Source organism: Streptomyces sp. NPDC037083, assembly GCF_055606485.1.
The window spans coordinates 113,659-170,391 of record NZ_JBVJSQ010000006.1 but is presented as its reverse complement, the minus strand read 5'-3'; the positions used below and the strand labels follow the sequence as shown (position 1 = coordinate 170,391).

Annotated in this window: 44 protein-coding genes, 1 tRNA gene and 1 pseudogene (2 of these 46 cut by a window edge); 23 read left to right on the top strand and 23 right to left on the bottom strand. The window is 73.3% G+C overall.

The window, feature by feature from the left end; genetic code table 11:
• From ACZ7DE_RS18190 to ACZ7DE_RS18180, 3 genes are all read right to left on the bottom strand, one after another.
• Positions 1-441: the 5' portion of a chaplin gene (locus ACZ7DE_RS18190; RefSeq protein ID WP_470762314.1), read on the bottom strand. The gene continues 417 nt to the left of window position 1, outside the view; 441 of the gene's 858 nt are visible here — the first part of the coding sequence; the start codon lies at positions 439-441; its stop codon lies beyond the left edge, outside the window.
• Between the two features lie 181 nt (positions 442-622).
• Positions 623-856: a chaplin ChpH gene (gene chpH, locus ACZ7DE_RS18185; protein WP_470762312.1), complete on the bottom strand. Its 234-nt coding sequence runs from the start codon at positions 854-856 to the stop codon at positions 623-625.
• Between the two features lie 167 nt (positions 857-1,023).
• Complete coding sequence (locus ACZ7DE_RS18180; RefSeq protein ID WP_470762310.1) at positions 1,024-2,394, bottom strand: M20/M25/M40 family metallo-hydrolase; 1,371 nt, start codon at positions 2,392-2,394, stop codon at positions 1,024-1,026.
• 178 nt (positions 2,395-2,572) lie between these two features.
• On the opposite strand from ACZ7DE_RS18180, the gene ACZ7DE_RS18175 reads away from it, so the two are divergent.
• Positions 2,573-2,657 (top strand) — tRNA-Leu (locus ACZ7DE_RS18175).
• An 89-nt stretch (positions 2,658-2,746) separates the two neighbouring features.
• Here ACZ7DE_RS18175 and ACZ7DE_RS18170 read toward each other — a convergent pair.
• The 6 genes from ACZ7DE_RS18170 to ACZ7DE_RS18145 form a co-directional block, all read right to left on the bottom strand.
• Complete coding sequence (locus tag ACZ7DE_RS18170; RefSeq protein ID WP_470762308.1) at positions 2,747-5,041, bottom strand: hypothetical protein; 2,295 nt, start codon at positions 5,039-5,041, stop codon at positions 2,747-2,749.
• Positions 5,038-6,132 carry a TRAFAC clade GTPase domain-containing protein gene (locus ACZ7DE_RS18165; protein ID WP_470762306.1) on the bottom strand — a complete coding sequence of 365 codons (1,095 nt, stop codon included), beginning with the start codon at positions 6,130-6,132 and terminating at the stop codon, positions 5,038-5,040. Before ACZ7DE_RS18165 ends, ACZ7DE_RS18170 begins: the two co-directional genes overlap by 4 nt.
• The gene (locus ACZ7DE_RS18160) at positions 6,129-7,280 is read right to left on the bottom strand and encodes a protein kinase family protein (RefSeq protein ID WP_470762304.1); all 1,152 of its coding nucleotides are present in this window, start codon (positions 7,278-7,280) and stop codon (positions 6,129-6,131) included. Before ACZ7DE_RS18160 ends, ACZ7DE_RS18165 begins: the two co-directional genes overlap by 4 nt.
• Positions 7,274-10,231 (bottom strand): hypothetical protein, encoded by a 2,958-nt coding sequence (locus tag ACZ7DE_RS18155; protein WP_470762303.1) that lies wholly within the window; start codon positions 10,229-10,231, stop codon positions 7,274-7,276. Before ACZ7DE_RS18155 ends, ACZ7DE_RS18160 begins: the two co-directional genes overlap by 7 nt.
• On the bottom strand, positions 10,228-13,995 hold the full coding sequence (locus tag ACZ7DE_RS18150) for a tubulin-like doman-containing protein (protein WP_470762301.1): 3,768 nt from the start codon (positions 13,993-13,995) through the stop codon (positions 10,228-10,230). Before ACZ7DE_RS18150 ends, ACZ7DE_RS18155 begins: the two co-directional genes overlap by 4 nt.
• Before the next feature lie 135 nt (positions 13,996-14,130).
• Positions 14,131-16,494, bottom strand: a complete 2,364-nt coding sequence (locus tag ACZ7DE_RS18145; RefSeq protein WP_470762299.1) for a VWA domain-containing protein — start codon at positions 16,492-16,494, stop codon at positions 14,131-14,133.
• A gap of 786 nt (positions 16,495-17,280) precedes the next feature.
• Between ACZ7DE_RS18145 and ACZ7DE_RS18140 the strand changes: the two genes are divergently transcribed.
• The 3 genes from ACZ7DE_RS18140 to ACZ7DE_RS18130 all read left to right on the top strand — a co-directional run bounded on the left by ACZ7DE_RS18140 (position 17,281) and on the right by ACZ7DE_RS18130 (position 23,852).
• Positions 17,281-21,147 carry a Pls/PosA family non-ribosomal peptide synthetase gene (locus ACZ7DE_RS18140; RefSeq protein WP_470762297.1) on the top strand — a complete coding sequence of 1,289 codons (3,867 nt, stop codon included), beginning with the start codon at positions 17,281-17,283 and terminating at the stop codon, positions 21,145-21,147.
• A gap of 77 nt (positions 21,148-21,224) precedes the next feature.
• On the top strand, positions 21,225-22,577 hold the full coding sequence (locus tag ACZ7DE_RS18135; RefSeq protein WP_470762295.1) for a M1 family metallopeptidase: 1,353 nt from the start codon (positions 21,225-21,227) through the stop codon (positions 22,575-22,577).
• Between the two features lie 864 nt (positions 22,578-23,441).
• Positions 23,442-23,852: a YchJ family protein gene (locus ACZ7DE_RS18130; protein ID WP_470762293.1), complete on the top strand. Its 411-nt coding sequence runs from the start codon at positions 23,442-23,444 to the stop codon at positions 23,850-23,852.
• Between the two features lie 18 nt (positions 23,853-23,870).
• On the opposite strand, the gene ACZ7DE_RS18125 is transcribed toward ACZ7DE_RS18130, so the two are convergent.
• Positions 23,871-24,572: a FadR/GntR family transcriptional regulator gene (locus ACZ7DE_RS18125; protein ID WP_470762291.1), complete on the bottom strand. Its 702-nt coding sequence runs from the start codon at positions 24,570-24,572 to the stop codon at positions 23,871-23,873.
• Positions 24,573-24,712: 140 nt separating this feature from the next.
• Between ACZ7DE_RS18125 and ACZ7DE_RS18120 the strand changes: the two genes are divergently transcribed.
• The 4 genes from ACZ7DE_RS18120 (at position 24,713) to ACZ7DE_RS18105 (ending at position 28,649) form a co-directional block, all read left to right on the top strand.
• The gene (locus ACZ7DE_RS18120) at positions 24,713-25,231 is read left to right on the top strand and encodes a gluconokinase (protein ID WP_470762289.1); all 519 of its coding nucleotides are present in this window, start codon (positions 24,713-24,715) and stop codon (positions 25,229-25,231) included.
• Positions 25,232-25,297: 66 nt separating this feature from the next.
• Positions 25,298-26,695, top strand: a complete 1,398-nt coding sequence (locus ACZ7DE_RS18115; RefSeq protein WP_470762286.1) for a GntT/GntP/DsdX family permease — start codon at positions 25,298-25,300, stop codon at positions 26,693-26,695.
• Between the two features lie 106 nt (positions 26,696-26,801).
• Positions 26,802-27,560: an SDR family oxidoreductase gene (locus tag ACZ7DE_RS18110; protein ID WP_470762282.1), complete on the top strand. Its 759-nt coding sequence runs from the start codon at positions 26,802-26,804 to the stop codon at positions 27,558-27,560.
• 15 nt (positions 27,561-27,575) lie between these two features.
• Complete coding sequence (locus ACZ7DE_RS18105; RefSeq protein ID WP_470762824.1) at positions 27,576-28,649, top strand: L-idonate 5-dehydrogenase; 1,074 nt, start codon at positions 27,576-27,578, stop codon at positions 28,647-28,649.
• Positions 28,650-28,726: 77 nt separating this feature from the next.
• Here the strand turns inward: ACZ7DE_RS18105 and ACZ7DE_RS18100 are convergent, their stop codons facing one another.
• From ACZ7DE_RS18100 to ACZ7DE_RS18090, 3 genes are all read right to left on the bottom strand, one after another.
• Positions 28,727-29,347, bottom strand: coding sequence for a cytochrome b/b6 domain-containing protein (locus tag ACZ7DE_RS18100; RefSeq protein WP_470762281.1), 621 nt, complete (start codon positions 29,345-29,347; stop codon positions 28,727-28,729).
• Positions 29,331-30,071 (bottom strand): molybdopterin-dependent oxidoreductase, encoded by a 741-nt coding sequence (locus ACZ7DE_RS18095; RefSeq protein ID WP_470762822.1) that lies wholly within the window; start codon positions 30,069-30,071, stop codon positions 29,331-29,333. The genes ACZ7DE_RS18100 and ACZ7DE_RS18095 overlap by 17 nt, the downstream gene beginning before the upstream one ends.
• Before the next feature lie 295 nt (positions 30,072-30,366).
• Positions 30,367-31,341 (bottom strand): hypothetical protein, encoded by a 975-nt coding sequence (locus ACZ7DE_RS18090; protein ID WP_470762280.1) that lies wholly within the window; start codon positions 31,339-31,341, stop codon positions 30,367-30,369.
• Positions 31,342-31,792: 451 nt separating this feature from the next.
• On the opposite strand from ACZ7DE_RS18090, the gene ACZ7DE_RS18085 reads away from it, so the two are divergent.
• The 4 genes from ACZ7DE_RS18085 to ACZ7DE_RS18070 all read left to right on the top strand — a co-directional run bounded on the left by ACZ7DE_RS18085 (position 31,793) and on the right by ACZ7DE_RS18070 (position 34,154).
• Positions 31,793-32,686 (top strand): DMT family transporter, encoded by an 894-nt coding sequence (locus tag ACZ7DE_RS18085; RefSeq protein WP_470762279.1) that lies wholly within the window; start codon positions 31,793-31,795, stop codon positions 32,684-32,686.
• A 168-nt stretch (positions 32,687-32,854) separates the two neighbouring features.
• The gene (locus tag ACZ7DE_RS18080; protein ID WP_470762278.1) at positions 32,855-33,364 is read left to right on the top strand and encodes an NUDIX hydrolase; all 510 of its coding nucleotides are present in this window, start codon (positions 32,855-32,857) and stop codon (positions 33,362-33,364) included.
• Positions 33,365-33,441: 77 nt separating this feature from the next.
• Complete coding sequence (locus ACZ7DE_RS18075; RefSeq protein ID WP_470762277.1) at positions 33,442-33,834, top strand: YidH family protein; 393 nt, start codon at positions 33,442-33,444, stop codon at positions 33,832-33,834.
• Entirely contained in the window at positions 33,831-34,154 is a 324-nt protein-coding gene (locus ACZ7DE_RS18070) for a DUF202 domain-containing protein (protein ID WP_470762276.1), read from the top strand. The genes ACZ7DE_RS18075 and ACZ7DE_RS18070 overlap by 4 nt, the downstream gene beginning before the upstream one ends.
• 129 nt (positions 34,155-34,283) lie before the next feature.
• Here the strand turns inward: ACZ7DE_RS18070 and ACZ7DE_RS18065 are convergent, their stop codons facing one another.
• On the bottom strand, positions 34,284-35,240 hold the full coding sequence (locus tag ACZ7DE_RS18065; protein ID WP_470762275.1) for an NADP-dependent oxidoreductase: 957 nt from the start codon (positions 35,238-35,240) through the stop codon (positions 34,284-34,286).
• Positions 35,241-35,534: 294 nt separating this feature from the next.
• Here ACZ7DE_RS18065 and ACZ7DE_RS18060 point away from each other — a divergent pair, with 294 nt between their 5' ends.
• Entirely contained in the window at positions 35,535-36,566 is a 1,032-nt protein-coding gene (locus tag ACZ7DE_RS18060; RefSeq protein WP_470762274.1) for a phosphotransferase family protein, read from the top strand.
• Positions 36,567-36,571: 5 nt separating this feature from the next.
• Positions 36,572-37,786, top strand: coding sequence for an acyl-CoA dehydrogenase family protein (locus ACZ7DE_RS18055; protein ID WP_470762273.1), 1,215 nt, complete (start codon positions 36,572-36,574; stop codon positions 37,784-37,786).
• Positions 37,787-37,838: 52 nt separating this feature from the next.
• Here ACZ7DE_RS18055 and ACZ7DE_RS18050 read toward each other — a convergent pair whose 3' ends face one another.
• From ACZ7DE_RS18050 to ACZ7DE_RS18040, 3 genes are read right to left on the bottom strand one after another with little or no spacing between them, the layout of a single operon-like run.
• Positions 37,839-38,432 (bottom strand): TetR/AcrR family transcriptional regulator, encoded by a 594-nt coding sequence (locus ACZ7DE_RS18050; protein WP_470762272.1) that lies wholly within the window; start codon positions 38,430-38,432, stop codon positions 37,839-37,841.
• 29 nt (positions 38,433-38,461) lie between these two features.
• The gene (locus tag ACZ7DE_RS18045) at positions 38,462-40,135 is read right to left on the bottom strand and encodes a class I adenylate-forming enzyme family protein (RefSeq protein WP_470762271.1); all 1,674 of its coding nucleotides are present in this window, start codon (positions 40,133-40,135) and stop codon (positions 38,462-38,464) included.
• Positions 40,132-40,893 carry an SDR family oxidoreductase gene (locus ACZ7DE_RS18040; RefSeq protein ID WP_470762270.1) on the bottom strand — a complete coding sequence of 254 codons (762 nt, stop codon included), beginning with the start codon at positions 40,891-40,893 and terminating at the stop codon, positions 40,132-40,134. The genes ACZ7DE_RS18045 and ACZ7DE_RS18040 overlap by 4 nt, the downstream gene beginning before the upstream one ends.
• Before the next feature lie 147 nt (positions 40,894-41,040).
• Between ACZ7DE_RS18040 and ACZ7DE_RS18035 the strand changes: the two genes are divergently transcribed.
• On the top strand, positions 41,041-42,273 hold the full coding sequence (locus ACZ7DE_RS18035) for an exo-beta-N-acetylmuramidase NamZ family protein (RefSeq protein ID WP_470762268.1): 1,233 nt from the start codon (positions 41,041-41,043) through the stop codon (positions 42,271-42,273).
• Positions 42,274-42,356: 83 nt separating this feature from the next.
• Positions 42,357-43,676, top strand: coding sequence for a serine-threonine protein kinase (locus ACZ7DE_RS18030; RefSeq protein WP_470762266.1), 1,320 nt, complete (start codon positions 42,357-42,359; stop codon positions 43,674-43,676).
• Positions 43,677-43,731: 55 nt separating this feature from the next.
• Here the strand turns inward: ACZ7DE_RS18030 and ACZ7DE_RS18025 are convergent, their stop codons facing one another.
• The gene (locus ACZ7DE_RS18025) at positions 43,732-46,518 is read right to left on the bottom strand and encodes a penicillin acylase family protein (protein WP_470762264.1); all 2,787 of its coding nucleotides are present in this window, start codon (positions 46,516-46,518) and stop codon (positions 43,732-43,734) included.
• A gap of 208 nt (positions 46,519-46,726) precedes the next feature.
• Here ACZ7DE_RS18025 and ACZ7DE_RS18020 point away from each other — a divergent pair, with 208 nt between their 5' ends.
• Together ACZ7DE_RS18020 and ACZ7DE_RS18015 are read left to right on the top strand one after the other, a co-directional pair.
• On the top strand, positions 46,727-47,329 hold the full coding sequence (locus ACZ7DE_RS18020; protein ID WP_470762262.1) for a hypothetical protein: 603 nt from the start codon (positions 46,727-46,729) through the stop codon (positions 47,327-47,329).
• Between the two features lie 185 nt (positions 47,330-47,514).
• Complete coding sequence (locus ACZ7DE_RS18015) at positions 47,515-48,225, top strand: 3-keto-5-aminohexanoate cleavage protein (RefSeq protein ID WP_470762260.1); 711 nt, start codon at positions 47,515-47,517, stop codon at positions 48,223-48,225.
• 332 nt (positions 48,226-48,557) lie between these two features.
• Here ACZ7DE_RS18015 and ACZ7DE_RS18010 read toward each other — a convergent pair whose 3' ends face one another.
• On the bottom strand, positions 48,558-49,559 hold the full coding sequence (locus ACZ7DE_RS18010) for an Lrp/AsnC family transcriptional regulator (RefSeq protein WP_470762258.1): 1,002 nt from the start codon (positions 49,557-49,559) through the stop codon (positions 48,558-48,560).
• Positions 49,560-49,670: 111 nt separating this feature from the next.
• Here ACZ7DE_RS18010 and ACZ7DE_RS18005 point away from each other — a divergent pair, with 111 nt between their 5' ends.
• The 3 genes and pseudogenes from ACZ7DE_RS18005 to ACZ7DE_RS17995 all read left to right on the top strand — a co-directional run bounded on the left by ACZ7DE_RS18005 (position 49,671) and on the right by ACZ7DE_RS17995 (position 53,251).
• Entirely contained in the window at positions 49,671-51,104 is a 1,434-nt protein-coding gene (locus tag ACZ7DE_RS18005; RefSeq protein ID WP_470762257.1) for an MFS transporter, read from the top strand.
• A pseudogene (locus ACZ7DE_RS18000) lies at positions 51,101-52,086 on the top strand (IS481 family transposase). The gene ACZ7DE_RS18005 and the pseudogene ACZ7DE_RS18000 overlap by 4 nt, the downstream one beginning before the upstream one ends.
• Before the next feature lie 97 nt (positions 52,087-52,183).
• Positions 52,184-53,251, top strand: coding sequence for an RNA ligase (ATP) (locus tag ACZ7DE_RS17995; RefSeq protein ID WP_470762256.1), 1,068 nt, complete (start codon positions 52,184-52,186; stop codon positions 53,249-53,251).
• A gap of 30 nt (positions 53,252-53,281) precedes the next feature.
• Here the strand turns inward: ACZ7DE_RS17995 and soxR are convergent, their stop codons facing one another.
• A complete protein-coding gene (soxR, locus tag ACZ7DE_RS17990) occupies positions 53,282-53,767 on the bottom strand; it encodes a redox-sensitive transcriptional activator SoxR (protein ID WP_470762254.1) in 486 nt (161 codons plus the stop codon).
• A 131-nt stretch (positions 53,768-53,898) separates the two neighbouring features.
• Here soxR and ACZ7DE_RS17985 point away from each other — a divergent pair, with 131 nt between their 5' ends.
• Positions 53,899-54,360 (top strand): MaoC family dehydratase, encoded by a 462-nt coding sequence (locus ACZ7DE_RS17985; RefSeq protein WP_470762252.1) that lies wholly within the window; start codon positions 53,899-53,901, stop codon positions 54,358-54,360.
• Between the two features lie 29 nt (positions 54,361-54,389).
• Here the strand turns inward: ACZ7DE_RS17985 and ACZ7DE_RS17980 are convergent, their stop codons facing one another.
• The 3 genes from ACZ7DE_RS17980 to ACZ7DE_RS17970 form a co-directional block, all read right to left on the bottom strand.
• Positions 54,390-55,016: a TetR/AcrR family transcriptional regulator gene (locus ACZ7DE_RS17980; RefSeq protein ID WP_470762250.1), complete on the bottom strand. Its 627-nt coding sequence runs from the start codon at positions 55,014-55,016 to the stop codon at positions 54,390-54,392.
• Positions 55,017-55,088: 72 nt separating this feature from the next.
• On the bottom strand, positions 55,089-55,331 hold the full coding sequence (locus tag ACZ7DE_RS17975) for a YiaA/YiaB family inner membrane protein (RefSeq protein ID WP_470762249.1): 243 nt from the start codon (positions 55,329-55,331) through the stop codon (positions 55,089-55,091).
• 59 nt (positions 55,332-55,390) lie between these two features.
• On the bottom strand, positions 55,391-56,542 hold the full coding sequence (locus ACZ7DE_RS17970) for an acyl-CoA dehydrogenase family protein (RefSeq protein ID WP_470762820.1): 1,152 nt from the start codon (positions 56,540-56,542) through the stop codon (positions 55,391-55,393).
• Positions 56,543-56,621: 79 nt separating this feature from the next.
• Between ACZ7DE_RS17970 and ACZ7DE_RS17965 the strand changes: the two genes are divergently transcribed.
• On the top strand, positions 56,622-56,733 hold the 5' portion of the coding sequence (locus tag ACZ7DE_RS17965) for a TetR/AcrR family transcriptional regulator (protein ID WP_470762247.1). Its footprint extends 521 nt past the window's final position; 112 of the gene's 633 nt are visible here — the first part of the coding sequence; it begins with the start codon at positions 56,622-56,624; its stop codon lies off the right edge, out of view.

Below are 56,733 nucleotides of genomic sequence, written 5' to 3'. Positions count from 1 at the left end.
GGGCGATCCGGCGGTGTGGCCGCCCGCGTACGCGCCCCCGGAGCCTCCCTGAGCTGCGGAGCCGCCGTGACCTCCGTTGTGGCCCTCACTGTGACCACCGCCGTGGCCGCCGTTGTGACCACCACCGTGGCCGCCGTTGTGGTTCCCGCCGTGGCTGCTGCCGCCGCCCCGGTGCTCGCCGTAGCCCCGCGACTCACCGCCCTTGTTCGCGCAGGAGTTGCCGAAGGTCGGGTTGAGCGCGCCGATGACGTCGACGGTGTTGCCGCACACGTTCACGGGAATGTTGATCGGAGCCTGTACCGAGTTGCCCGACAGGACGCCGGGCGAATCGGTGGCGGAGCCGCTCGCCCCGGCGTCGGCGTGGGCGTAGCCGCCGGCGGCGGCGATCACCCCCGTTGCCGCCGCCACGGTCATGAGGCTTTTGCGGGTGACCTGTCGCATTGCTGAATCCCTGCTTTCAATCTCGTCCGCTTCCCGAATTGCCTGCATCATTGCAGGTGTTCGATTAATTCGGGATTTTCGAAGTCTTCGGCTTTTCCTTCGGAAAAAGGCCGGTCGGCCCCGGAGCGCATGGCGTGCGCTCCGGGGCCGACGGTGTGGACGACCCCTCAGCGGGTCGACCTCAGTTGTTGATGCAGGTGTTGCCGAAGGCGGGGTTCAGCAGCCCGATCACCGAGATCGTGTTGCCGCAGACGTTCACCGGGATGTGCACGGGGACCTGGACCACGTTGCCGGACGCGACACCCGGGGAGTGCACCGCGGCACCCTGGGCGCCGGCGTCGGCGACGGCCATGCCCGCGCCCGCGAGAACCAGCCCACCAGTGGCAGCCGCAGCAGCGACGACCTTCTTGATCATTATTCCTCCTTGTTGGCAAAGCGACCCCAAGCAGCGGATCGCATGTCACCAGTAACGAGGCGGAATTAATGAGGCTACGCGCTTATCGGCGCATTCACTCTTCCCAGTCGCGTCCGCACAGGCGGACGATTTCCTTCGTCGGGTGAAACCTCGTTTCACCCGACATTTCAGGACGCGTCGATGAAACGGTCGAGCACCCGTACCCCGAACTTCAGCCCGTCCACCGGGACCCGCTCGTCCACGCCGTGGAACATCCCGGCGAAGTCCAGCTCCGGCGGCAGCTTCAGCGGGGCGAAGCCGAAGCCGCGGATGCCGAGGTCGTCGAAGGACTTGGCGTCGGTGCCGCCGGAGAGCATGTACGGGACGGCCTTGGCGGCCGGGTCCTCGGCGAGCAGCGCGGACTGCATGGCCTCGACGAGCGCCCCGTCGAAGGAGGTCTCCAGGGCCTTGTCGGAGTGCACGTCCCCTCGGCGCACGTTCGGGCCGAGGATGCGGTCGAGGTCGGCGAGGAACTCCTCCTCGTGCCCCGGCAGGAACCGTCCGTCGACGTGCGCGGTGGCCTCGCCCGGGATCACGTTGACCTTGTATCCGGCGCCCAGCTGGGTGGGGTTGGCGGTGTTGCTCAGGGTCGCGCCGATCAGCTTGGCGATGCCGCCGAGCCTGGCCAGGGTCGACTGCATGTCCTCGGGGTCCAGCTGGGTGCCGAGCGCGTCGCCGAGCTCGTCCAGGAAGGCCCGGGTCGTCTTGGTGACCCGCACCGGGAAGGTGTGCCGGCCGAGCCGGGCCACGGCCTCGGACAGTTCGGTGATCGCGTTGTCGCGGTGGATCATCGAACCGTGACCGGCGGTGCCGGCGACCGTCAGCTTCATCCAGTGCATGCCCTTCTCGGCCGTCTGGATGAGGTAGAGCCGCCGCTCCTCGCTGACGGTGAACGAGAACCCGCCCACCTCGCTGATCGCCTCGGTGACGCCCTCGAACAGGTCGGGGTGGTGGTCGACGAGGTGCCGGGCGCCGTAGGTGCCGCCGGCCTCCTCGTCGGCCAGGAACGCGAGCACGATGTCGCGGGGCGGCCGGCGCCCGGAGCGCAGCCGGTCCCGGACGACGGCCAGCGTCATCGCGTCCATGTCCTTCATGTCGACCGCGCCCCGGCCCCACACGCAGCCGTCCGCGACCTCGCCGGAGAAGGGGTGGTGGGTCCAGTCGACCGCGTTGGCCGGGACGACGTCGAGGTGGCCGTGGATGAGCAGCGCGGGCCGGGACGAGTCCTCGCCCTCGATGCGGGCCACCGTGGAGGCGCGGCCCGGGTGGGACTCGAAGATCCGGGGCTCGAGGCCCACCTCCGCGAGCTTCTCGGCGACCCACTCGGCCGCCTTGCGCTCGCCGGGGCCCGAGTGGTCGCCGTAGTTGCTGGTGTCGATCCGGATCAGCTCGCGGCAGAGGTCCACGACCTCGTCCTCGCCGGTGACGCTCCTGGCCGTGTCGTCCGTCGCGTTCACGCTGCTTCCTCCCGCTGTCACTGCTGGTGGTCTCCGCCTCATCCTCCCCCTCTCCCGCTCCCCCGCCCAAGACCGGTCCCGGCCCGTCACACGCCGTTCACGCCGGACCGGGCGCCGGCCGGGCCCCGGGCCGGTCGGCCGCCCCGTGATCGGGCACCCCGGAAAGCCTGGTAATGTTTACGACGTCGCCGCGAGGGAAACCCCGCACGACAGACACCTTGTCCGGGTGGCGGAATGGCAGACGCGCTAGCTTGAGGTGCTAGTGCCCTTTATCGGGCGTGGGGGTTCAAGTCCCCCCTCGGACACAGAACCAGAGAGGGTGGTTCCGGCCAGTGGGCCGGGCCACCCTCTCTGTTGTTCCCATCCTTCGTTCCCACCTTCGTGGACCGGATGGTCAGGCGGGCCACTCCGGGCCGGGGACCCACAGTCCGTGACGCTCGTAAAGCCATCGCGCTGCCACCCGCAGCGCGGTGGTGGGCAGGTCGGGCACACCCTCCGGCCACTCCCGGGTGAGGATGTGCTCCAGGAGCCGGCGGTCGACGGTCTCGTCGGACGCCGCCAGTTCGGCCATGAAACTCTCCACCGTCGGCAGATGCCGTCCGGCGTTCGGCGCCACCAGCCAGTGCAGCAGCCAGGTGGCCACCTGCAGGGCCCGCGCCGCCAGGCAGAACTCGATTTCGGGGTCGGCGTCCGTGGGACGGGAACGCAGCAGCAGGCGCTCGCGCAGTACGGCCCTGCACAGGTCGCCCAGTTCGTCCTCGGTGTACTCGCGCTCCCCCAGCGTGCCGAGGACGAGGTTCTGCGCCTGGCAGTTCAGCGGCTCGCCGAGGATCTGCACGAGGTCGCTCACCGAGGTCTCGCCGAGCAGTCTGTCCCTGAGGCTCCTGCGCAGCTCGTCGGCGTGCGGGCCGTAAGGAGAGCGCAGCTGCCGCACCAGCTCCGCGCGCACGCGGGGGTCCATCGGCTGCGCCGGCCTGCGGCGTTTGCGGATGATCCGCGGCTTCGGAGGGGCGTTCAGGAAGGCGGTGGCTCGCGCTTCCCGCAGGATCGCCTCGCGCTGATGCCGAGGCCGCCGCGGTGTCTCGCGGCGATCCGGCTCCCGGGTGCCGACGACCGGGGGGCGCTCCGGCCTGGGGGGCGGTGCGGGGGCAGGACCGACGGCCGTGCGGGACGCGACGGGCGGGGCCGCCCCGGCGGACGGCGGCTCGGTCTCCCGGCCGTGGACCGGGGGCGTCCGGCGTTCCAGCTTCGCCCATGACTCCGGGTCGATCCAGAGGTGGCGGCCGGCCCAGGGGTCGGGCTCGTTCTCCTGCGGTTCCGGCTCCTCCTCCCAGAGGTCCGCACCCGGACGGGAGGGCCGAACCTGCCGGGCGGATCCGGGGAAGGGGCTGGAGGCGGAGGTGGAAGCAGCGGTGGAAGCAGGGGTGGAGACGGCGGTGGGACGGGGGGCGGCCCGGGACGCGGCGGCGGAGGCGGGCTGCGGCACCGGGGGCACTGCCGGGGGCGGTTCCGGCGCCGTGACCCTGGTGGGTTCCGGGGCCGTTGCCCGGGTGGGTTCCGCAGCCGTTGCCGGAGTGGGGTTCCGTGCCGTTGCCGGGGTCGGCTCCGGGGCCGTTGCCGGGGTCCGGTCCGGCTCCGCGTGGGGTGGTCCGGTGGGCCGGGGCTGCGGGGCGGACGCGGTCGGTGTGCGGGCGGAGGGCGGGGCGGGCGGCCGGAGGCGGGGGTGGAGCAGTCGCCCGGTCACGGCGCCCTCGATGACGTCGTAGCGTTCCTCCTCCGGCAGCGACGCGGCGTCGGGCACGCGCTGGAGGGGGCGCCGGTACTCGTCCGGGGAGCGGGCGGCGAGCCAGGTGCCGTAGTGGGTGACCAGCAGTTCGGCCACGTCGACCGCGCGGTCCCGATGGGGGTCGGTGAGCTTGATGCGCCGCAGGTCGTTGTCCTGCGCGTGGGAGCGGCGCCAGTCCGGGACGAAGACCACGCGGTGCGGATGGGCGTCCGAGGTGTCGTAGGTGGCGTAGGTCCAGCCGTCGTTGCCGAGCCAGTTGCCGAAGATGTCGCACAGGGCCCACAGGGCCGACAGCGCCGGGTCGGGCGGCGGCTCGTCGGTGACGTGGCCGGCGTCGGCGCGCGCGGCACGGGCGGCGTCGGCGGCGGCCTCCAGTTCGCCGATACGGGCCGACACACGGCCGCGCGGGGCCCGCAGGAGCTCGGCGACCAGGCGGACCAGCGGCTCCCGGATCAGCGGGACGCCGTCCTTGAGGGGGCCCTGTCTGTTGTCGGCCAGCTCCTGGACGGCCCTGAGCTCGAAGGGCGGGATCCTGCCGCGCGCCTCGTCCAGCCAGCCGGCCTCCTTCCAGGGGCCGGAGCCCAGGGCCAGGCAGCGGCGGGCGGTGAGGGTGCCGGCCGGCGCCATCAGGGCATGGCACATGTTGCTCTCGCGGCTGGTGCCGTCCGTGTCCGGCATCCTGCGCAGCAGGACCGCCTGGTCGCCGTGGATCAGACGCACCACGCTGGTGCGCCCGCCGCCGCCCTTCACCCGCAGGACGGATCCGCGGTGTTCCGCGAGGTCGCGTGCGGTGCGTTCGTCGCAGGAGTGGGCGACGGCGGTGATGCCGGCGCCCCGGGTGGCGCCCCGGCTGCCCGCCCACCGGAAGACCAGCTGGTCGACCACCCCGAGCCCGTCGCTCACATCCCCACCTCGGCGGGGCCGTCGGCGCCCGTGTCGGCGATCATCCCGCACATCGACAGCACGGAGACCAGCGGTTCCAGGACGCGGCGCGGCCGTACTCCGTGCACGAAGCGGTCGTCGCGGTACTGGCTGCCGGTCGCGGAGGCGAAGTGCAGGGTGCAGCGCAGCACGCTGTCGAAGGGGCGGACCCAGGCCGGTCCCGCGTAGTGGCGCAGGAAGGCGTAGGCGTCGCAGCTCTCGGCGCGGAACCGTTCGGCGGAGACGCGCGGCATCGCCGGCTGTGACAGCCAGCGGTCGACCGGGGGCTCGAAGCGCAGGAGGTCGCACTTGTTGATCACCACGGCCGCGGCGACGCCGAGGTACGTGCCGCTGCGCGGCAGCCGGTCCAGGACGGTCTGGAAGGCGGGGTCCCCGCCGCGGGTGTACTGGAACGCGCCGCGCAGGGGGTCGAGCTGGGCGTGCGGCAGGGCGCGCAGCGGGTCCACGACGAAGATCAGGGCGTCCACTCCCAGCATGAAGCGCAGCAGGGCGTCCGTCCGCCGCAGGTCCTCGCCGCTGAGGTCGAAGAAGGCGAGCGGCCGTGTCCTGCCGTCGGCCCCGGTGAGCAGCAGGGCCTCCTCGAAGGTGGCGGAGGTCTCCAGCTGCGGGGTGTGCTCCAGCATCCGGCCGGAGCGCAGCACGTCCACCTGCTCCTCCATGAACTCGCGGTGGTCCTGCGGGTTCACGGACTGCCAGGTGATGCCGTAGGGCTCGAGACCGCCGTCGGTGATCTCGCCGATCATCTGGGTGAGCAGATGGGTCTTGCCGGTCGCGGAGTCGCCGACCATGGCCACGGTGAGCGGGCTGCCGTGGGTGAGGTAGGGGACGGGGATGTAGTGCGGGGTCACGCCGTCGGTGTTGCGGCAGCGCTGGTAGGCCGAGCGCAGGGTGTCGGCCCGGCGCAGCGGGCTGGTCTGGCCGCTCAGGTCCAGGGTCTGGTACTGCTGCCGCTCGTCACGGACGTACAGGTGGCGTTCGTCGTAGGAGACGACCTCGAGGCAGTAGGGGCAGAGCATGTCGGGGCCGGCGGCGCCGATGTCGAACAGGCTCATCGGTGGCCGCCCCTTTCGGTGCCCGCGGGCCGGGCGTCGTGGACGGTGCTGCCGCCGTAGAGCCAGGCGCTCTCCTCGCCGGTGCCGGCGGGCGGGCGGCCGACCGGGGCGTCGGCCGGGTGGGGGTCGGCGCGCCAGGGCGGCCCCGACGGAGGCGGAGGCGTCGACGGGGGCGGGATCCGGCGCAGGGAGGCCCGTTTGCGGAGCATCACGGTGTCGAAGTCGCGTCGGTAGGGGTCGAGGGGGTCGGGCTGCGCGGCGGCGGGGAAGTCGGGTCCCGCACCGGGCATGAGGAGTTGGAGCAGTGTCGCGGGCTGCGGCCGGTCGGCGGCGCGGGGCGCGAAGACCGGGGCGAGGGTCTGGGCGAGGGAGGGGTGGGCGGCGAGATCGGAGGAGGGGCCGTCGGGATGCCCGGCCCGCCCGGTGACCAGTTGGTGCATGACCTGCCCCACGCTCCACAGGGCGTCGCGGGCCTCCGTCAGGCCCTCGCCGTGCCGCTGCTCGGGCGAGGCGTAGGGCGGGATGCCGAACGGCCGGCGCGGGCGGCCGAGGTGGGTGACGGAGCCGAAGTCCCAGAGCTGGATGCCGTGGTCGTCCCAGCGCACGGCGGCCGGGACGAGGCCCTGGTGGACCAGTCCCACGGCCTCCATGAGCCGTACGGCGAGGACGAGATCGCGTTCGATGACGCGCTGCTGGCTGGTGGACACGCCCTGGGCGAGGGCGGCGACCGAGCGTCCCCGGGGCGCCGCGTAGACGATGAAGGGTTCCGGGGCGTTGATGTCGTAGCCGATCGGCACGGGGAAGAGACCGCTGTAGCGGGTCCCTGAGTAGGCGCGGTGGACGGTCAGGACGGCGGCGGTCTCGGCCTCGATGCTGGTCTGCGCCGCCTCGTTGCCCAGTTCGGCCTCGGGCAGCCGGACCTGGAGGCCGGACCAGTCGTCCCCGAACTGCACGCGCCGGCCGACGGCGGGCGGGCGGACCATGCGCGGCAGGTCGGGCCCGAAGCGGGCCTTGACCCGGAGCAGGGTGCCCTGCGGGGAGATCATGCTCAGCTCGTCGAACTCGCCGCCGGCCGGCGGCCGGTGTTCGGGTTCTCCGGGATCGCCGGGGCCGCTGCCGTGCGGTCCCGGGCGTCGGTCGTTCACCATGAGGCTCCCCCACTGTCACCGTGCGACATGCCGCTGTCGGCCTTGTCGCCGTCCGCGGCCCGGACGCGGATCCGTACCGTCTCGACCGCCCCCGGGCGCAGGGCGGTCAGTTTGATCGCGCCGACGAAGCGGCCGGACGACATCCAGACGGCGTCGTCGGGCACGTGCGCCGGGGCCGTCCCCAGCGCGGTGCGTATCGCCCGCGGTGCGAACCGGATGACGTGCATGGCCGTCGGGTCGCGGCTGAGCAGCGGCATCTGGGCCGCCGAGCACAGCGATCGCAGCCGGTCGGCCGCCTCGGGCGTCAGCGCGTCCTGGAGGGGCCGCAGGCCGCTGCCGAGCAGGGCCATGGCGTCGCCGCGGCGGCGGCCGTGCCGGGCGAAGGGGGGCACGGCCATCACCCCGCAGCGGTCGAGGTGGCGTCGGGCGGTGCGGAAGCCGTCGCGGACGGCCTCCGCGAGGGTGTCGGCGGGCCGGTGGGCCGTCGTGGCGGGTGCGGCGGCGCCCCAGAACCGGCGCAGGGCGTCGACGGTGGCGTCGGCGAGGTCGGCCACCAGCGTGGGCAGGAGTTCGGGCCCGCCGTCGGCGGCGGTGTGCACCAGCCAGTGCGGCCCGTCGAGGGACGCGGTCCGGTCCTCGGCGTCCGCGGGCGTCTCCGTCTCCTCGCGCGCACCGGAGAACGAGGACGAGGACAGGGGGGAGGACAGGGACGGGAACGTGGACGAGGGCGGGGGCGCGGACGCGGAGAGGAACGGGGGCGTGGCGGTGGACGGGGTCGGGAACGGGGCGGTCCGCCCGGTCGGTGGCCGGTCGCCGTCGGGGTGCTGGCGCCAGGGCTCCTCGTCCCACGGGCCGACGCCGGCCGCGGCCTCGCTCCAGGGGTCTTCGGCCCAGTCCTCGTCCGACCAGGCGGCCGCGGGCCATCCGTCAGCGGTCCGCCCCGGGTGGGCCGGGGCCTCCCGAGTCAGGTGGACGTCGGGGCCGGGGCGCCCGGGGGCGGCGGCGCCGTTCGCGGTCCGGCTGCCGTGCGCCTCGGCGGCGCTGCGGCGCAGCACCACGGCGAGCGCGCGTGCGGAGTCGGCGCACCTGGTGCGTTCGTCGGCCGCCCACCATTGCTGGCGCATCGCCTCGGCCAGGACGCGGTCCACGCCGTCCAGTCCCTGGCGCAGCAGGGCGAGGGAGGTGCCCTCGCACCATTCGTCCACGGCCCGCATCCAGTCGGCGCAGACCATCAGCAGACAGGCCAGCGCGGCCGCCGTCGCGCCGATCACCCCGATCCACGGGGGCGGGTCCAGCAGGCGCCCGAGCAGGAGCGCGCCGGTCGCGCCGAGGACGACGGCGGCCGTGCGCGGGCCTGCGGCCTGTCGGATCGGACCGCGCACGGCCGGGTTGGGCCGGCGGCCCGCGGCCAGGGCCCCGCCCGCCAGCAGCACCAGGACGGGCACCACGGCGAGCACGGTGCCCGGCCACCGGCCCAGCCCGGCCACGGCGATGAGCGCCCCGAGACCGACGAGCCGCCCGAACCCCGCGGAGGCGAAGCCGAAGGGGTGGGAGACGCTGACCCGGCCGGGCAGGTCCGTGGGGCAGAGCTGGTCGAGGCGGTCGGCCAGGCCCGCCGCCGGGACGGTCGCGACCTGCTCGGACAGGGAGGTGAGCCGGCCGGCCACCGTGTGCAGGGCGAGGCCGCGGGAGAGCAGGCCGAGGGTGAAGGCGCCCAGTTCCTCCTCGGCGCCGCGCTCGGGCCGCCCGGTCGAGCGCGGCCCGGTCGGGGGCGTGACCCCCAGCCGGTCGAGCAGGGCGGCGGACTCGGCGGGCGGGACGCCGGGGGCCCCGCTCTCGCGCAACAGGCGGGCCACGACGTCGCGGTAGCGCCGCAGGCCGCGCGAGGCGTCCTCCACGGCCCGGGGCAGGGTTTGCGCGGCCTCCTTGCCGGTGAGCAGCGCGAGCGGCCGGGCGAGGTCGGACCAGGCCGTCTCGGCGGCGTCCATGGACCGCGAGCAGGCCTCGCGTTCCACGGCGACGGAGCCGCCGGGCCGCAGCAGCCGCTCCGCGGAGCGGACGGAGCCGCCCGGCAGCAGTGCGGCCAGCGCCCGGGGCAGGTTCTCGGCCACCGGGCCGGTCTCGTCGGCGGTGGCCTGCGCGGCGGGGTCGCCGGCGAATCCGGCCAGGGCGGCCCGCCAGGCCCGTTCGCGGGCCTCGGCGGGCAGGTCGTAGGCGAGGACGTGGGCGGACAGCGCGGCGGTGGCGGAGGGGCAGCGCAGGGCCTTCGCCAGCACCTCGTCGAACAGCTCGGGCGGACGCAGCAGTTCGACCAGCAGGGCGACCGCGGCCTCGCTCCCGGCGGACCGGCCCCCGGCCGTCCGGTCCTGCGCCGACCGTTCCTGTGCCGACCGTTCCTGTGCCGACCGGTCCTCTGCCGGCCGGCCCCCGGCCGACCGGTCGGCCGCGCGGTGCCGGCCCGGCTCCTCGGCCCCGCACTGCGGGTCGGACACCCACAGGACGGCGGCTCCGGCCGTGCGCAGCACGGTGGGCAGACGCAGCCGACGGCCCGCCCGGGGCGTCGCAACGGGGGTGACCGGTCCGTACGCCCTGCCCGCACCGCCGGTGCCGGTCGCCCCGTCGGTCCCGGCCGGGTGGTCGGCGGGCTCGGGCGTGAGGTCCCCGAGCGGCGGGTCGACGGCGGGCACGTCGCCGACGGCGACGCACAGCACCTGCGGCGCGGAGTGCGCCGGGTGTCCCATGACGCGTTCGTAGGCGGCCGTGTGGGCGGTGAGGCCGACGGCCGTGTCGAGGATCAGCAGACGCAGCGGCCCGTATCCGCCGGGGCGGGCGCGGGAGAGCTGTTCCTGCAGGGTGCGCTGGGCGGCGGTGAGGTCGGCGGGGCGGCCCGGCGGCGGCCTCAGATCGAGGACGAGCACGCCGACGCCGTCGTCGGACATCGCGTCGGTCACCGCGGGTCTCCCTTCCAGGGATCGTGCTCGCCCACGCCGTGCCACTCGTCCTGGCCGTCGCTGTCGGCCATCCCCCAGGGCACCGAGGTGTCGGCGCCGGGCCAGGGCGCGTCGGCGGGGACGCGGTCCGGGAAGGGCGGGTAGCCCACGGGCTGCTCGGAGACCGGGACGGTGCGGCCCGCGGTGGGCACCTGCGCCGGCCCCAGGGGCGCGCCGGGCGGCTCGCTGCGGACGGCTTCGGGGTCCGGCCAGGGGTCCGTGCCGGGCCACGGGGGCGGCGCCCCCTCGGCCGCGGCGCGGGGCGCGGCGGGCGGCGCGGGGGGCGGGCCGGGCGGTGGCACGGCGGGGACGTCGGCCTGGGTGGGGGTCCAACCGGGGCCGCCCGCCGTGGTGGTGGCCCACCAGGACGGGCCGCTCGTCGGTCCGCCCGAGGCCGCGGGGTCCGGCCGGCCGGGTGCCGCGCCGGGCCACGGGGGTGGGCCGCCGCCCGCCGGTTCGGCGGGGGCGGGCCGGCGCCACGGGTCCGGGGGCGCCGGCGCGGCTGCGCCGCCGGGCCGTGGCGCGGGGTCGGACGGGCCGGCGGGCGCCGCGTCACCGGGGTGTTCGCGCCGGGGCGCGGTCGTCGGGCCGCCGGGCGCGCGGCCCATCCGGGTCCACTCCTCGAGCGCGCGCAGGGTCGACTGCACGGCGCGCTCCTCGTTGGGGAAGGGGAGGTCCAGGGCGCCGGGCAGCGACAGGGACCAGAACTCCCGCAGGGGGCGCAGCCATTCGGCGATGCGGCCGCCGTACATGCGCTCCCGCTCGGCCAGCAGGTCCAGTTGACGCGGCGCCACCTCGTGGACGAGCTTGAGGTAGAGGGGCGAGGGCCGGCTGCCGGAGGCGGCCAGTCCGTTGGGCAGGGTGTTCATGAGGACCCGGCAGTAGTCCTCGACGATGGCGTCCTCCTCCAGCAGCGCCCAGCGCTCGTAGGCGCGCAGCAGACCGGCCCAGCTGGACACGCCGTCGCGGTGGTCGTCCAGCCGGAGGGTCAGGCCGGGGGCCTCGGGGCCCATCTCGTCGTGCAGGCGCAGCGTCACGCGCTGCGGGCACGCGGGGTCGCCCTGGACGTCGACCCGCCCGTTCCAGATGACGCACAGCAGACGCTGCAGGATGTGCTTGCGGTCGTCGGCGGTGCAGGCGAGCCAGTCGTCCTGGTAGCCGAGCCGCTGGCGCCAGCGCAGGACGTCGTCGTCGCGGCGGTCCTCCTGTGCGCGGGCCCACTGGCGCATGACCTCCCGGGCGCCGGGCACCTCGGTCAGGCTCATCTCGCTGCGGAACAGCACGACCGTGATGGAGTCGGTGTCGACGGGCCGGAAGACGATGCTGCGGCGGCCCTTGGGCAGGTGGAGGGCCTTCTCCAGGTAGTCCTCCAGCACGGTCCGGCGGCCGTGGGTGCTGGGGTAGGTGATGAGGACCTTCAGGGGGCCGTTGCCCTCGGGGGTGAAGCCGGCCGGGAGCAGCCCGGCCAGCTTGTAGGTGAACTGCTCCAGCGCGGGTTTGCTGACGTTGCGGACGGCCTGGCCGTCGCCCACGGCCGCGGACAGCAGGGTGCCCATGCTGGGCAGCAGGGGCTGGGCGCGCTGCTGGGCGCCGGGCTCGGCGAACAGCTGCTCGACCCGCTTCTGCAGGACGGTCCTGACCTCCGAGACGGCGGCGGCCGGGTTGCGGCGCCCGGCAGTGAAGGCGGCCTCCCAGCGGTCGGCCGAGACCAGGTGCGTCAGCAGGTCCGCCTCGTCGCCGCCGCGGCCCAGCTGGGCGCTCTCCACCAGGCGGTCGATCAGATCCTCGTAGAAGTCGCGCAGGCTGTTCTGTGGGGGCAGCAGGTAGGACACGCCCGCCCGGTCGTCGTACAGCTCCTGCAGTCCGGCGGCCCAGGCCCGCGGTTCCTCCTCGACGTGCTTGTCGAAGGCCTCGGCGAGCTGGACGATGTCGTGGCGCAGGTCCTCCGCGGAGCGGCGCCAGCGCGGTTCCTGTTCGTCCCAGGCGCGGTGCCAGACGTCCTTGGCCCGCCACTCGTACCAGCGGTCCTGTTCGTCGAGGGCGGCGCGGACCTCCTCGTCGCCCCAGCGGGCCCGGGACAGTCCGCCGGCCCGGCGGCGGATGCGGGGCACGGACGGCGGCTGCACGCCGACGCCGGCCGGGCGGGCCGGGTCCTGACGGCGGTTCTCCAGCATGCCGAGGAAGCCGAGTCCGGCGGCTCCGGGCCGGCCCGGCACCCCCTTGACGACCGCTTCGAGGCTCAGCAGGTCGATCTTGCGGAGCAGTTGTTCGGCGGCCACCCGTGGCATGAACGCCTCCGCCAGCGCGGGCACCTGGCGCTTGAGGCGGGTCTCGAGATCGCCGAGCAGCCGCTGCATCTCCTCCAGCCGGTCGCGCAGCGCCTGCTGGATCTCCGAGGTCCCCTTGGGCACCGGGTCCGGTTCGGGCACGGGCAGCGCCTCCCGTCGCCACAGGGGTGCGATGCCGGCGGCGGTGAACATCTCGTGGACCAGAGCGCGGACGTCCAGGGAGGTGTGGGCCGCCGAGTCGGTGAGCCGGCGCACGGCCAGGGCGAGCATCCGCGCCGCGACCAGGGCGGCGAGTTCGTCGAGAGGGGAGGTCATGGCGGCGACCAGGCTGGTGGAGATGCCGCGGTGGCCGATGCCGGTGGCCGAGCGGGTACGGCGGTCCACCTCGGCGTTGATGAAGTTGGAGGAGAACGTCTGGTCGTCGTGGTCGGTGCCGCGGGCGGAGTCCCCGAGGTCGGTGCCGATCAGCGACATCACCAGGGAGACCATGGAGCGGCGCAGGTCGTCGGGACGGATGCCCGCGGTGGGGCTGAACAGGAACGCCGTCGGGACGGTGCCGGTGCGCAGCCGGACCGGGTGCATCTGGGGGTAGCGCATGGCCGTCGGGTCGGGGCGGCCGGTGTCCCCCAGGTTGGCCTTGGGGTCGGGCACGTTCTGCTCGTCCACCAGCCGGGACAGGTCCACCACGGCCCGGGCGGCGTTGAGTTCGGCCCGCCGTCCGCCGCCCTTGCCCGGCGGGAAGGCCTTGGGCATGACGACCAGCGGGTAGACGCGGGCGGCCAGCCGCTTCTCCTTGAAGACCTGGCCGATCAGGTACAGGTAGTCCAGGAAGATCCCGGCGCCGGTGCCGCCCGCCACGGAGAAGGCGACGAAGACGTCACAGCCGTTGAGCGGTCCGCCGCCCAGTTCGCTGAGCTCGCCGCCGGACAGGCCGATGGCGTCGATGGCCCGGCGCAGCGGGTCGAGCACCGGGGCGGGGCCGTCGCGCAGGGTGGCGAACAGCGCGGCGCGGCCGACGGTCGGCAGTTGTCCGGCGCCGCTGCGCAGCGGGGTGACCTTGGGTTCGTCGTCCACCGGGGGCAGCCAGCCGCCGACTTCGGTGCGGAGCACGGCCCGCAGCATCTGGGTGACCTCGGGCGAGCTGTCGAACTCGGCGGGCAGCAGGTCGTGGGTGGCGCGCGCGGTGCGGGAGTAGGCCTGCCGCAGCGCCGGGTCGGCGCTGAGGTGGGGCAGTTTGGCCAGTTCGGCCTCGCTGTAGTCGGCGTACACGAACTGCAGGCAGTCGGGCAGTTGGTGCGGGAGCCTGCGGCCGTCGCCGGTGAGGGCCGTGCCGTCGGGGCCGCAGAGCTCGGCGCGCAGACGGCGTTCGAGTTCGGCCCCTACCAGGCCGCCCGTGCCGCCCAGTCCGACGAACAGCATCGGCTGGAAAATCTTCATCGGTGAGATCCCCTCTGACAGGGCGGTGGTTGACGGCCCGGCAGCGTGTCCGTGTGGACCGGCCGTCCGGTGCGGGCCGGTGGTGTGGTGTGCGCGTGACGGCGGAGCAGCGGCGGCCGGGGGCCGGCCCGCCGGTCACAGATCGGGGTCGTAGGCGTCGGCTCCGGCGGCGGGAACCCGGGAGACGTCGTCGTGGACGGTGTGCGCGAGGGACTGCCCGTGCGTGTCCTGGCGTGGTACCGGGGCCGTGCGGCCGGGCCGGTCGGGGCGGGTGGGCCGGGGCAGCGGCCAGCGCAGGCCCGCGCCGGCCGAGGGGCGCCGGACGCGGCTGCGCGTGGAGTCGACCTTCAGCCGCAGTTCGCCGGTCAGCGGGACCGTCCTGCCGTAGGCGACGGCGGTGCCGGAGGTCTCGGGGGTCCGCAGCCGGGCCATGCGCTGGGCGTCCCGCCGTACGGCGAAGCGGCCCTGCCGGTCCGGCACCAGCCGGGGGTCGGTGCCGCTGCCCGCGACCACGCCGAACCGGTACTCGGGGCCGTCGGTCTTCACGTGGATGGTGCTGACGGGCCGTTCGTCCTGTCCGTCCTCGTCGGGGACGAGCAGGGTCAGGACCAGGCCGCGCACGTTGTGGACGCGTTTGCGCTCCAGCAGACGCCAGCAGGTGTACGCGGCCGCCGCGACCAGCAGCAGGCCGAGGGGCAGCAGCAGTGTCCAGTGCCGTTCCGCCCAGCTCGGCGGCGGGGTCACGAGCACGGTCAGCAGCCGGGCGTCCAGGACCTGTTGGGGGCGCCCGGTGTCGTACACGACGACCTTGGCCGAGAGCCGGCCGGGGGCGACGTCGGCGCCCACGCGCACCTCGGCCCTTACCGTGCGGGTCTGTCCGGGGTCGAGGCGGACGCGGGCCGGGGTCACGGTGAGGTCGCCGCGCGAGCTGTCCTCCAGGACCAGGTTCAGGACGCGTGGGCCGGTGGAGCCGTCGACCGCCTTGAGGGTCAGCGGCACGCTGTCGCCCGGGTGCACGGTGGCGTCGACGACGCCGAGATGGGCCTGCACCGGGGCGTTGACCGCGGCCACGCCGGTCATGAAGGGCCGGTGGTCGGCGCTCAGCCCGATGGCGGTGAGCACGCCCGTGACCTTCAGGCGGTCCTTGGCCGCCCGCGGGACGGTGACCGTGCCGGTGAACCGGCCGTCGCCGGCACGGGCGTCCTCGCCGCGTCCGTCGTCGGCGAGCCGGACGGCCTGCGGGGAGAAGCCGGTGCCGGCGAGGGTCGCCGACACCTTCAGCACCTTCAGGTCGGCCGGGTCGCTGACCGGCCTGCCGTTCCAGGTCTGCAGTTGCAGGCCCACGGTGGCCTGTTCGCCCGGGCGCGGGGAGGCGGGCGTCATGACGATCGACGAGCGCAGCGCGCCGCGCCACTGGACGCCCACGCTGGCGAGCCGGTCGCGGTGTCCCTCGGGCGCGCTCAGGTCCACCGTCCAGGTCCCGGGACGCGGGGCGACGATGCGCAGCGACTCCACTTCCTGGTCGGCGCCGGTGAGTTCGTAGGAGGACACGCCGTCGTCACGGCTGCCGTCGATCTCCTCGCCGCCCGGGGCGCGGATGCGGACCCTGACCGCCGGGTCGCCCTTGGAGACGACGATGGTGGCCAGCGTGGCGAGCGGGGAGATCCGCAGTGCGAAGGTGGCCGGCGGGGTGTCCTGGTGGGTGGGGTCGGCGATGAGGCAGCGAGCGCTGGCGAACGCCTTCTGGACCGCTTCGCCCAGGGCGGCCGAGTCCTTGACGGTCTGGGACGTGGGCCTGGCCTGCGGCAGGTTGGCGCAGGCGCCCTGGTAGCCGCCGGCCGCCATGGCGCGCAGGGCGTCCGGGTCGGGCGAGCCGAAGCCGAGCGGCCAGATCTGCACCCCGGCCTGTCTGGCCTCGGCGAGGGCCCGCCGCAGTTCCCGCTCGCCGTTGGCCTTCCTGCTGGCCGTGTCCGCGCCGTAGGCGGGACTGTCCGACACGTCCAGGACGCCGTCGGTGAGCAGGAACAGGATCCGCGGGCCGGTGACCGACTCGGCGGAGAGGCGGGCGATGCCCTGCCGGACGGCGGCCGGGAAGTCGGTGCCGGTGCCCTCTCCCTCGCCGCGCCGGTCGAGCTTCGCGACGCAGTCGCCGATCTTCTCGCGGGCCACCTCGTTCAGGGTCGTGGTGGGGCACACCTCGTCCACGGCCTGCTGTTCGTCGTTGTCGGCGCTGGCGAAGCCGAGCACCGTCAGCCGCGAGGCGGTGGATATCTCGCCGAGCGCGATGCGCTGTGCGGCGTCCCGCTCGCGGTCCACGTCCCGGGCGCTCAGGCTGCTCGACTCGTCGACCGCCACGGCCAGGTTGATCGGGTCCGGCGGCTCGGCGGCGGGGCGGCCGGCCGCCCCGAGCCCGCCGGGCGCCGGGCCGCCCGCGCCGGTCAGGAGCACCGCCGCGAGCAGTGCGGCCGCGCCTCGGAAGCAGCGACGTGCACGAACCATCTTCGAACATGTGCTCATATAACGGACATCACTGTTGGACAGGTTCCCCACGCTTCCACTTCACCTTCCGACCGAGTCCCGCCCCGCCCCACTTCGCCTGCAGATCGCCACGGATCGGCCGGTCACCCCACCGGCGTCCGCCGCCGGGCGCCACGGGCGGGGCGACGGCGGCAGGGAGCGTGCGGCACGGCGGGGAGGCGTTCAGGCGGGTCGTCGGACCGGGGGCGGGAGCGGAACGGGTCCGCACCCGTCAAGAACCTGTAGACAGCGCCGCCCGCCACCCGCATCGCCCCCCGTCCCGCGTGAACGAACATCAGCATTCCGGAATCCGGAGGGGCGGAATACGGCCGTTCACACATTGCGATGCTCGCGCGGGAGCATCGCCGCCCGCGCGCGCCCGGGCGTACGTACCCGCTCCCGCTTTCACCTCTCCACGCCCCCCGACAGGGACATGAGAACGCTCCGCGCGCCGGGAGCCCGGAGCAACGGAATCACCGCGCGGGACGGCGTCGTGACGGTGCGTCAAAACGGACATCCAGTCGACAGGACGGCCGTTTCCGTCGATGTGGGGCAAGTCTCGCCGTCATATGGACCGTGCAGGTCAGAGCGGTGCCGTCGCGCTACTGCGGAGCCCCGGACGGCCCACCCGAGTGGCCGGCACCGGGGCGCGCGCCTAGCGTCGTACTAAAATTTCCGGCTTGTTACGGAGCCGGACCGGACAACCCCAGGCAAACCTGCGGGCCCGCCGGCGCCCCGGAGGCTTCCGGGATCGAGACGCGAGGACCGATGGCAGCCACACACGAGAGCAGTGCTCTCGGCCTGCTCGACGACGAAATCCGCGCACAACTCGGCGACATCGCCCGCTTCTCCGGCGGCCCCGCGCCCTCCCCCCGCACCCTCGTCGACGTCTTCGACGCGGCCGTCCGGTCGTTCCCGGACGAGCCGGCCCTGGACGACGGCGTCACCTCCCTCACCTACCGCGCCCTCGCCGTCGAGGTGGACGACCTCCGGCGCCGGCTCGCCGTCGCGGGGGTCGGGCTCGGAGACCGGGTGGGCGTGCGCGTCCCGTCCGGCACCAACGACCTCTACGTGGCGATCCTGGCCGTCCTGGCCGTCGGCGCGGCCTACGTCCCGGTGGACGCCGAGGACCCCGACGAGCGGGCCGAGCTGGTGTTCGGCGAGGCCGGTGTGCGGGCCGTCGTCGGCGCCGGGCACCGCATCGACGTCCACGGCACGCCGTCGGCGGCGGCCGGCCGTCCCGGCGCCGGGCACGACGCCTGGATCATCTTCACCTCCGGCTCCACCGGCAAGCCCAAGGGCGTCGCCGTCAGCCACCGCAGCGCCGCCGCGTTCGTGGACGCGGAGGCCGCCCTGTTCCTCACCGAGGAGCCCATCGGGCCCGGCGACCGGGTGATGGCCGGACTGTCCGTGGCCTTCGACGCCTCCTGCGAGGAGATGTGGCTCGCCTGGCGGTACGGAGCCTGTCTGGTGCCCGTCCCCCGGTCCCAGGTCCGCAGCGGCGCCGACCTCGGACCCTGGCTGGTCGAGCAGGAGATCACGGTCGTCTCCACCGTGCCCACGCTGGCCGCGCTGTGGGAGCCCGAGACCCTCAACGACGTACGGCTGCTGATCTTCGGCGGCGAGGCCTGCCCGCCCGAGCTGGTGCAGCGGCTGGTGACGGAGGGGCGGGAGGTCTGGAACACGTACGGGCCGACCGAGGCGACCGTGGTCGCCTGCGCCTCCCTCATGTCCGGCGAGGAGCCGATCCGGATCGGGCTGCCGCTCGCGGGATGGGAGCTGGCCGTCGTGGACGAGGCCGGGGGGCCCGTCCCGATGGGCGGCAGCGGGCAGCTGGTGATCGGCGGGGTCGGGCTCGCCCGCTACCTCGACGCCGAGAAGGACGCGGAGAAGTACGCGCCGCTGGAGTCGCTGGGCTGGGAGCGGGCGTACCGCAGCGGCGACCTGGTGCGCGCCGACGCCGAGGGGCTCGTCTTCCTCGGGCGGGCCGACGAACAGATCAAGCTCGGCGGGCGGCGGATCGAGCTGGGCGAGGTGGACGCGGCGCTGCAGGCGCTGCCCGGCGTCGCGGGGGCCGCCGCGGCCGTGCGGACCGCCCGCAGCGGCAACCAGCTCCTCGTCGGCTACGTCGTCATCCAGGACGGCTGGGACCAGGCGGCGGCCGTGGAGCGGCTGCGCGCCGAGCTGCCCGCGGCCCTGGTGCCGCTGCTCGCGCCGGTGGACGACCTGCCGACCCGCACCTCCGGGAAGGTGGACCGCAACGCGCTGCCCTGGCCGCTGAAGGAGCTGGAGACCGGCGGCCCGGCCGAACAGCTGTACGGCACCGAGGCCTGGCTCGCCGAGCAGTGGACGCAGGTGCTGGGCATCCCGGTCGCCTCCGCCTCCGACGACTTCTTCGCGATCGGCGGCAGCAGCCTGGGCGCGGCGCAGCTCACGACGCGGCTGCGCACCCGCTACCCCAGCGCCGCCGTGCTGGACGTCTACCAGCATCCGACCCTGCGCAAGCTGGCCCGCCGGCTGGAGGACTCGGCGCAGGACGACGGCGGCAGCCGCACCGTCGCGCCCGTGCCGAAGCGGACGCAGTTCGTACAGCTCCTGCTGCTTCTGCCCCTGTTCACGCTGCTCGGGCTGCGCTGGACGGTCGCGCTGGCCGCGCTGGGCGATCTGCTGCCCGCCTACGGCTGGCTGCCGACCGCTCCGTGGTGGCTGGTGGTCGCCGGCGCCCTGCTGTTCTTCAGCCCGCCCGGGCGGCTCGCGCTCGGCGCGGGCGGGGCGCGGCTGCTGCTGCGGGGTGTGCGGCCCGGCCGCCATCCGCGGGGCGGCTCGGTCCATGTGCGGCTGTGGGCGGCGGAGCGGCTGGCCGAGTTCAGCGGGGCCACCTCGCTGACCGGGTCCTGGCTGCAGCGGTACGCGCGGGCGCTGGGCGCCAAGGTCGGACCCGACGTGGACCTGCACGCGCTGCCGCCGGTGACCGGCCTGCTGAAGCTCGGGCGGGGCGCGGCCGTGGAGTCCGAGGTCGACCTTTCCGGCTACTGGCTGGACGGCGACCGGCTGGAGATCGGCGCGATCAAGGTGGGCGCGCACGCCGTCGTCGGCACCCGCAGCACGCTCTTCCCCGGCGCCCGCGTCGGCAAGCGCGCCGAGGTGGCGCCGGGTTCGGCGGTCGGCGGGCAGATCCCGACCGGGCAGCGGTGGGCGGGAGCGCCCGCGGCCAAGCTGGGCCGGGCCAAGCGGAACTGGCCCAAGGAGCGGCCGCCGAGGAGCCGGTACTGGAGTGCGATGTACGGCGTGTCGGGGCTCGGGCTGACGCTGCTGCCGGTGCTGTCGGGCGCGGTGGCGCTGCTGGTGGCGGGCGTGTTCGTGACGCCCGGCGACGGACTCGCGCAGGCCCTGCGGGGCGCGGCCGTCGCGCTCGTGCCGGCCACGCTCGCCTACGGGGCGGCGTACGCGCTGCTGGTCCTGGTCGCCGTCCGGCTGCTGAGCCTGGGGCTGCGGGAGGGTACGCATCCGGCGCACGGGCGGATCGGGTGGCAGGCGTGGACGGTCACGCAGCTGATGGACCGGGCCCGCGAGACCCTGTTCCCGCTGTACGCGGGACTGGTCACGCCGGTGTGGCTGCGGCTGCTGGGCATGCGGATCGGGCGGGGCGCCGAGGTGTCGACCGTGCTGGCCCTGCCCAGCCTGACGACGGTCGGCGAGGGCGCGTTCCTCGCCGACGACACCCTGACCGCGCCGTACGAGCTGGGCGGCGGCTGGGTCCGCATCGGGCGGGCGGAGATCGGGCGGCGGGCGTTCCTCGGGAACTCGGGGATGACCGCGCCGGGCAGGTCCGTGCCGGAGGGCGGGCTGGTGGGCGTGCTGTCGGCGACGCCGAAGAAGGCCAAGAAGGGCACGTCGTACCTGGGACTGCCGCCGGTGAAGCTGCCGAGGAACGCGGCGGACGGCGATCACAGCCGTACCTACGAGCCGCCCTCGCGGCTGCTGTGGGCGCGGGCTCTGGTGGAGCTGTGCCGGATCGTGCCGGTGCTGTGCTCGACCGCGCTCGGTGTGGCGACGGTGGCCGTGCTGTGCGCGCTGGGGGCGTGGGCGCCCCTGCTGGCGGGTGCGGTGCTGCTGGGCGCGGGTGTCACGGCGGCCGTCGTCTCCGTGGTCGCCAAGTGGCTGCTGGTCGGCCGGCACCGCAGCGGCGAGCATCCGCTGTGGAGCGGCTTCGTGTGGCGCAACGAGCTGGCGGACACGTTCGTCGAGGTGGTGGCCGTGCCGTGGCTGGCGGGCGCCGTGCCGGGGACGCCGGTGATGACGGCGTGGCTGCGCGGGCTCGGGGCGCGGATCGGCAGGGGCGCGTGGGTGGAGAGCTACTGGCTGCCCGAGGCGGACCTGGTGACGCTGGGGGACGGTGCGACGGTCAACCGCGGGTGTGTGCTGCAGACTCACCTCTTCCACGACCGGATCTTGCGGACGGATACTGTGGTCCTCCGTGAGGGCGCCACGCTGGGCCCTGGCGGGATCGTGCTGCCCGGCAGCACGATCGGGGCCCGGACGACCCTGGGTCCCGCGTCGCTCGTCATGGCCGCGGAGTCCGTCCCGGACGACACCCGCTGGCTCGGCAACCCGATCGAGGCATGGCGTCCCTGAGGAGGGGCTACTCGGATCCGGTGAGCGGTGTACCGGCGACGGGTGGTTCCAGCACAGGTCAGGGAGCGGACGGGGACGTGGCAGTTCAGCAGGCGGTCGGGCCGGACCCGTATTTTCCGGCCAACGGTGACCCGCGGTACCGGGTGCACCGTTACGAGCTCACGCTGGACTACCGGCCGGATCCGAACCGGCTGTCGGGCGCGGCCCGGATCAACGCGATAGCGGGCCGGTCGCCGCTGACCGAGTTCCAGCTCAACCTGGCCGACTTCAAGATCGGCCGGGTGCGGGTGGACGGCCGGCAGACGCACTACACCCATCGGGGCGGCCGGCTGCGGGTCCGTCCCGCCAAGCCGATCCGCGCCGGGGCGGCCTTCACGGTCGAGGTGCACTGGTCGGGCAACCCCAAGCCGGTGAACAGCCCGTGGGGCGGCCTCGGCTGGGAGGAGCTGGACGACGGGGCGCTGGTCGCGAGCCAGCCCGTCGGGGCGCCGTCCTGGTACCCGTGCAACGACCGGCCCGCGGACAAGGCGTCGTACCTGATATCGGTCACGACGCCGTCGGCGTACTCGGTGGTGGCGGGCGGCCGGCTGCTGACGCGGACGCCGAAGGCCTCGACGACCACCTGGGTGTACGAGCAGTCGGCGCCGACGTCGAGCTATCTGGTGGGCCTGTCGATCGGCAAGTACCAGACCGTCCTGCTGGGCGATCCGGGGCTCGGCGGCGTGCCCCAGCACGGGCACATACCGGCGCACCTGCTGGCCGAGTTCTCCCGGGACTTCGCGCGCCAGCCCGGGATGATGCACCTGTTCCAGCAGCTCTTCGGCCCCTACCCGTTCGACGAGTACGCGGTGGTGGTGACGGAGGAGGAGCTCGACGTCCCCGTCGAGGCCCAGGGGTTGTCGCTGTTCGGCGCCAACCACGTGGACGGGGCCCGGGGTTCGGAGCGGCTGGTGGCGCACGAGCTGGCGCACCAGTGGTTCGGCAACAGCGTGTCCATCGCCGACTGGCGGCACATCTGGCTGAACGAGGGGTTCGCGAAGTACGCGGAGTGGCTGTGGTCGGAGCGGTCGGGAGGACGCAGCGCGCAGCAGCTCGCCGCCGTCGCGCACCGGACGCTGTCGTCGCAGCCGCAGGACCTGCGTCTCGCCGACCCCGGCCGCAAGTCGATGTTCGACGACCGGCTCTACGAGCGCGGCGGCCTCACGGTCCACGCGATGCGCTGCGCGCTGGGCGACGACGCGTTCTTCCGGATGCTGCGCGCCTGGCTCTCGCTGCACCGGGGCGGCGCCGTGACGACGTCGACGCTCACCGCCCACGCGGCCCGTTTCGCCCCGGAGCCCCTGGACGACCTGTTCGGCGCCTGGGTGTACGAAACGGCCCTCCCGCCGCTGCCGGTACAGCCGGTGGGCCGGGGGGCGGAGTCGGCCTGAGCCGGGCGCTCCGCTGCGAACACGTGACGAACCCGCGGGCCGGTGGGGCCGATCGCGCAGTTCCCCGCTCCCCTGAAGGACACCTCACCCGCCACCGAGGCCCACGGCCGGGCACGGGCAGGGGGCCCGGGAGTGCTGGCCGGAGGACGGGTAGGCCCGGCGGATGGTCGGGCCGACGGACGGCGGACGGCCGAGGCCAGAGGCCGAAGGGCCGGCGGACGGCCGAGGCCAGAGGCCGAAGGGCCGGCAGCCGGTGAACCGAGGGCCGAAGGCCCCGTCGGTCGAAGGCCTGGTGGACCCCGGAGGCAGGAAGGACGGTGGACCCCGCAGGCCCAAAGGGCCAGGCGATCCGGGAGGCCGGCGGCCGGTGGATCTGGGAGGCCGGGAGCCCGGGCCGGTGTACCCGCAAAACCCGGGGCCCGGTGGACCAAGGGCCGAAGGCCCGGTTCACCCCGGAGGCAGGAAGGCCGGTGGATCCGGGAAGCCCGGGGCCGGTGGATCCGGAGGCCGGGGGCCCAGGGCCGGTGTCACCGCAAGGCCCGGGGCCGGTGAACCGAGGGCCGAAGGCCCGGTGGATCCGGGAGGGCCAGGGCCGGTGGATCCGAGGGCCGGTGGGCCGGGAGGCCGAGGGCCCGGAACCGGGGGAACCGCAAGCCTGGAACGGGGGCCCGGGGCCGGGGGATCCGAGGGCCGGGGGATCCGGGAGGCCCGGGGCCGGGGGATCCGAGGGCCGGTGGATCCGGGAGGCCCGGGGCCGGGGGATCCGAGGGCCGGTGGATCCGGGAGGCCCGGGGCCGGGGGAACCGCAAGCCTCGAACGGGGGCCCAGGGCCGGGGGAACCGCAAGGCCGGGCAGAATGGGTTCATGGTTCGACGCACCGCCCGCCCGCGACAGCGCGCCGCCGCCCCCGCCACGTGTCCCTGTGGTCTGGCCGAGGTCTATGAGGCCTGCTGCGGGCGCTTGCATGCCGGTGTCGGCGTCGCGCCGACGGCTGAGGCGCTGATGCGCTCGCGCTACAGCGCGTTCGTGCGGGGGGATGTCCCCTATCTGCTGCGGACCTGGCATCCGCGGACGCGGCCGGAGCGGCTGGAACTCGATCCGGGGATGCGGTGGACGGGGCTGGAGATCCTCGCGACGTCGCAGGGCAGCGCGTTCCACACGACGGGGTCCGTGGAGTTCCGGGCGTCCTACCGGGGCGGCGCGCTGCACGAGCGCAGCCGGTTCGAGCGGGTGGACGGCGCGTGGGTGTACGTGGACGGGGAGTTCCCCGAGTAGCCGTGGCGGGAGCAGCCGTCAGGGCGCCAGGATGTCGAGTTCCTGGAGGGCGCCGACCGTGATCTCCCGGGTCAGCCGTTCCGCGCGGACCGGGTCGCCCTCGCGGACCGCTTCCGCCACCTGGACGTGCAGGGTGACGGCGGCCGGGTCGGGGTCCTCGAACATGACCTCGTGATGGGTGCGGCCGGCCAGGACCTCCGCGACGACGTCGCCGAGGCGGGCGAACATCTCGTTGCCGGAGGCGGCGAGGATCACCCGGTGGAAGGCGACGTCGTGAACCAGGTACTCCTCCAGCCGGTGGCCGCGTGAGGTGGCCACCATGCCGAGCGCGCACTGCGTGAGTTCGGCGCACTGCTCGGCCGTGGCGTGGGTCGCCGCCAGGCCCGCCGCGACCGGCTCGACCGCCGAGCGCAGGACGGTGAGCGAGCGCAGCTGGTGCGGGCGGTCGGCGCCGGCCAGCCGCCAGCGGATGACCTGCGGGTCGTAGACGTTCCACTCGGCCTTGGGCCGCACCGTCACGCCCACCCGGCGGCGGGACTCGACCAGGTGCATGGACTCCAGGACGCGGACCGCCTCGCGCATCACGGAGCGCGAGACGTCGAAGCGCTGGGCCAGTTCGTCGGTGCGCAGGACACTGCCCGGCGGGTACTCCCCGGCGGTGATCGCGGGTCCCAGGGCGTCCAGTACACGGCCGTGCAGACCCCGGCCCGGAGTGGTCATGCACACAGAGTACGCGGTAGATCACGAAGCCAAAAAGTCAGACTTATTTTGCTTTCACTCTTGATTCGTCGTACCTAATCGGTTTCAGTGTCGGTCGGCGTCCGAAGACGCCGGATGTCGACGAAGACAGCGAGGCACAGATGCGTACCCCCCACGTCGTCGTGGTGATGGGCGTCGCCGGCACGGGCAAGACCACCATCGGTCCGCTGCTTGCCACCCGGCTGGGCGTCCCGTACGCCGAGGGCGACGACTTCCACCCGCCGGCCAACATCGCCAGGATGTCGGCCGGCACCCCGCTCGGCGACGACGACCGGTGGCCGTGGCTCGACGCCATCGGCGCGTGGGCGGACGAACGGGCCGGGCTCGGTGGAGTGGTCAGCTGTTCGGCGCTGAAGCGGGTGTACCGCGACCGGCTCAGGGCCGCGGCCCCCGGCGTCGTCTTCGTGCATCTCGCCGGCGACCGGTCGCTGATCGAGGACCGCATGGCACACCGGCAGGGGCACTTCATGCCGACCGCGCTCCTGGACTCCCAGTTCGCCACGCTCCAGCCGCTCCAGGCCGACGAGAGGGGCGTCGCCGTCGACGTCGCCGGCAGCCCCGAGGCCATCACCGACCGGGCCGTGACGGCGCTCGCCGCGCTTCCCGGCCAGGCCGGGTAACCCCTCCGACTCGTTCCCCCACCCCGTCCCCCTCACCCCCGTCCCCCTCACCGCAAGGGAACCCCCGTGACCAGACTCAGCGTCGAGATGCTGGCGGCGGACACGGTCGAGCCGATCACCTCGGCCGGCCACGCGCAGCTGGGCATCGCCGTCCTGGCGGGCATCGCCGTGATCGTCCTGCTCATCACCAAGTTCAAGCTCCACGCCTTCCTGGCGCTGACCATCGGCTCGCTCGCGCTCGGCGCGTTCGCCGGGGCGCCGCTCGACAAGGCCATCGCCTCCTTCACCGCCGGGCTGGGCTCCACGGTCGCCGGCGTGGGCGTGCTGATCGCACTGGGCGCGATCCTCGGCAAACTGCTCGCGGACTCCGGGGGCGCGGACCAGATCGTGGACACGATCCTCGCCAGGGCGGGCGGTCGTTCGATGCCGTGGGCGATGGTGCTGATCGCCTCCGTGATCGGCCTGCCGCTGTTCTTCGAGGTCGGCGTGGTGCTGCTGATCCCGGTGGTGCTGATGGTCGCCAAGCGGGGCAACTACTCGCTCATGCGGATCGGCATCCCGGCGCTGGCCGGCCTGTCCGTGATGCACGGTCTGGTTCCCCCGCACCCCGGCCCGCTGGTCGCCATCGACGCGGTCGGGGCCAACCTGGGCGTCACGCTGGCGCTCGGCGTGCTGGTCGCCGTCCCGACGGTCGTCGTCGCCGGCCCGCTGTTCTCGAAGGTCGCCGCCCGCTGGGTGGACGTCCCCGCCCCCGACCGGATGATTCCGCAACGCCCCTCCGAGGACCTGCAGAGGCGCCCCGGCTTCGGCGCCACCCTCGCCACCATCCTCCTGCCGGTCGTGCTGATGCTGTCCAAGGCGCTGGTCGACATCGTCGTGGACGACCCCGGGCACACCGTGCAGCGCGTCTTCGACGTCGTCGGGTCGCCCCTGATCGCCCTGCTCGCCGCCGTGCTCGTGGGCATCTTCACGCTGGGCCGGCCGGCGGGATTCAGCAGGGAGCGGATCTCGCGGCTGGTCGACCAGGGGCTCGCGCCCATCGCGGGCATCCTGCTGATCGTCGGAGCGGGCGGCGGCTTCAAGCAGACGCTGATCGACTGCGGCGTGGGGCAGATGGTCCTGGACGTCTCCGAGGACTGGTCGATACCCGCTCTGCTGCTGGCCTGGCTGATCGCGGTGGCGATCCGGCTGGCCACCGGCTCGGCGACCGTGGCGACGATCTCGGCGGCCGGCCTGGTCGCGCCGCTCGCGGCCGACATGTCGACCGCGCACACCGCCCTGCTGGTCCTGGCGATCGGCGCCGGCTCGCTCTTCTTCAGTCACGTCAACGACGCCGGCTTCTGGCTGGTCAAGGAGTACTTCGGGCTGAGCGTCGGTCAGAACGTCAAGACCTGGTCGGTCATGGAGACCATCATCTCCGTGGTCGCCGGCGGCCTGGTCCTGCTCCTCTCCCTGGTCGTCTAGGGCTACCGGCAACACGGCCCCGGGCAGCGGGACGAACGGGCATCAGGACGCACGGGCAACAAAGCCACGGGCAGCAGAGCTGCGGGCAAGTGGAGAGGAGCACGGGATGAGTCACCCCCTGTTCGACATCGGCGGCCGGACCGCGCTGGTCACCGGGTCCAGCCGGGGCATCGGCCTGGCCCTCGCCCGGGGCCTCGCGGAGGCCGGCTGCACGGTGGTGCTCAACGGGCGGGACGCCGAACGCCTCGCCCAGGCGGCCGACGAGCTGCCCGGCGACGTCCGCACGGCCGCGTTCGACGTGACCGACGGGCCGTCGGTGGCCGCCGGCATGGCGGACGTCGAGGACCGGGTCGGCCCGCTCGACATCCTCGTCAACAACGCGGGCATGCAACTGCGGGCCCCGCTCCTGGAGTTCGCCGACTCCGACTGGCACCGGATCCTGGACACCAACCTCACCAGCGCGTTCCTGGTGGGCCGGGAGGCCGCCCGCCGGATGACGGAACGCGGCCACGGGAAGATCGTCAACATCTGCTCGCTGCAGAGCGAGGTGGCCCGGCCGGGCATCGCGCCCTACGCGGCCACGAAAGGCGCGCTGAGGATGCTCAACAAGGGCATGTGCGCGGACTGGGGACCGCACGGCGTCCAGGTCAACGGCCTGGGCCCGGGCTACATCGAGACCGACCTCACCCGACCCCTCGTTCAGGACGAGGAGTTCAGCGCGTGGGTGCGGCGCCGTACCCCGGCCGGCCGGTGGGGCCGCACCGAGGACCTGGTGGGCGGGCTGCTGTTCCTGGTCTCTCCCGCGGCGGACTTCGTCGGCGGGCAGGTGCTGTACGTCGACGGCGGCATGACGAGTGTGCTCTGAGAGGGCGTGAGGCGGATGCTGGGCTGTGTGATCCATGGTCAGGGCGACCTGCGCGTCGAGGAGTTGGCGTCGCCGGCGCCCGGGCCGGGCGAGGTGCTCGTCGCGGTCCGCTACGGCGGGGTGTGCGGCTCGGACCTGCACTACTGGCTGCACGGCGGGGTCGGCGACTTCCGGCTGCGGGAGCCGCTGGTGCCGGGGCACGAGGTGGCGGGGACGGTGGTCGCCCACGGCTCGGCGAGTCCGGCGGCCCTCCCTCCCGGTACGGCGGTCGCCGTGCACCCGGCCACCCCGTGCGGGGCGTGCGCGGAGTGCGCGGACGGGCGGCGCAACGTGTGCCGGGACACCCGCTACCTCGGCAGTTCGGCCCGGACGCCGCACGTCCAGGGCGGGTTCGCGGCGGAGATCGCCGTCCCCGCCGACCAGGTGCGGCCCCTGCCGAAGGGGCTGGAGCCACGACGCGCCGCGCTCGCCGAACCGCTGTCGGTGGCGCTGCACGCGGTCCGGCGGGCCGGCCCGGTCGGCGGGCGGCACGTCCTGGTCACCGGGGCCGGGCCCATCGGCTGCCTGGTGGCAGCGGCGGCGAAGGCGGCCGGAGCGGCCCAAGTCACCGTGACGGACCTGCTGCCGGCCCCGCTCGGGTACGCGCGATCCGCCGGCGCCGACACCGTCGTCCTGGCCGGCGATCCGGCGGATCCGGGGTGGCCCGCGGAGGTGGATGTGGCCGTCGAGGCGTCCGGCGCGGCCGCCGGGCTCGACGCGTGCCTGCGTCTGGTGCGGCGCGGCGGGGTCGTCGTCCAGCTCGGCATGCTGCCGCCGGGGCGGAGCGCGTTCGCGGGAAACCTGGTGGTGGGACGGGAGATCGAGCTACGCGGGTCGTTCCGCTTCGACACCGAGTTCGACGATGCCCTGGCCCTGCTGGCGGCGGAGCCCGCGTTCGACGGTCTGGTCAGCGCGGTGGTGCCGGCGAGGGATGCGGAATCAGCGTTCGCGCTGGCGGCCGACCGCAGCCGCTCCTGCAAGGTGCTGCTGGACTTCGGGGGTTCCGGGGGTTCCGGGGGTTCCGGAGGTTCCAGGGGTCTCGGGAGTTGAGGGCGGGCCGGGTGCGGCGGGGCCGGGCCGTCGACCGCCCCGGCCTCGCCGCATCCCCCGCTGGGCGTGCGCGTGGGTCATGGGCGCCACAGGCGGTGTTCGCGCTCCGCCCACTCCTGGCTCACCGAGCCCGTGCGCATGCCGCGCCGGGCCTCCGGGTCGCCCAGGGCCATGCCGATGTGCCCGGCCAGGACGACGCCGACGGTCAGGGCCAGCCAGTCGTGGACGAAGGTGGCGCTGGTGCGCCACATGATCGGGGTGAGGTGGGTGAACCACATGAGCAGGCCCGTGCCGAGCATGACCAGGGTCGCCCCGGCGATCCAGGCCGCGTAGACCTTCTGCCCGGCGTTGAACTTGGCCGCCGGACGCGACTCCCGCCGCTTGTCCCGGCGCAGGGCGGCCCGCAGCCAGCGGCGGTCGTGCGGGCCGAAGCGGTTGAGGCGTCCGAGGTCGGCACGGAAGGCGCGGGAGGCCAGACCCGCCAGGACGGGCACGGGCAGGGCCAGTCCCGCCCACTCGTGGACGCGGACCACCAGCTCACGGCGGCCGACCAGTTGGGCGAACTCGGGGACGTACAGGAAGGACGCCGTGACCACGCACACCCCCATCAGCAGGGCCGTGGTGCGGTGCACCCACCGTTCGGCGCGGGTGAAGCGGGGCACGTCCGCGGCGGGCGGCGCGTCAGCTCGTAGGCTCATCATCCCGTCCGTTCGAACGGCCGACCCAGGCGTCGACGTCGTAACCGCGGTCCTCCCAGTAACCGGGCTCGACCTTCTCGGTGACGGTGATGCCGGAGAGCCACTTGGCGGACTTGTAGAAGTACATGGGGGCCACGTACAGCCGGACGGGCCCGCCGTGGTCGTGGCCGAGGTCCTTGTCCTGCATCCGCAGCGCGACCAGGACGTCGGCGCGGCGGGCCTGGGCGAGGGTGAGGCTCTCGGTGTAGGCGCCGTCGAAGCAGGTGAAGCGGACCGCGCCGGCCTCGGCCCGGACGCCGGCCGCGTCGAGGAGGGCGGACAGCCGGACGCCCTCGAAGGGAGTGCCGGGGACCCGCCAGCCGGTGACGCACTGGACGTCCTTCACCATCCGGGTCTGGGGCACAGCGCGGAGCTCGGGCAGCGTGTAGGTGGCGGGCCGGTCGACCAGGCCGTCCACGGTGAGGCGGTAGTTCGCGGCGTTCCTGTGCGGCACGGACGAGGTCACCGAGTAGTAGCGGAAGCCGCCGCCGTTGGGGAGCAGCCCGGTGAGGCCCGTGGGGTCCTTGTCGGCGGCGCTGCCCAGGAACGCCTCCAGGCCCCGCTGGAGCGGGGGCGCGGCGACGACGCCCAGCGCACCCAGCGCGAGCGTGCCGAGGAAGACCCGTCGGCCGATGGGCGCACCACGTTCACCGCGCTCACCACGCTCACCACGCGCCTCGGACACACCGGCGGGCTCGGACGCCGCGAAGCGCTCACGCGGCTCCGACGCTGCGGACGGCACGCGTCGCTCCGCCGACTTGCCGGGCTCGGCCGGGGCGGGCCCGTCGGCCGGCCCGGGTGACTCGGGCCGCTCGGGTGGATCCGGAGGCCCGGGCGGGTCCGAGGGGTCGGGCGGGTCCGAGGGGTCGGGGCGCTCGGGTGGTTCGGGGTTCACCTTTCCATTCGAGCACTCGGGGGCGGGCCGGGGCCAGGGATCCCGGGCGGCCGTCAGACTTCCGTCATCACTTCTCACCCGGCTCTCATCGGCCCGGCACGTCCTCGCCGGCCCGGAGTGCACCGGCTCGGGCCGCCCGGAAGGCCGGGTACGGGTCGCGGTCCGGGTACGCCCAGGGCTCTCGGGTGGCGTACCGCCCGATGCGGTGGAAGAGGGCGGCGGCCTCGGCGCTCCTGCCCTGGCAGACCTTGGCGTGGGCGAGATAGTTCAGGTCGACCAGGTGCCGGGGGTGGCCCTCGTGCTCCCACTCCAGCCACCAGTCGAAGGCCGCCTTCAGCACGTTCCGTGCCCTGCCGCACCGCCAGTGCCCGGAGGCGACGGGGTCGGCGGGCGCCGAGCCGTGGGCGGCCAGCACCCGGTAGCGCTCGGCGTGCGCGACCACCGGGAGGATGGCCAGCGGTGAGTCGGCGGGCGCCTGTTCGGCGGCCCGGGCGGCGAAGTCGTACACCTCGTGCAGCATGTCCGGACCGCCGTCCGGGCCGCCGTCCGGCCGGCGCTCGGCGAGCCGGGCGACCATGAGGTGGTGCGCGTGGTGGTGGTCCCGGTGCCGGGACCGGACCTCCTCGAAGTTCCGGACCGACTCCGCCCCGCCCGCCCGCTCCAGCTGGAGAAGGCCGAGCCAGGGCGTGGGGTCGGCGGGCGCGAGCGCGGCGGCCGACCGGCAGGCGGCGCGGGCCACGGCCGCCTCCTCCTTGCCGCGCAGCGCCCGGCGGACCTGGGCCAGGGCCAGCAGGACGGCGGCGTCGGCGGAGCCCGGCTCGGCGAGCAGCCACTCGGCGGCCCAGGCGGCCGCGTACGGTTCCCGCGCGAGAACGTCGACCCGGTGGGCGCGCCGGTCCCAGTCGTCGCCGGTGCGAGCCAGCAGGGAACGGGCCGGCTGCCGGCGGCCCTGTGCCAGCGCGGCCCGGGCGACGCCGACTTCGACGTCGTCCAGGGCCGGGTCGGGGGTCGGATCCACGCTCTCGCGATCACGGCCGAGGGAAGGCGGGGGTAAGTGCACCGCGGGACTTCCTCATCCTCCTCGGCGGCGGCTGTGACATCGGCCCGCAATCGGCCGATCACGCACAGCCAATCCCCGGCCGGCGCCCACCGTCAAGGGCCGGGAACCGTGACACGCCTCGAGGCGCCGCGGCCGCGGCGCATCCGACGGCGGCCCGTCCCTGGTGGGAGCCCCCGCGGGCAGGTTGGCGCGACGCCGGTGTGGCGTACGCCATGGCGCGGCCCGGCCGGAGCCCACACCATGGCTGTGCGGTCGCTTCCCGCCCCCGCCCCCGGGCCCGGGCGTCGCGACCGACTCAACCGCCCGGTTCGGGGTACTCCCGGAAGCATCGTCCCGGGTGGGCCCGGAGCGAAGGTTCCCGGCTCTCCCAGGGCAATGAGCGGGCTGGGACGCTACAGTCGGCCACCACGCACCCCGTCCGTGGTCCGACCGGATGATCGAGGTACGCAGCGTGTCGGTACTGGTTCTGGTTCTCGCCGTGAGCGCCGCCTGCTGCCTGGGCTTCGGGTTCGTGCTCCAGCAGAACGCGGCCCAGAGGGCGCCCCTCGGCGACTTCCTCTCGCCGCGGCTGCTGCTCGACCTGATGAAGGTGCCGCGCTGGCTGGGGGGCATCGGCCTCATGGTGGCGGGCATGGCGCTGGGCGCGGTCGCGCTCGGCCAGGGCGAGATCTCCCTGGTGGAGCCGCTGCTGGCGACGAACCTGCTCTTCGCCCTCGCACTCTCCCGGCACCAGACGAAGCAGCCGCTCGGCCGCCAGGGCTGGGCGGGGCTGATCCTGCTCGCGGGCGGGGTGACCGCCTTCATCGTGGCGGGCCAGCCGCGCGGGGGCACCGCGGTCAGCGATCCGCTGCGGCACTGGCTGATCATCGGCGTGATGATCGGCTCGGCGCTGCTGCTGACGACGTACGCGAAACGCTCCCGGCTGAGCTCGGGCCCGGTCCTGCTGGCCCTCGCGGCCGGCCTGCTGTACGGCGTGCAGGACGCGCTGACCAGGGTCAGCGGCCAGCGTTTCGCCGCGGGCGGCCTCGGCGAGCTGCTGTCCGGCTGGCAGCTGTACGCGGTGCTCGCGCTCGGCGTGACCGGGCTCGTGCTGGTCCAGAGCGCTTTCGAGACGGCGCCCCTGAGGATGTCGCTGCCCGCCCTGACCGCGGCCCAGCCGCTCGCCGGGATCGTCTGCGGCGTCGGCTTCCTCGGCGACCAGCTGCACACCGACACCGCCGCGCTGGCCTGGGAGGCGGCGGGACTCGCGGCGATCGTCGCGGGCATCGTGCTCCTGGGACTGCACCCGGCGATGCCGCGGGGCACCGCGCCGCGCGAGCAGGTGGCGGACCTGCAGCCGCAGTGACGGCCCTCGCCCGGGCGACACCACGGAACTGAACGGAACTGATGCGCACGGCGGGCCCGCCAGGACGGCGAACCCGACCGGGCGCCGGAATCCGCCCGAGCCGCGGGCCTGCCGCGGACCTGCGCGACCGCAGGGCCTGTCCGACCGCGGGCCTGCTTGGATGGGCGTATGAGCGCTGCTGACGAGATCCTCGACGTCGTCGACGAGCACGACCGGGTCGTGGGGCGGTTTCCGCGGGGACGGGTGTACGCCGAGGGACTTCGGCACCGCTGCGTCTTCGTCCAGGCCCGGGACGCCGAGGGCCGGATCTTCGTGCACCGCCGGACCCCGACGAAGCTGGTCTTCCCCTCTCTGTACGACATGTTCGTCGGCGGAGTGGTCGGCGCGGGCGAGGCCTACGACGACGCCGCCCTGCGCGAGGCCGAGGAGGAGCTGGGCGTGAGCGGACTGCCCCGGCCGGAGTTCCTCTTCAAGTTCCTCTACGACGGCGGCGCCGCCGGGAGCTGGTGGTCGGCCGTCTACGAGGTCCGCTGCGAGCTGCCGGTGAGCCCTCAGGTGGAGGAGGTGGCCTGGCACGACTTCCTGCCCGAGGAGGAGGTCGAACGGCGCCTGTCCGTCTGGGAGTGGGTGCCGGACGGGCTGGCCGCGTACCGGCGACTCGGGGAGTTCCGCGGGTAGCCCTGGTCGATGCGCCGACCCGTGGCGGGCGGCGGGCGGCGGCGGGCCCGCGGCGGGCGGCGGGTAGGGTCCGTCGGGTGATCGAGTTCGTACGGAATGTCAGGCTGTGGTTCGCGCCCGAGCAGGTGCGGGAGGAGGGCACCACGCCCGACTACCGGTTCTCGCTGGCGAACGAGCGCACGTTCCTGGCCTGGCTGCGGACCGCGCTGGCGCTGATCGGCGGTGGTTTCGCGGTGGACCAGTTCCTGCCGGACCTGCGCTGGGGCTGGCGGGTCGGGCTGGCGCTGGCGTTGCTCGCGGCGGGCGTGCTGTGCTCGCTGCGCGCGGTGAACCACTGGATGCGCTGCGAACGGGCCATGCGCCGGGGCGAGGACCTGCCGGCGTCCCGCTTCCCGGCGCTGCTGAGCGTGGTCGTCGCGGTGGTGGCCGTGGCGATGGTCGCGGTGGTGCTGGTGGGATGGGAGGGATGAGCGGCGAGGTGCTGTCCGCGCGCGATCCCGGTCTGCAGCCGGAGCGGACCCGGCTGGCCTGGCGGCGTACGACGCTGGCGAGCACCGTCGCGGCCGTGCTCGGGGTGAAGGCCGCGCTGCACGGTGGGGGGTCGGCGTTCGGGATCGTCGCCTGCGCGCTGTGCTGCGGCCTGTGGCTGGCGTTCCTGGCGCTCGCCCACCGCAGGATCCGTGTTCTCGCCGCCACGGCGAGTCCGGCGGCGCTGGCCCCGCGGCACGCCACGTCGGTGGTGCTGTGCACGGTGGCGACCGCCGTGTGCGCCGCCGCGCTGGTGCTGTAGGTCCGCTCGGCGCGCTCACGCCGGGCCCGCCGAACGCGCCCGGCGCGGTCCCGGCCCCTCCCCGACCTCGGCTCCGGCTCCTCCCCCGCCCGCCCGCGGCGTACGGGGTTACGTCCCAGCTCCCAGCTCCTACTGGGGGGTCTCCCCGGCCGTCGCTTCCCAGTCCACGGTCACGACGATCTTGCCGCGGGTGCGGCCCTCCTGGTTCAGCCGGTGGGCGTCGGCCGCGCGTTCCAGCGGGAACGTCTCGGAGACGTGCACGGACACCACGCCCTGTTCGGCGAGTTCCGCCAGCCGGGTGAGGTCCTCGGCGTCGGGCCGGACCCAGAAGTAGCGGCCGCCGTAGCCGACGACGCTCCCGTCGGCGACCGACACCAGCCGTCCCTCCGGGGCCAGCAGATTGGCGGACACCTTCAGCGTGTCGCCGCCGACCGTGTCGAAGGCCGCGTCCACGCCCTCGGGGGCCAGCCCGCGCACCCGTTCCGCCAATCCCTCGCCGTAGGTCACCGGCTCGCCGCCCAGCGAGCGCACGAAGTCGTGGTTGGCCTCGCTCGCCGTGCCGATCACCCGCGCGCCGAGGTGGCGTGCGAGCTGCACGGCGATGGAGCCGACGCCGCCCGCGGCCGCGTGGACCAGGACGGTCTCGCCCCGCTTCACCTCGAGGGCCTTGATCAGCACCTGGTAGGCGGTGAGCCCGACCAGGGGCAGGCCCGCGGCCTCCTCCCAGGTGAGATTGCGCGGCTTGCGGGCGAGAGTGCGCACCGGAGCGCCGACGTACTCGGCGAAGGTGCCGCGGGAGAGGAAGTCCTCGCGGACGTAGCCGATGACCTCGTCGCCGACCGCGTACTCCGCGACTGACACCCCGAGCTGCACCACGACCCCGGAGACGTCCCACCCCGGGACCACCGGGAACACGGCGTCCAGGATCGGGTCCAGGTGGCCCTCGCGGCACTTCCAGTCGACGGGGTTCACGGCCGCCGCGCGGACCTTCACCAGCACCGAGTCGGGGCCGACCTTGGGGTCGCGCACGTCCCCGTACACGAGCGTCTCGGGGCCGCCGTAGCGTGAGTAGCTGATGGCCTTCATGGGTCCGACCCTCGGGGGTCCCCGGACGCCGCGCAAGCCGAATGATCCGATGCGCGCAGTGCGCGGGGCGGCCCGTCCGACGTCGTCACCCGTGCGCGTGGAACACTGACGGGGCCGGGGGACGGCGGGTGGAACGGCCGTAATCCGCCCGTTCACGGCTCGACGGGTGCTGCCCGGGCAGCGGTCGTCCTATCGTGGCCCCGATCACGTTGGGCGTGACCACTGGACGGCATACCGACCGGTCGGCATCATGGGGCGAGTCCTGTTCACCCGTCCCGCCCACAGGAGCGACGCATGAGCCCCGACCACCCGCCCGGACTCGACCTCGACCGGCTGCGCGCCCTACTGGAGCGCGAGCGGCCCGGCCTGGTCAACGGCCCTCTCACCGGCCGACTGATCGAGGGCGGTCGGTCCAACCTCACCTACGCGGTCTCCGACGGCGAGGCGAAGTGGGTCGTGCGGCGGCCCCCGCTCGGGCACGTCCTGGCCACCGCGCACGACATGCGGCGCGAGCACCGGGTGATCAGCGCGCTCCACCCGACGAGCGTGCCGGTGCCGCGCCCGGTGCTGCTGTGCGAGGACCCCGACAACGGGGCGGCGCCCGGGGCGCCCTTCTACGTCATGGAGTTCGTCGAGGGGACCCCGTACCGGACGGCCGACGAGCTCGTCCCGCTCGGCGAGCAGCGCACCCGGGACGCGGTGCTGTCGCTGGTCGACACCCTGGTGGAACTGCACGCGGTGGACCCCGCCGGCGTGGGCCTGGCCGACTTCGGCCGCCCCGAGGGCTTCCTCGACCGGCAGCTGCGCCGCTGGGGCAAGCAGCTGGACGCCTCCCGCAGCCGCGACCTGTCCGGGGTCGACGAGTTGCACGCGGCGCTCGGCCGCGAGCTCCCGCACTCCCCCGCGCCGGCGGTCGTGCACGGCGACTACCGGCTCGACAACGTCCTGATCGGACCGGACGACACCATCAGGGCCATCCTCGACTGGGAGATGTCGACGCTCGGCGACCCGCTGACCGACCTGGGCCTGCTGGTGATGTACAGCGTGCCGCTGAAGCTGCCGAACTCGCCGATCTCCACGACGGCGTCCGCCCCCGGGCACCCGTCGCCCGCCGAGCTGATCGAGCGCTACGCCACTCGCTCGGGACGGGACGTCTCGGCGGTCTCCTGGTACACGGCGTTCGCCTGGTTCAAGCTCGCAGTGATCCTGGAGGGCATCCACTACCGCTACACCCTGGGCCAGACGGTCGGGCGCGGCTTCGACCGCATCGGGGAGCTCGTCCCCGTCTTCATCGAGCACGGACTGACCACTCTGCAGGAAGGCTGACCGGCATGGACTTCTCCTTCGACGCCCGCACCGAGGAGCTGCGCGCCAAGCTGCTCGCCTTCATGGACGAGTACGTGTACCCGGCGGAGGCCGTCGCCGAGGAGCAGCGCGCGCTGCTGGCGTCGCCGTGGGACACCCCGGCCGTGGTCGAGGACCTGAAGGCGGAGGCGCGCAGGCAGGGCCTGTGGAACCTCTTCCTGCCCGACGCCGAGCACGGCGCGGGTCTGACGAACCTCCAGTACGCGCCCCTGGCCGAGATCACGGGCCGTTCCCCGCAGCTGGCGCCGACGGCCCTGAACTGCGCCGCCCCGGACACCGGGAACATGGAGGTGCTCGCGCAGTTCGGCGACGAGCAGCAGAAGAAGCAGTGGCTGGAGCCGTTGCTGGCGGGCGAGATCCGGTCGGCGTTCGCGATGACCGAGCCGGAGGTGGCCTCCTCCGACGCCACGAACATCACCACGCTCATCGAGCGGGACGGCGACGAGTACCTCGTCACGGGCCGCAAGTGGTACATCTCGGGGGCGATGAACCCGGACTGCAGGATCTTCATCGTGATGGGCAAGACGGACCCGGACGGGACCGACATCCGCCGCCAGCAGTCCATGGTGCTCGTGCCGCGCGACACGCCCGGTGTCACCGTCAAGCGCGCCATGAAGGTCTTCGGCTACGAGGACCACTCGCACGGAGGGCACGCCGAGGTGGTCTTCGACCACGCGCGGGTGCCGGTGACGAACCTGGTCGGCGAGGAGGGCGGCGGCTTCGCCATCGCCCAGGCCCGGCTCGGCCCCGGCCGCATCCACCACTGCATGCGGCTGATCGGCATGGCGGAGCGGGCGATCGAGCTGATGTGCCGCCGGGCCGTCTCACGCGACGCCTTCGGCAAGGCGCTGGCGCAGCAGGGCGTGGTCCACAACTGGATCGCGGACGCGCGTGTGACGGTCGAGCAGCTGCGGCTGCTGGTGCTGAAGACCGCCTGGATGATGGACACGGTCGGCAACCGGGGCGCCCACACGGAGATCCAGGCCATCAAGATCGCCACGCCCCGCGCGGTCGTCGACATCATCGACCGGGCCATCCAGCTGCACGGCGCGGGCGGTGTGAGCCAGGACTTCCCGCTGGCCGAGCTGTACGCCGGGGCGCGCACGCTGATGATCGCCGACGGGCCGGACGAGGTGCACCAGCGGTCACTGGCGCGGCGCGAGCTGAAGAAGTACCTCTAGCCGTCCGGTGAGGGGCGGTCGCCTCGGGCGACCGCCCCTCACGTGTGCGCTCTTACGGCCGCAGGGCCCGCAGCAGCAGATCGGCCAGGTGGTCGGCGACCTCCTGCGGCCCCATCGGCCCGTCCGGCCGGTACCAGGTGGACAGGTGGTGCACGGACCCGAAGTGGTAGTCCACGACGAGGTCGGCCGGGGTCGCCGTGGAGAAGACGCCGGCCTGCTGGCCCTCCTCGACGAGCGCGCGGAAGCGCTCGTGGTAGCGCCGCCGTTCGGCGCGGACCTGCTTGTTCTTCTCCGGGCTCAGGTGGTGCATCGAGCGGAAGAAGATCATCGCGTCGTCGAGGTTCTCGATGGTCGTGACGACGACGTCCGCCGCCGCGCCCCGCAGCCGCTTCTCGATCGGCTCGTCGGCGTTGGCGAAGGCGTCCAGACGCTCCTGCTGGACGCGCAGCACGCGCGCGTACACCTCGTGCAGAAGGTCGTCCTTGGAGCCGAAGTAGTGGTACAGCGCCCCCTTGGTGACGCCGGCCGCCTCGACGATCTCCTGCACCGAGGTTCGGTCGTAGCCCTGCTCGGCGAAGAGCCGGGTGGCGGCGGCCAGCAGCCGCTGGGGCACCGGCGTCCCGTCGCCGTCCGTCGTCCTGGGCACTGCCGCCACCTGCCTTCTTGCTCGATGCGTCACTGGCCGTCGTGTGTGCGGGAACGCAGTTCCCGACGGAGAATCTTCCCACTCGCCGTCTTCGGCAGGTCGGGCAGGATCTCCACCTGACGCGGGTACTTGTAGGCCGCCAGTCTGTCCTTGCAGTAGGCGGCGAGCGTATCGGCATCCGCGTCGGCGCCGGGACGCAGGCTGATGTACGCCTTGACGGTCTCGCCGCGGTAGCCGTCCGGCACCCCGACGACGGCCGCCTCGCGCACCGCCGGGTGCGTGTACAGCACGTCCTCGACCTCGCGCGGCCAGACCTTGAAGCCGGACGCGTTGATCATGTCCTTCTTGCGGTCGACGACGTACAGCCAGCCCAGTTCGTCCATGAACCCGATGTCCCCGGTGCGCAGTTCGCCGTCGGGGAAGGTCTCGGCGGTCGCCTCGGGCCGTCGCCAGTACCCGGGCACGACCTGCGGCCCCCGTACGACGATCTCGCCCTGCTCGCCGAAGGGCACCTCCGCGCCCCGGTCGTCGACGATGCGCACGACCGTGTCGGGGCCGGGCAGCCCGACGGCGAGGGTCCCGGAGGCCGGGTCGACGGGGGCCTCCAGGTGCGGCGGGACGGAGGCGCAGGGCGCGGTGCACTCGGTGAGCCCGTAGCCGTTGCGGATGTAGGGCCCGAAGCCGGCCCGGAACTTCTCCACCAGGGCCGGCGGCACCGGCGCGCCGCCGGAGGAGATGGTCGCGAAGGACGCGAAGTGGTCCCGGGTGCAGGAGGGGTGGGCGGCCAGCGCCATGAACGCGGTGGACGGGCCGACCGTGTAGTGCGGCCTGTGCTCGGTGAACGCGTCCAGCACGACGCCCGCCTCGAAGCGGTACGTCAGCACGAGCGTGCCCGCGCTGTCGAGACAGGCGGCGAGCTGGCAGACCATCCCGGTGATGTGGAACAGGGGCGCGAGCGCGTAGTAGACGGGCGCCTCGGGCAGGTGCAGCCCGGTGCGCTGCCGCTCGGCGTTGAACATGATGTTGCCGTGCGTGTTGGTGGCGCCCTTGGGGGCCCCGCTCGTGCCCGAGGTGTAGCTGATCAGGGCGATGCCGGCGGGGGTGAGGTCGCGGCCCTCGGGCGCCTTGTGGCCCGCGCGGGCGACGGCGGTGAGGTCGTCGGCGTCGGGCGGCTGCGGGAGCCGTTCGAAGGTGAGCACGCGCGCGTCGTCGCGGGTCTGGAAGTCCAGTTCGCAGCCGGTGAGCACGATCCGCACCGGCGAGCCGGCCGTCGTGTCCCGCAGATACGTCTCCCAGGCGCGGTCGGAGCAGATCAGCGCGGCGACCTCGCCGTCCCGCAGGACGTGGGAGACCTCCCCCGACTTGTACATCGGGTTCACCGGGACGACCGTCGCGCCCGCCTTCCACGCGCCGAGCAGGGCGAGCACGAAGAGCGGGGAGTTCTGCAGCAGGACGGCGACCCGGTCGCCGGCCGCGAGGCCGCGGGCGGCGAGGTGGCCGGCGACGGAGTCGCTGAGCTCGTCGACCTCGCGGTAGCTGAGCCGGCCGTCGAAGTAGGCGAGGCAGGTGCGGTCGGGGGCCTCGGCGACGGACCTGCGGAAGGCGTGCACGAGGGAGTCGGCGGGCTCGATCGGGGCGCGCTGACGGTCGTCGAGGAGGGCCAGCCAGGGCTTGGCGGCGTAGCGGGAGGCGGGCTCGGTCATTCGGCGCTCTCCCACTTCCGCTGGAGGTGGTTCATGTTGGTCAGCCATTGGTCGGGGTCGCCGGCGCGCACCTGGTAGTACCCGGCGACCTCGGGGTGCGGCAGGATCAGGAAGCGGTCCTCAGCGATGCCCTTGAACAGGGCGTCCGCCACGTCCTGCGGGTCGATCGCGGTGGGCTTGAGCACCAGGTCGCCCGCGCTGCCGGTGGCGTCCAGCATGTCGGTGCGCACCCCCTGGGGGCAGATCGCGTGGACCTTGATCCCGCGGTGGCGGTAGGTCAGCGACAGCCACTCGGCGAACGCGTACGCGCCGTGCTTGGTGACGCTGTAGGGGGCGGCGCCGATCATGGTGAGCAGTCCGGCGGCGGAGACGGTGGAGACGAACCGGCCGCGGCCGCGCTCCAGCCAGTCCGGCAGCAGCGCGTGGGCCGCGCGGACGTGGGCCATCACGTTGACGTCCCAGGCGAGCGCCCAGACGGCCTCGTCGGCCGCCTCCGAGCCGCCCGAGGCGACTCCGGCGTTGGCGCAGTACACGTCGACTGCGCCGCCGAGGGCCTCGCGGGCCCGGTCCACGATCGCCGAGGCGTCGCCCGGCACCGCGATGCCGCCGATCTCGGCGGCCACCGCCTCGGCCCGTCCGGCGTCCAGGTCGTTGACGACGACCCGGGCTCCCTCGGCGGCGAAGCGGCGGGCCAGCGCGGCCCCGATGCCGCCTCCCGCTCCGGTGACGACCACTCCGGCATTCTGCACGGCTTCCACCCTCGGTCTCCTTCGACGCGACTGCGGCACGAATCGGCTCGAACGTCAGACTAACCAGTCGGTATGTTGTGGCGGAAGGGTTGCTCCGGATTGACGGCCGGTTCGGTTCGTACCCTGTCACACGGTCCCGCGCTAGCGTTCCCGGGCATGACGGTGTCGAGACGGACCCTGCTCGCGACCCCGGCCGTGCTGGCGGTCCCGGCCGCGCCGGCGCCGGCCGAGCCCGGGCGGCGCCCGCTGCGGACCGGCTTCGAGCGCCTCGCCTCCGACGGCTACGCCCTCCTCGCCGGCGAGCGGGTGGGCGTCGTCACCAACCCCACCGGCGTCACCCGGGACGCCCGCCACATCGTCGACGTCATGCACGCGGACGAGCGGGTGGACCTGGTCGCCGTGTTCGGCCCCGAGCACGGCTTCCGGGGCACCGCGCAGGCCGGTGGGTCCGAGGGCCGGCACGACGACCCGGCGACCGGCCTGCCCGTCCACGACACCTACCTCAAGAGCGGACAGGCGCTCGCCGACGTCTTCACCGACTCCGGCGTCGACACGGTCGTCTTCGACGTCCAGGACGTGGGGGCCCGCTTCTACACGTACATCTGGACGCTGTACGACTGCATGGCGGCCGCCCGGCTGGCCGGGAAGCGGTTCGTGGTGCTGGACCGGCCGAACCCGGTGACCGGGCGGGCGGCCCGGGGGCCCGTCCTGCGGCGGGAGTTCGCGAGCTTCGTCGGCCGGCAGCCGATCGCGCAGGCGCACGGGATGACGGTGGCGGAGCTGGCGCTGCTGTTCGACCGGGAGTTCCTGGACTCCGCGGTGGCGCCGGACGTCGTGCCGATGAGCGGGTGGCGGCGGACGGACTGGTTCGACGACTGCGGGCTGCCGTGGGTGCCGCCGAGCCCCAACATGCCGACGGCCGACACGGCCCTGGTGTACTCCGGGACCTGTCTCTTCGAGGGGACGAACCTGTCGGAGGGGCGGGGCACCACCCGGCCCTTCGAGCTGCTCGGCGCGGAGGGGATCGACGGGCGGTGGGCGGCCGCGGCGAACGAACTCGGGCTGCCGGGCGTGCGGTTCAGGGAGGCCTGGTTCGCGCCCGCCTTCTCCAAGTTCCAGGGCAGGACCGTCGGCGGGATGCAGATCCATGTGCACGACCGGGACGCCTACGACCCCGTGCGCACCGGCGTGGCGCTCCTGGTGAGCGCCCGACGGGTGTGGAGCGGCTTCGCCTGGCGCCCGGACCACTGGATCGACCGGCTGACCGGTTCGGCGCGGCTGCGCACACAGATCGACGCGGGGGCCGGCGTCGAGGACGTGGTCGCGGGGTGGACGCGGGAGCTGGCGGCGTTCCGGCGCACGCGACGGGACTGTCTTCTGTACGGATGAGCCGTGACGTATGGCCAATCGCCGCCGCCGGCAGGACGATGCGCGCACCGGGCGCACCGCTGCGGGGGACGAGGGGGCTTGTCATGGCGGATCCTGCGATGAGCGTGACTCCCTACTGGGAGCTGTGCTTCGACGCCGACGGGGACGTCGACGGCGGGCGGCGCGACCGGCTGCTGACCGGGGCGAGGCGGCGCGGGGTGCGGGATCTGATCGTCTTCTCGCACGGCTGGAACAGCGACCGCTCCGGCGCGACCCGGCTCTACAGCCGCTTCTTCGCGCCGATCCCCGCGCTCGCCCCGGCCGCGAGGATCGGTTACGTGGGCGTGGTGTGGCCTTCGATGCGCTTCTCGGACGAGCCGGTCCCCGACTTCCCGCGGTCCGTGGCGGCCTCGGCGACCCGGCGGCCGGCGCTGGACGCGGACACCCGGCATGCCCTCCTGGAGACCTTCCCCGGCCGGGCCGTCGTGGTCGACCAGATCGCGCGGCTGCTGGAGCAGCGGCCGCCCGAGGAGGCGGAGCTTGAGGAGTTCGGGCGGCTGGTGCGGTCGCTGGTGGACGTGGTGCCGCCGGGGCCGCAGGCGCTGTTCGCGGCGGACACCCTGGCGGAGGGGGTGCCGCAGGACGAACCGGCGATGTTCGCCGGGCCGACGGCGACGGCGTGCGAGGAGTTCGCGCGGGCGCTGGCGGGCCTCGAACCGGCCTCGGGGGCGGCGGAGTTCGCGCTGCCCAACCCGTGGGACGGGGCGCACGAGCTGCTGCGGCAGGCGACGTACTACGCGATGAAGCGGCGCGCGGGGACGGTCGGCGAGCGCGGACTCGGCCCGTTCGTCGGCCGGCTGGCGGCCGTGGCGCCCGGCGTGCGGGTGCATCTGGTGGGGCACAGCTTCGGCGGGCGGCTGGTGTCGTTCGCGCTGCGGGGCCTGCCCGAGGGGGTGCGCACGGTGAAGTCGGTGACGCTGCTCCAGGGAGCCTTCTCGCACTACGCGTTCGCGTCGCGACTGCCGCACGACACGCGCGCGGGCGGTGTGCTGCAGGGTCAGCAGAACCGGATCGACGGTCCCCTGGTGTGCTGTCACTCCTCCTTCGACGCGGCGCTCGGCACGATGTACCCGCTGGCCTCCCGGATGGCGGGCGACGCGCGCGGGGCGGCCGGGGAGTTCGGCGTGGGCCGTGTGCTGGGCGCCAAGTGGGGTGCGATGGGGCACGGCGGGGTGCAGGCGGTGCCGGGCACGCGCGCGTGCACGCTCGCCGAGGCGCTGGCCGGGGGGCTGCCGGCGTCGGGCTGTGTGAACGTGGACGCGGCCGCCGTGGTCCGGCGCGGCGGCGCGCCGGCCGGGGCGCACAACGACATCGTGCACCCCGAACTGGCGCGGGTGGTGCTGGCGGCGGGCCGCATCCGCTGACCCGCCGCCGCTGCTCAGTCGTCCGGCGGGGCGCCGTCCGACCGGGCCGACCCGGTCACCGGTGCGAGGTGAACTCCACCACCTGCTGGAAGGTGGGCCGGTTCTGCCAGCTGATGTTGCCGTGCTTGATGCCGCCCAGGGTGCGCTGGACGATCGAGTCGGCGCACCACTGGTTGCCCGCGGCGCACAGGGTGTCGCCCGGGTAGACCTGGGCCGCGGTCCTGCCGGCCGCCGTCTTCAGGGTGCTGATCAGGACATCCCGGCAGCCGCTGAGGGTGCCGCCGCCGCAGTACTTCTGCGTCAGGCCGCCCTGCACCGACTCGCCGAGCACGGCCCGTACGTCCTTGTCGACATAGCTCCACCAGCCGTACTGGAAGGAGCTTCCGGCGTGCGCCCCGGTCGGGCCGTGGGCGGCCGACGGGGACTCGTCGACGGGCAGGTTGGCGGTGAACGCGGTGAACAGTTCGGCGCCCAGGCCGGGTTCGAACTCGGCCTTCACCAGCAGCGGCCACCAGGCGTCCAGGATGCGGATCGCGTCGGCGTCGGCGTACGTCTTCGAGCCCGCCGAGGTCTCGGTGCGTTTCCCGCCGGCCGTGAGCCAGGTCTGGAGCTTGGTCACGGCGGCCGCGGCCGTGGAGTCGGTGACCGTGGAGCTGTTGATCACCTTCAGCAGGTCGGGCAGCACGTCCTCGGCGCGCAGGTCGGCGAGCGCCGCGTCGGCCATCGCCTTCGTCAGGGAGGCGCGCGTGACGCCGCCCGCCGCGACCAGCTTCTTCACCCGGTCCTCGAGCAGGTTGCCGCGGTGCACGGAGCCGTCGCCCCAGGAGGCCGTGGCGTAGTCCTTGGCCTGCTTGTTGTTCCAGGAGATGTAGTAGTCCTGGTCGACGGAGTTGGGGTGCGCCGAGGCCGGGGTGTACTCGGCCGTGTTGGTGGCCGGGGTCCAGTTCTTCCACTCGTACGCCGTCTGCGCCCACACCGGGAACTCGGCGTCGACGCCGCTCGCGCGCACCGGGTTGTCGCCGCTGTTGTAGTAGGCGGTGCGGGTGGAGTCGGCGTAGAACCAGTTGAAGGTGTAGTTGATGTGCTGCACCGCGCTCTGGAAGCTCTGCGGGCTCTTGACGTAGTCCGGGTCGTTCAGCATCTGGAAGCCGATGATCGAGTCGGCCTCGTGCATGAAGGACGAGCGCAGGGTCGTGTAGGCGACCTTCTTGCCGCCGACGGTCGCGCGGTACTCCACGGGACCGTACTTGGTGCGGTACACCCGCATCGTGTACGAACCGGCGGCCGTCCCGTCGGCGGTGGTGGGCTTCCAGGCGTTCTTCTGCTCCACCACGTCCATGGCCGTGCAGGTGCCGTGGTACAGGTAGTGGTAGTCGTCCTGGCAGAGTTCGACCGCGTAGGTGTCGATGATGTCCTGGCCGGAGGTCGTGGCGCTCCAGGCGTAGTCCTGGCCGCGGCCGAGCTCCACGTACATGCTCAGACCCGCGAAGGAGGCGCCGCGGGCGCTGATGCCGGGGCCCTGGATCTCCTGGAGCATGAGCAGCTGGGGCGCGAAGTAGCCGGTCTGGGGGCCGAAGACGGCGATCGGGTGACCGCTGGAGGTGGCCTTGCCGCTGACGACGAGGGCGTTGGACATGCCGCGCCTGGCAGAGCCGAGAGCGGACGCGGTGGCCGCCTCGGCGGTGGCGGAGGCGCTCTGGTCGCCGCCGGTGCCGGTGGCGTCGTGGACCAGCGGCTGCGTGGTCACCGAGCCGTCGTCGGGGAGCGCCGCGCCCTGCGGGTTCGCGGGCTTCCCGGCGTACGGGAAGCTCTCGCCGTTGTGGACGGTGAGGACGGCCTCGGGGTCGTTGCGCTCGCGGAAGGCCTCCCACACCTGGGTGCCCTGCTGTACGCCGTACTGTTCCTGCGCGGCGAGCAGCGACAGGGCGTTGTTGACCTCGCCGCCGCCGCCGGATCCGAAGAGCGCGCCGATGACCGAGGCCAGCGCCACCAGGTCGGTGATCTTGAAGTGGTCGATGGTGCCGGCGTTGGTGATTGAGTCCTTGTGGCCGGTCAGGACGTATTCACCGGGGAAGTAGCGGCCGCTGTCGGATGCGTCGATGTAGGCGTTGACGCCGGCCAGGTAGGCGTTGGCATCGGCGAGTGCCTGCTGGCCGCGTGCGCCGTTGTTCGCCACGGCGTTGTCGATCTGAGCCTGGAGGTCCGCCTCGGTGTACGGAGCATTGCGCCAGAACTGCTGCTCGAGACCCTGGTTGGAGGGGTCGCCGCCCGCGAAGGCCGTGAGCTGGCCACGACCGACATGACGGAAGACGTCCATGAGCCACAGCCGGTCCTGGGCGGCCGCGTACCCGGCGCCGAACTCGGTGCCGTACCGGGTGGTGCCGGTGATGTGCGGGACGCCCGTCTTCTTGTCGCGGACGATCGTCACGTCGCTGCGGCCCGCGGGTTTCAGGGTGGAGGCGACCTGATCGGAGGCGACGCCGAACGACGCGTCGTTGAAGAACGTGTTGATCGTCGCGTTGGTGAGCGTCGGGTAGCCCTTGGCGAGGTTGGCGTAAGGGCCCAGTTGGTCCTCGGCGTGCTCGGGCTGGGTCCCGAAGGCCTGATTGAGCAGGATCTGGGCAAGAGTGGCGTTGCCGTTCTCGCCGGGCGGCAGGATGTCGGAACACTGGCCGCCGCAGTAGTCGTTCGGGGCTGTGACCTCGGCGGCCGCCGCCACTTGGGAAAGTGGCGACAAAAGACCGGCGATCAGGGCGCATACGGAGGCGGTCTTCAGGAACCCGGGGAATCTGCCGGGAGTTCTCAGTCTGTCGAGAGTGTTGCGTGGGGTTCGCCGTGGCATCGGCTGCTCCTAGCGACGGGGGTGGCCGGAAGGTTACCGCCGGTATCCCCGGGATTGAAGATGAACATGCGTCAAGTTTTCGGCTTGTGGAGGTCATCGGAGATCGGATGGAGCCGAATCGCGTGTCGATACGTCTATTCGACGACGTCCGTACGACGACGCCGAAGTGACCGAAGTACAGGTGCAGATGTGACGGAGGTGCAAGGCGATGGCCGGTTTCCGGAGTCTGGCGAGACAGGTGCGAGACCCGCGGTGCGATCTGGCGCTGCGGCGGTACTCACTGCGCAAGTGCCTTGAGCGGTTCGCCCCCTACGGACACAGGGCGACCTGGGACCACCTGTGCTCCCGGGCCGGGTTCGGCCCGGAGGACCGCTCCCCGGATCCGGCGCGGCTCGTGGCCGCGTTGGACGAGCTGGAGGAGGCCCGGGCGGTATGGCTGGCCTACGAGGTCGAGTTCGCCGAGCGTCGCAGGAAGGAGAAGCACGACGGACTGCGCCGGCCCGGCAGCGTGGACGACTGGCACCGGCTGACCTGGGGCGGGTTCGGCGTCGCCTGGTGCGACGACCCGCGGCTCCACCCCCGTGAGCCGCTGGCCGAGGTGCTGCGCAAGCTGATCGCCGCCCTGGAACGCGAACCGGGCTCCAGCTGTCCGGTGTGCGGCGGCGAGCGGCTGCCCTGGAAGTACGAACTGGACCACGAGCCGTCGGCGGGTCCGGTCTGTGCGGACTGCGGGATTCTCGTACCGCGCCCCGTCCTCACGCCCGAGGCCCTGGCGTACGCGAGGCGCGGACGGCTGCTGGTGTCGGCCTGAGAGCACGGCGGGGGTGCGCCGGGGATGCCGCACCCCCTGTTCTGCCTGCTCCGCCCGCGCTGCCGTTGGCGACCGTCGCCACCGCTGCGCCACCGCTGACTACCGGGGACTCCGCGGACTCCGCGGACTCCGCGAGTGTTCCACCCGTTCCGCCCGTTGTCGGTGGCGGGTGCCACCATCGGGGCATGGTGCAGGTCTGTCTGAACGGAACACGCGGGGCGGCGGACGGCGCGGTCGTGCCGCTGACGCCCGACGCCCTGGCCGAGTCCGCGGCCGAGGCCGTGGCGGCGGGGGCCACGGACATCCATGTCCACCCCAGGACGCCGTGCGGACGGGACTCGGTGGCGCCGCGGGTCGTCGCGGCGACCCTAGAGGCGATACGGGCGCGGGTGGCGGTGCCGGTCGGCGTCACCACGGGCGCCTGGGCGGAGCCGGACCCCGCCTCCCGGCTCGCCCAGGTGCGCGCCTGGACGGTGCTGCCCGACCACGCCTCGGTCAACTGGCACGAGCCGGGCGCGGAGGAACTGGCCGCCGCCCTGGTCGAGATGGGCGTCGGCGTGGAGGCCGGCATCTGGTCGGGGACGGACGCAGCGGCACGGTTCGCGGTCTCACCGCTCGGCCCGAAGGTGCTGCGGGTGCTCGCGGAGGTGACGGACACCTCCCCGGACACCGCCGGGACGAGCGCCCGCGCTCTCCTGGCCGAGCTCGGTCCCGCGTTCGGCCGCCCCGTCCTGCTGCACGGCGAGGACGGGGGCGCATGGCCGGTGCTGCGGCTGGCGGGGCGGCTCGGACTGGCCACCCGGATGGGCCTGGAGGACACCCTGTGGCTGCCGGGCGGGGAACGGGCCGCGTCCAACGCCCAGTTGGTGGCGCAGGTGCCGGCCCAGTACGGATGAGCCCGGGGGCGGACCTTCCGGCGTTCGGGAGGAGCGCGTAGCGGGGCGCCGCGCCCGCTCCTTGTGGGGCGCCCGGCCGGGCTGCCGGACTGCGGGGCTGCCGGACCGCGGGGCTGCCGGACTGCCGAACGACCGCGGGGCCGCTCGCGCGGTCGTGGCGATCCGTGGCGTCGTCGTCCACGCCGCCGCCGTCCCGGCACGGGTTCGCGGTCCCGATCGGAACGGGGTCGCGGTCGTGATGTCGTGGTCGGCCGGTCGTGGCGCGCGTCGGCGCATCGAGGGCGCGGGCGCGCGCAGCGGTGAAGTGGCCTCCGCCGACGGGGACTTCGACGCTAGCTGTTGCGGGGCAGGACCTTGTTGACGCCGTCGGAGGTCCTGATGGTGCGGGCGTGCTTGAGGTACGGGCCAGTGAGGGTGGTTTCAATGTGCAGCACGCCTTCGATGTCGGCCAGCGTGGAGCGTACGTAGGTGTACAGGTCGTGGATGGTCGTGGTGGCGACCGCCGCGTAGAGGTTGGTCGGCCCGGTGACGGCGGCGACGAACGTGGTTGGCTCGTGCTGCGCGAGCGCGGCCCCGGCGTCGTGGAGGTGTCCGGGACTGACATCCAGGTACAGGGTCGCGCCGATGGGGCGGGCCAGCTGGAGTGGGTCGAGGTCCCGGTCGAGACGGATCGCCCCGGAAGCCAGGAGGGTTTCGAGGCGTCGTCGTACCGTCGATTCGGCCTGTCCTGTCGCGGCAGCGAGGCGGGTGGAGGACTGTCTCGCGTCCTGACTGAGCGCCTTGAGCAGGGCATGGTCCCTGGCTGTCAACTGAGGGGCACCCTCGTGCGGTTCGTTCTCGCGCGGCTCGTCGGTGCGGATCCGGTTGCGCTGCTCATCATTGAGCTGGTCGGGGAAACCTTCCCAGTCGGCATGGCCGGGTGTGCGGAAGTGGTGGAGCACCTCATACGCCGTGACCTTGGTGACCCTTCCCGTCCTGGGGAGCTGTTCGAGGAGCAGGTGGTCGCGTTGGTGCGTGGAAGCGGCGCGTACTCCGCAGAGGATTTCCCCGCCGGCTCCTGCCGTTCTGATCCATGAAACATCGTCGCGGCGGACCAGTGCGTCGGCCAGGCGCGTGCCGGATCCGGGATGGACGTGCAGTCTCAACAGCTGGCCGTTGTCGTCGTCTCGTGGTGAGGGCATGGCTACCACGCGGACGACGCCGCGGTCGACCAAGGCGCGATAGCGCCGGGAGACCGTATGTTCGTTCGCGTCCAAGATGGCGGCGAGCTGGCGGAACGCGATCCGCCCATTCACTCCCAGGGCGTGCAGGATCTGACGGTCGAGCCGGTCCATGGGCACGCCTCCTTGAGTATCATCGCGTGATACAGGCCCAGCCATGCTAGTTCCGCTCAAGTCAGACCGATTGACAGGCCATAGCGCTCGGATCCCGCCGACCCTGAGCGCATGACTACGGACAGCGACATCAGTTGCACAGCGGCTCCCGTCGCCCGCGATGCCCGGAGACGGTGGGCCGCTTTGGGCGGGCTTCTGATCGCCGAGGCGATGAACCTGCTGGATGCGAGTATCACGACCGTCGCCGCGCCGGTGATCCGGAACAGCCTCGGTGGACCACCATCGAGCATTCAATGGATCGCCGCGGCCTACGCCCTCCCCTTCGCCATTGCGCTGATCCCCGGTGGCCGCCTGGGTGACATCCTCGGACGTCGCCGGGTGTTCGTGGCCGCCATGCTCGGCTTCCTCGTCGCGTCCGTCACCTGCGCAGCCGCGCCGAGTATGGCCGTGCTGCTGCTGGCGCGCGGTGCCCAGGGCGTGTTCGCAGGGCTCGTCATTCCCCAGACAATCGGGCTCATCAAGGCGTCATTCCACGGTCGGGCACTCGGCAGGGCCCTGGGCCTGATGGGCCCCGTGATGGGCCTGACTGCGGTGGCCGGTCCGGTGCTCGGCGGTGTGCTGACCCACGCCGACCTCGCCGGACTGTCCTGGCGCAGCGTTTTCCTGGTCAACGTGCCCCTCGGAGCCATCGTCCTGGCCAGCGCGTGCTTCCTGGTCGAGGACCGGGCGGCACGCAGGCCCGGTCTTGACGTGGTGGGGGTCCTGCTGAGCGCGGCCGTCGCCGCCGCGATCACCGTGCCCGTGATCAACGAGTCGATGTCGCTGCGTCTGAAGACGCTCACCGCTGTCGCGGCACTCGCCGGAGCCATCGCGCTGATCGCCCATGTGCGACGGCTCAGCAAGAACGGGCGAGACCCCGTCGTCGAACCCAGCCTCTTTCGCGATCGGGGGTTCCCCGCGGCGCTCGCGACGAGCACCGTGTACTTCGCCGTCTCCACCGGATCGGTGTTCACGGTTGTCCTCTACGTGCAAGACGGTCTGCACCGCTCGGTGCTGACAGCGAGCCTGACCGTGCTGCCGTTCTCCCTCGGGCTCGCCCTCGCTTCGCTGGTCGCGGGCCAGGCGCTGCTGCCCAGGGTGGGGCCCGCGCTCATGCTCCCCGGCATCGGCATCCTGGCAGTCGGTTGCCTCGGCGGCACCGTCGCAGCCTGCGTGGCCGCACCCATGCTGCCGTCCTTGTGGGTTCCGACCTCGCTGGCCGTGGCCGGACTCGGCGGCGGGCTCCTGACGGTGCCGTTCTTCACCACGGCGCTCTCCCGGGTCAAGCCGCACGAGACCGGGTCGGCCGCCGGTCTGCTCAACAGCGTCCAACAGCTGGGCGGAACACTCGGCGTCGCACTCCTCGGCAGGGCCTACTTGAACCACGCCGACACCCCGGACCAGGCGCTCGCTCTCGTCTTCGCCGCCTGCCTCGGGCTGGTGCTCCTCCTCGCCCTCACCGCAACGGGCATGCCGCGGTCCCAGCCCACGGAGAACGCGCGATGACACACCGCAATGCGCCGCTGACAGCCCAGGGCAGGCGACCCTTGGTGGAGCGCTGCCGGACCAGCCCGATCGCGCATGTAGCCGCGGAGATGGGGATCTCTCGGGCGTGCGCGTCGAAGTGGGTCAACCGGTGGCGGCGGCAGGGCGAGCTCGGCTTGCTGGACCAGTCTTCGGCCCCGCACACCAGCCCGAACGCAACCCCGCCCGAGGTCATCACTCAGATCGAGACCTGGCGCCGCGACCACAAGTGGTCCGCCCAACGGATCACCCACGGGTTGATCGAGACCGGGTTCAGCATCAACTGCCGTACCGTCACCCGGCACCTGGCGTGGCATGGGCTCAGTCACCGCCGGAACCTCGACCCTTCCGGTGAGTCCAACCGAGAAGCGCGCAAGATCACCGCCCGCCGGCCCGGGCACATGGTGCACCTGGACGTGAAGAAGGTCGGACGGATCCCTGACGGCGGCGGCTGGCGCGTCCACGGCCGCGACTCCGACCAGGCAAAGACCGCCGGCGCAAAGCGCGGCTACGTCTACCTGCACTCGATAGTCGACGGCCTCTCCCGACTTGCCTATACCGAGCCGCTCAATGATGAGAAGGGCAGGACCGCAGCCGCATTCCTGGCCCGTGCCAAGGTGTGGTTCGCCGCACACGGCATCAACCACATCCACCGCGTCGTCACCGACAACGGAGCCTGCTACCGCTCCGCGACTTCGCCCGCGTCGTCGGCAACCGGTCCCGCCACAAGCGGACCAAGCCCTACACCCCGCGCCGTAACGGAAAAGTGGAGCGCTATCAGCGGATCCTGACCGAAGAGGTTCTCTACGCGCGCGAGTTCACCAACGAGGACGAACGCTCAGCCGCGATCAGCGTATGGAACATTCACCACAACTACCACCGCCCACACAGCGCGGCGGGCGGCCGACCCCCAGCGTCCCGACTCAAGACCGGTGTCACCAACGTCCGGTCCTCACAAAGCTAGCAGCCGCTAATCGGGTCGCTCCACCGTTTTCCGCCGGGGACAGTGGGGGCGATGAAACCCGTCTGAGGACCGACCGAGTCCCCGAAGGAGCTCCCTGATGTCGACGCTGCGCGTCACCGCCGAAGTGCTGACCGTCCACGAACACCCCAACGCCGACGCCCTCGAACTGGCCCAGGTCGGGCTGTACCGGGCCGTCGTCGCCAAGGGCGCCTACCGCACCGGTGAGGCCGCCCTGTACATCCCCGAGCAGTCGGTGCTTCCCGCCGAGCTGGTCGAGGAGCTGGGGCTGACCGGGCGGCTGGCGGGAAGCGCGTCGGACCGGGTGAAGGCGGTGCGCCTGCGGGGCGAGCTGTCGCAGGGGATCGTGTGCCGCCCGAAGGCGCTGGCCGACGTCGACCTGTCGCGGGCGGCGGAGGAGGGCACCGACTTCGCGGAGCGGCTCGGCATCGTCAAGTGGGTCCCGCCGATCCCTCCGACCATGAGCGGCGATGTCGAGGTGGCGCCGGATCTGCTGCCGTGGGTCGACATCGAGAACATCCAGCGCTACCCCGGCATCTTCGAGCCGGGCGAGCCCGTCGTCGTGACCGAGAAGCTGCACGGCTCGGCCTGCCTGCTGACGTACGTGGCGGACGAGGAGCGGGTGTACGTCTCCTCCAAGGGCTTCGGCGCGAAGTCCCTGGCCCTGACGGAGGATCCGCGCAACCTTTACTGGCGGGCGATCCGCGCACACGGCGTCCCCGAGGCGGCCGCCCGTCTCGCCGAGCGGCTCGGCGCCCGCCGGATCGGCGTCTTCGCGGAGGTGTACGGCGCGGGCGTGCAGGACCTGACGTACGGCGCGGACGGACGGCGCGACACCCTCGGGTACGCGGTGTTCGACGTCTCGGCAGAGATCGACGGCACGGTCCGCTGGCTGGACGCCGCACAGCTGCTGGAAGGCGAACTTCCCCTGGTTCCCCGCCTGTTCGAGGGGCCCTTCGACAGCGAGCGGATCCTGGGGATCGCGACCGGCCGCGAGACGGTGTCCGGACGCGAGCTGCATCTGCGCGAGGGGGTGGTGATCCGGCCGGCCGTCGAGCGCTACAGCCCGGTGACCGGGGGCAGGGCCATCGCCAAGGCGGTCAGCGGGGCGTATCTGACCCGGAAGGGCGGAACCGAGTACGAGTGAGGCGGCTCATCGAGCCCGGAGTGAGGCACCTCATCGGTCCCGGCACGCAGACTCGCCGGGCCGTTGCTCCACCAGCAGCCGCGAGCCGGAGGCCCGTTCGCCGAACACGTCGTCCGGGTTCGACAGGACACAGGTCGCCAGGGACAGACAGCCGCAGCCGATGCAGTCGGTGAGGTGGTCGCGCAGACGGTTGAGCTGCTTGATGCGCTCGTCCAGCTCAGCGCGCCACGCCTGGGAGAGACGGGCCCAGTCCTCCCGGGTCGGCGTCCGTTCCTCGGGGAGCTCGGCGAGGGCCTCGCGGATCGTGGCCAGCGGGATGCCGACCCGCTGCGCCGCGCGGACGAAGGCGACGCGGCGCAGCGCGTCACGGTGGTAACGGCGTTGGTTGCCGGGTGTGCGGCGACTGCTGATCAGGCCCTTGGACTCGTAGAAGTGCAGGGCGGAGACGGCGGCGCCGCTGCGCGCGGCGAGCTGGCCGACCGTGAGCTCGTGGATCTTCTCGGGAATCTGCGGCACCCCTCGAACCCTACCCACTGCGCTCGACCGCCGGTCCGTTGACATAGCCGCGGCGGGCGACCATGCTAAGCAGTCGCTTAGACCTATGGCATGGTGACATGGGCAGCTAGTGACGCGAGAGGGCCGCAGACATGGCAGAGCCGAGGATCTTCACGTCCGCCGACGACCTGAAGGCGGCGGTGGGCGAGCAGCTGGGGTACACCGACTGGCTGGAGGTCGACCAGAAGCGGATCGACCTGTTCGCGGAGGCCACCGGCGACCACCAGTGGATCCACGTCGACCCGGAGAAGGCCGCCGCCGGCCCCTTCGGCACGACCATCGCGCACGGCTACCTCACCCTCTCCCTGCTGCCGCTCTTCGGCCCGCAGCTGATCAAGGTCGAGAACGTGACGATGGGCGTCAACTACGGCACGAACAAGGTGCGTTTCCCTGCCCCCGTCCCCGTCGGCTCGCGCGTGCGGGCCACCGCGACGATCACCGGCGTCGAGGACGTCACCGGCGGCGTCCAGGTCGCCGTCGCCTTCACCGTGGAACGCGAGGGCGGGGACAAGCCGGTGTGCGTGGCGGAGTCGGTGTCCCGGTACTACCTCTGACCCGGGCGGCGACCGCGGCCCGGGCGCGGCTACTTGGCCGCGCCCACCATCCGCAGCACGAGGTCGGCGTACAGCGCGCCGACCTCGTCGGGTGTGCGCGGGCCGCCGACCTTGAACCAGCGGGCCACGTCGATGCACAGGGAGAGCACCGCGAGGGTCGTGCCGTGCACGTCCGGCACGTCGAACTCGCCGTCTGCCACACCGTCCTCGATGATCCCGCGCACCTCGGCGTCGACCTGCCGGCGCAGGTCGAGGATCTCGGCGCGGGCCGCGGGTCCGAGCGCGTCCAGTTCGTACTGGACGACCCGTGCCGTGGTGCGCCGCCCGGCGTGCCAGCGCACGAAGGAGCTCACGGCCTCGGCGAGGCGCCGGGTGGCGTCCCCCTCGCCGCGGGCCGCCGTGCGCAGGATGTCCAGCGCGCGGTCGTGGCCGATCCGGCTGATGCGGTGGAGCAGCTCTTCCTTGGTCTTGTAGTGGATGTAGAGGGCGGCCGGGCTCATGCCCGCACGGCCCGCGATGTCGCGGGTCGTCGTCGCGTGGTAGCCACGCTCGGCGAAGGCCTCCACTGCGGCGACGAGCAGTCGCCGGGCCGCGTCAGGGGTGACCTCTTCCCACGGCTCGATCTCGCCGCCGGCCGTCTCCTCCGCGGTACTCATCGCTGGTTCGCCCCTCTCGGTACAGGAGCTACACCATACCGCCGAAGGTGAGCGCCCGCTTAGAGTGCCCGCTCAGAGCTTTTCGAAGGGACTGTACGTCCGGGCCGCCGCATCCTGCTTGTCCCGGATCACCTTGGCCAGGGTGAAGGCGGACGTCACCAGATACAGGACGGCGATCGCCAGGAAGGCGCGCACCCAGGCGTCGGCGTTCAGTTTGAAGATGCCGATGGCCGTCGCCGCCATGGCCACGGCGAAGGACGCGACCGCCTGACCGTAGAAGGCGGCGGTGTTCTGCTTGACCGGTGTCTCACTCATGGGACGAGCTTCGCCGGAGCGGGGCCGCGGCCGCATCCGTCCACGTACTCATGACGTACTCAGAACGCCGAGACCCCGGTGAGCGCCCGCCCGATGACCAGCTTCTGGATCTGGCTCGTGCCCTCGTAGAGGGTCATCACGCGGGCGTCGCGCAGAAGCTTGCCGGCCGGGTACTCGTCGATGTAGCCGTAGCCGCCGAAGACCTGCAGGGCGTTGTTCGCGGCGCGGACGGCGGCCTCCGAGGCGAAGAGCTTGGCCTTGGAGGACTCGGTGGCGAAGGGCAGGCCCCGGTCGATCAGGTCGGCGACCCGCCAGGTCAGCAGCCGGGCCGCGTCGACGTCGACCGCGATGTCACTGATCAGCTCCTGGATCAGCTGGTGGTGGGCGATGGTCCGGCCGAACTGTTCACGCTCGCCCGCGTAACGCACCGCCGCGTCCAGCGCGGCCTGCGCGATGCCGACGCAGCCCGCCGCGACCGACATCCGGCCCTTGGCCAGCGCCGACATCGCGACGGAGAACCCCTTGCCCTCGGCGGCCAGCAGCGCGGAGGCGGGGACCCGGACGTCGTCCAGGACCAGTTCGGCGGTCGCCTGGCCGCGCAGTCCGAGCTTGCCGTGGATGGCGCGCCGGGTCAGCCCGGGGGTGTCGGTGGGAACGAGGAACGCGGAGACGCCCCGGTGACCCGGGGCGTCGGTCGAGCGGGCGAACAGCAGGACGACGTCGGCCCAGGTCCCGTTGGTGATGAACGTCTTGGAGCCGTTGATGACGTAGGAGTCGCCGTCGCGGACCGCGCGGGTGGCGAGGTTGCCGGCGTCGGAGCCGGTGCCGGGTTCGGTCAGGCCGAAGCAGCCCACGTACTCGCCGGACGTCAGCCCCGGCAGCCAGCGGCGCTTGTGCTCCTCGCTCCCCCAGGCCGCGACGGTTTTCGCGACCAGCCCGAGCGAGACGGACACGATCCCGCGCACGGACGAGTCCCCGCGCCCCAGCTCCTCCGTGACCAGGCAGTACGCGAGATGGTCACCGCCGGAGCCGCCGTACTGTTCGTCGACGGTCAGGCCGAGAAAGCCGATCTTCCCGAGCTTGCGCACGATGGACCGGTCGACCTCCTCGGCCCGGTCCCACGCGACGACGTGCGGGGTGATCTCACGGTCCACGAAGTCCCTGGCGAGCCGCTGGACGGCCGCCTGCTCCTCGCTGAGACCCAGGTTCACCACGAGATCACCCCACCGACGAAGTCTGACTTTAAATTAGCACTGCTAGTTTCTTTTGCGCAGCCCTACTATGTGCGCCATGGCCCGACCGCGCAAGCCCCTTCTCAGCACCGACCGGATCGTCCAGACCGCACGGGCGCTCGTGGACGCGGAGGGTCTCGCGGCCGTCTCCACGCGCCGGCTCGCCGCCG

What these genes read in the sequence shown, in the direction of transcription:
- ACZ7DE_RS18055 (WP_470762273.1), top strand. Translation starts at nt 36,572, where the DNA reads ATGGACTTCTCCTTCGACGCCCGCACCGAGGAGCTGCGCGCCAAGCTG.
- ACZ7DE_RS18030 (WP_470762266.1), top strand. Translation starts at nt 42,357, where the DNA reads ATGGCGGATCCTGCGATGAGCGTGACTCCCTACTGGGAGCTGTGCTTC.
- ACZ7DE_RS18180 (WP_470762310.1), bottom strand. Translation starts at nt 2,394, where the DNA reads ATGAGGCGGAGACCACCAGCAGTGACAGCGGGAGGAAGCAGCGTGAAC.
- ACZ7DE_RS18065 (WP_470762275.1), bottom strand. Translation starts at nt 35,240, where the DNA reads ATGAAGGCCATCAGCTACTCACGCTACGGCGGCCCCGAGACGCTCGTG.
- ACZ7DE_RS18100 (WP_470762281.1), bottom strand. Translation starts at nt 29,347, where the DNA reads ATGAGCCTACGAGCTGACGCGCCGCCCGCCGCGGACGTGCCCCGCTTC.
- ACZ7DE_RS17975 (WP_470762249.1), bottom strand. Translation starts at nt 55,331, where the DNA reads ATGAGTGAGACACCGGTCAAGCAGAACACCGCCGCCTTCTACGGTCAG.
- ACZ7DE_RS18015 (WP_470762260.1), top strand. Translation starts at nt 47,515, where the DNA reads ATGGTGCAGGTCTGTCTGAACGGAACACGCGGGGCGGCGGACGGCGCG.
- ACZ7DE_RS18120 (WP_470762289.1), top strand. Translation starts at nt 24,713, where the DNA reads ATGCGTACCCCCCACGTCGTCGTGGTGATGGGCGTCGCCGGCACGGGC.
- ACZ7DE_RS18145 (WP_470762299.1), bottom strand. Translation starts at nt 16,494, where the DNA reads ATGGTTCGTGCACGTCGCTGCTTCCGAGGCGCGGCCGCACTGCTCGCG.
- ACZ7DE_RS18160 (WP_470762304.1), bottom strand. Translation starts at nt 7,280, where the DNA reads ATGGTGAACGACCGACGCCCGGGACCGCACGGCAGCGGCCCCGGCGAT.
- ACZ7DE_RS18070 (WP_470762276.1), top strand. Translation starts at nt 33,831, where the DNA reads ATGAGCGGCGAGGTGCTGTCCGCGCGCGATCCCGGTCTGCAGCCGGAG.
- ACZ7DE_RS18110 (WP_470762282.1), top strand. Translation starts at nt 26,802, where the DNA reads ATGAGTCACCCCCTGTTCGACATCGGCGGCCGGACCGCGCTGGTCACC.
- ACZ7DE_RS18150 (WP_470762301.1), bottom strand. Translation starts at nt 13,995, where the DNA reads ATGAAGATTTTCCAGCCGATGCTGTTCGTCGGACTGGGCGGCACGGGC.
- ACZ7DE_RS18045 (WP_470762271.1), bottom strand. Translation starts at nt 40,135, where the DNA reads ATGACCGAGCCCGCCTCCCGCTACGCCGCCAAGCCCTGGCTGGCCCTC.
- chpH (WP_470762312.1), bottom strand. Translation starts at nt 856, where the DNA reads ATGATCAAGAAGGTCGTCGCTGCTGCGGCTGCCACTGGTGGGCTGGTT.
- ACZ7DE_RS18125 (WP_470762291.1), bottom strand. Translation starts at nt 24,572, where the DNA reads ATGACCACTCCGGGCCGGGGTCTGCACGGCCGTGTACTGGACGCCCTG.
- ACZ7DE_RS18025 (WP_470762264.1), bottom strand. Translation starts at nt 46,518, where the DNA reads ATGCCACGGCGAACCCCACGCAACACTCTCGACAGACTGAGAACTCCC.
- ACZ7DE_RS18020 (WP_470762262.1), top strand. Translation starts at nt 46,727, where the DNA reads ATGGCCGGTTTCCGGAGTCTGGCGAGACAGGTGCGAGACCCGCGGTGC.
- ACZ7DE_RS18140 (WP_470762297.1), top strand. Translation starts at nt 17,281, where the DNA reads ATGGCAGCCACACACGAGAGCAGTGCTCTCGGCCTGCTCGACGACGAA.
- ACZ7DE_RS18010 (WP_470762258.1), bottom strand. Translation starts at nt 49,559, where the DNA reads ATGGACCGGCTCGACCGTCAGATCCTGCACGCCCTGGGAGTGAATGGG.
- ACZ7DE_RS18060 (WP_470762274.1), top strand. Translation starts at nt 35,535, where the DNA reads ATGAGCCCCGACCACCCGCCCGGACTCGACCTCGACCGGCTGCGCGCC.
- ACZ7DE_RS18035 (WP_470762268.1), top strand. Translation starts at nt 41,041, where the DNA reads ATGACGGTGTCGAGACGGACCCTGCTCGCGACCCCGGCCGTGCTGGCG.
- ACZ7DE_RS18165 (WP_470762306.1), bottom strand. Translation starts at nt 6,132, where the DNA reads ATGAGCCTGTTCGACATCGGCGCCGCCGGCCCCGACATGCTCTGCCCC.
- ACZ7DE_RS18105 (WP_470762824.1), top strand. Translation starts at nt 27,576, where the DNA reads ATGCTGGGCTGTGTGATCCATGGTCAGGGCGACCTGCGCGTCGAGGAG.
- ACZ7DE_RS17985 (WP_470762252.1), top strand. Translation starts at nt 53,899, where the DNA reads ATGGCAGAGCCGAGGATCTTCACGTCCGCCGACGACCTGAAGGCGGCG.
- ACZ7DE_RS17980 (WP_470762250.1), bottom strand. Translation starts at nt 55,016, where the DNA reads ATGAGTACCGCGGAGGAGACGGCCGGCGGCGAGATCGAGCCGTGGGAA.
- ACZ7DE_RS17995 (WP_470762256.1), top strand. Translation starts at nt 52,184, where the DNA reads ATGTCGACGCTGCGCGTCACCGCCGAAGTGCTGACCGTCCACGAACAC.
- ACZ7DE_RS18130 (WP_470762293.1), top strand. Translation starts at nt 23,442, where the DNA reads ATGGTTCGACGCACCGCCCGCCCGCGACAGCGCGCCGCCGCCCCCGCC.
- ACZ7DE_RS18005 (WP_470762257.1), top strand. Translation starts at nt 49,671, where the DNA reads ATGACTACGGACAGCGACATCAGTTGCACAGCGGCTCCCGTCGCCCGC.
- ACZ7DE_RS18080 (WP_470762278.1), top strand. Translation starts at nt 32,855, where the DNA reads ATGAGCGCTGCTGACGAGATCCTCGACGTCGTCGACGAGCACGACCGG.